The organism is Escherichia sp. E4385 (genome assembly GCF_963883145.1).
Taxonomy (GTDB): Bacteria; Pseudomonadota; Gammaproteobacteria; order Enterobacterales; family Enterobacteriaceae; genus Escherichia.
Window position 1 is genome coordinate 1 of the sequence record NZ_CAWOOJ010000010.1, and the last position, 55390, is coordinate 55390.

Sequence of the window (55390 nt, forward strand, 5' to 3'; positions counted from 1 at the left end):
GGGCAGACGGTTGAGGTCGGCACCAGAAAAGAAGGGGGCCACGACCAGAGTATCACGGTGGCGAACGACCGGAACATCACGGTACGTAATGACCAGACGCTGAAGGTGACGAACGACCGGACGGTGAGCGTGAATCACGATGACGGACTGTATGTCAGAAACGACCGTAAAGTGACAGTGGAAGGGAAGCAGGAGCATAAGACGACGGGGAACCATGTCAGCCTGGTGGAGGGAAAGCACAGCCTGGAGGTGAAGGGCGACCTGGCAAGGAAGATTACCGGTGCGCTGGGAATGAAGGTCCGGGATGAAATCGTACTGGAGAGTGGCGGTAAAATCACACTGAAGGTGGGTGGTTCGTTTGTGGTCATCCATTCAGGTGGAGTAGACATCGTCGGGCCGAAAATCAATCTCAATAGCGGCGGTAGTCCGGGAACGCCGGTGCCGACGCTACAACCGGTGGTTTTGAAAGCGCTGGCAGATGATAAAAGTTTAGCGGCTGAGCAAAGTGATAGTAATGCGTCGTCCGATCAGAATGATAACAACGATGAGGGTGAGGAAGCGCCAGAAAAATCGGTGTGTAAGGAGTGCCTGAAAAGGGCGCAGGAAGCCGCCGCCGCTTTTGCGCCTCGTGGATAAGGGAGAAAGACAATGATAACGGTATTGCCACACGCTACCGATCAAGACAAATATATTATCTGGCTGAAGCAGGCTGAATCATTCTGTTCTGCCGCTGGTTTGGATTACATAGATGTGCTTGTTGACCAGGCTGGAACCGACCAACCTTTACAAAATGAGATGCTTCATTTGTCGCCAGCCATTCACTGGTATGCCCTGTTTGAAGGAACGCCTGAAGCGGAGACGATGGAGTATTCCCCTGTAGTGTTACGCCTGTACTTTGCGCTCAGTAGTCATCGCAAATGTCTGGCACAACTGATGGCGTCATTTGCTGATACGCCTCGTCTTACTTTGTTGATATCCCCTCTTACATTCGACCAGCTGGGTCGGCATCTTCAGGTATTGTCACAGGTTCAGTGGGAAGAACAGACCGGATTGCTGCGTTACTATGATAATCGGGTGTTCCCTTTACTGTTCACACATGTTTTGACCAACGAGCAGCAGGCGACATTTACTGATATTGCATTGTTCTGGAGCTGGTTAGACCGTGATGGAGAGATTAAATGGAAATCAGGAAGTTTTTCACCAGAACGCAGGCTTGCTGACAACCCAGGGATGAATCGGGTGGATGATGTACAGGTGGGCTTGATGGGATGTATCTGCGACGCTGAAGCCCTGATGAAGGAGAAAGCAGCCATTGAAATCAGTCAGGAAAGCTATTTTTCGCACTGTCTTGATATTGCTATCAGGGCCAATGAGGCGGGATATTTCGGGGCTTTGCGGGACTTCGAGGGATAATATTATGGTGATGTACAGGGGTATACACAAAATCATTCAAGTTGCATCAAGGCGGCAAGCGAGCGAATCCCCAGGAGCGTACATAAGTACGTGACTGGGGTGAGTGAACGCAGCCAACGCAGAGGCAGTTTTAAGGATGATGTGTATATTTATCTTTTTAAAAGTCCGTAGCTGTTAATATCAAGAGATAATCGTGAAATAAACGGAAAATCAAGCCCGACATGTAATGGTAGTATCCACCATGTTGCATTTGTGTGCGGTCGTAATGTCAGTTTACTTGGCTGCAATATATTTTGCGTAATATCATCAATATTCTGTCGATTTCCCAATATGTGGCAATCGAAAGATATGCGTTTTATTTTCTTTTTTGTCAAAGTTTGGTTGTCGTAGAAGTAATGCCCATCAATCAAAATCCCGCAAAGTAAAGGAACCAGCAATATGCCCGGCGACATAAAGAAAAATATAACTATGAGAGCGATTTTAAAAAGTTATTCGTTAATGGTTTTATTTGCAGTATCAGGCTGTTCAATGGCGAGAAATAGCGGTGATTACACTGCTGGAGATATTAACGGGATAAACCATACGGATAAGGCTATAAATTATATACACATCAATGGTTACGGCGGGCCAAATATTGCTCCATTCGGGGACGGTGGAGGATATTGTTGCGTTATGCTGCCAGACAAGTGGCATTCTGGATTAAAAGCCCGGGTTGAGTGGGAGGTTGATCCAAATACAGCTCCTCTGCCTCCTGGTTATGTGGACAGGGAGAAATTTGAAGCATGGAAGAAAGTTGCGCTAAACAGTTTTAGAAAATATTCAACAATTGTTGATATCCCGGAATACGGTGCTGAACGTTGTGGCCTGACCGTACATTTTCTGCCATGCAATCAGATAAAAGTGACAACAGTCTGCCAAGGGTATGGTACACCGAATTATCCCATCAAAGAACCCCGCGAGATGAAGGAACCAGCAACATGTCCGGCGAAATAAGGAATAGTATTAGTATGAGAGCGATTTTCAAATGTTATTCTCTAATGATTTTATTTGCAGTGTCAGGCTGTTCAATGGCAAAAAATAGCGGTGATTACACTGCTGGAGATATTAAAGGTATGAACCATACCGATGTTGCCATTAATTATTTCAGTATCAATGGCTATGGTGGGCCGAATATAACCCCGTTCGGAGAACGGGGAGGATATTGTTGCATTATGTTGCCAGATAAATGGCGTGTGGGATTAAAGGCCCGGATTGAGTGGGAAATTACACCAAATACAGTCCCCCTGCCACCACTCTATAAGGATTGGGATAAATATCAGGCCTGGGAGAAAAAACTCAAAGAAAGTTACATTCAACATACCGCAATTGTTGATATCCCGGAATACGGCGATGAGCGTTGTGGTCTGACCGTTCATTTTCTGCCATGCGATCAGATAAAAGTGACAACCGTCTGCCAGGGTTATGGCACACCGAATTATCCCATCAAAGAACCTCGCGAGATGAAGGAACCAGCAACATGCCCGGTGAAATAAGGAGTAGTATTAGTATGAGAGCGATTTGCAAATGTTATTCTCTAATGGTTTTATTTGCGGTATCAGGCTGTTCAATTGCAAAAAATAGCGGTGATTACACTGCTGTGGATATTAATGGAATAAATCATACGGATAATAATATAAATTATATACACATCAATGGTTACGGCGGACCAAATATTGGTCCATTCGGGGACGGTGGAGGATATTGTTGCGTTATGCTGCCAGATAAGTGGCATTCTGGATTAAAAGCCCGAGTTGAGTGGGAGGTTGATCCAAATACAGCTCCTCTGCCTCCAGGCTATAAGGACAGGGAGAAATTTGAAGCATGGAAGAAAGTTGCGCTAAACAGTTTTAGAAAATATTCAACAATTGTTGATATCCCGGAATATGATGCTGAGCTTTGTGGACTGACCGTTCATTTTCTATCGTGCAATCAGATAAAAGTGACAACCGTCTGCCAGAAATATGGTACACCAAATTATCCTATCAAAGAACCCCGCGAGATGAAGGAACCAGCAACATGTCCAGCAAAATAAGAAATGGAATGAATATAACAAAAGTAGTTAAAGGCTGTCTGGTATTAATTTTGATGGTGATTTCGGGTTGCTCAGCAGCTAATTACGACGATTATACTGCAGGTGATCTCCGGGCAATAAATCATATTAAAGGTATCAGTATTAATTGGTTCACCGTAAATGGTTATCGGGTCCATGGTTTGGGCGGTGGATATTGCTGCATAATGTTACCAGAGAAGTGGCATTCTGGATTAAAAGTCCGGATCGAGTGGGAAGTAGACCCGAACCCCCTTGAACCTATTGCAATGAAAAAAGAAGGTTTTGGCTATGAAGAAGATGCTTATGCTAAACATGCTGCAAATTATCAAAAATATAAAGTAATTGTTGATATCCCGGAATACGGCGCTGAACGTTGTGGCCTGACCGTTCATTTTCTGCCGTGTAATCAGATTAAAGTGACAACCGTCTGCGAGGGCTATGGCACACCGAATTATCCTATCAAAGAACCCCGCGAGATGAAGGAACCAGCAACATGTCCAGCGAAATAAGTGGTCTGGCTTTTCCGTGTTTTGCTCCCCCAGCGTTTCCTGAAGGTGGGCGATTAATATTATCTGAAGCACAGGTAAACGCGAACTACCTAAAACAAATCAATAAAACAGAAGAGCACAAAACCAACTGTAGTAAACAGGCTGGATTTAGAATTGGCTTTACATGTAGTCAAAGTCTACATATTAGTCTGTTTTTTGATGGTACAAATAATAATGAATATAATGATACAAAAGCCTCTCACCCAACCAATATTGCAAAATTATTCCACACAAGTATTGAAGACCGTAATGCTGGGTATTTTTCCTATTACATGCCTGGAGTAGGCACGCCATTTCCCAAGATAGGGGAAATGGATTACAGCAACAGCGGACTGGAATTTGCCACCGGTGGTGAAGACCGAATTAATTGGGCATTATTACGCCTCGTGGATGCCCTGAGCTATGCCATTGACCCCGCCCACAATGGACTGAATGATACGGTGGCAAAAGGACATATTCCTCTTATGCGCGCTCCCTGGCCGATGACTGGTGAAGTGAATCGTCGCAATGTGATTAACCCCTATCTGGAAAAATTACAGGGGCAGTTAGAGCAAGCCAAGCCGCGCCTGCTAAACGTAAAGCTATTTATCTACGGATTTTCCCGTGGCGCAGCGGAAGCACGAACTTTTGTTAACTGGTTGACTCAGTTAGCTTGTCCGCAGGAGCAACAGGTGATGCTGGCCGGGTTAGCTGTCAGTATTGAGTTTTTGGGGCTGCTGGATACCGTAGCTTCTGTGGGGGCGGCGCATGTTTTACCGGGCGCTGCCGGTCATATGGGGTGGGCCGATAGTACTCAGCAACTCCCTGATGAGAGGCAGTTTCCCGGCCTGATTAAATGCTGCCGCCACTTCGTTGCCGCGCATGAGCAGCGGCTGTGCTTTCCGCTGGATTCAATCCGTCGTCCAGACGGAAATTATCCTTTAAATGCAGAGGAAGTTATCTATCCGGGGATGCACTCTGATGTCGGTGGTGGCTATCCCGTTCGCGATCAGGGGAAGTCCTGTGGTGGCTCAGGCGAAATTCTTTCTCAGATAGCCCTGCATGATATGTATCTTGCGGCGTTTGATGCAGGAGCGCCATTATCTGTTCAGTCAGACTATGTAACAGATTTAATTAAAGATAAAAAGCCATCAAGAGTAATGATCTCAAGTATTCAAGATGAATTTGATTTTAGTGATAAATTGCCAAAACGCTTCAACATCTGGCGACAAACCCTGCTGAATACCACCTTGCAGGGTACAGAAGAAATGATTGATACGAGGGAAGGTTATCACTCCTATCAACTTGCCCAGGTTCTTGAAAGCGCAATTAGCGATCAGATCGGCTGGATCACCGCCTGGCGTATCGGTCGCTATGCGAATAACAGCCTTCTTGTGCAACCTTTTTATATTAAGGCGCCACAGCTGGATAAAGATGGACTTGATAAAGAGGCTAAAGCGCGTAAAGAACAAATGGAAAATATTGAAAAAGAGCGGGCGAACAAGCAGAAAGGGAATGGCACACTTGATGAAAGTAATCAGGGCATTCCTATCCTTGACCCAACCAATGCTCAGTATCAGTTGCGAGAGGCAGCCCGAGAATTTCAGAGCGATTATAAAGGATGGACGCGCGATATTAACGGCAGCGTCATGGAGAAAGCCATTCAGATTCTTGTGGATGTCATTCCTAAATATCCGGTGTATCTGATTAATGGCGATGATGAAGCAAAAGAATATCAGCAAATTAAGGCTATGGGAGACGGACTCTATCCACAATTTTTTATTGATTCACTGGGAACGGGAACGCGTACTCAGCCATGCGCTGAATTACTGGCCCTCTATGATGACCAGGTTCACGACTCCCGCGCCTGGTTTATGCAAAGTTCGCTGGGTGGACGTGAACCCTGGGGCGGTTATTTTCGCTACCGCATGATTTACTTCGGTGATGAGGCTAATAAAGAGCTGAAGCTAATCTCTGCAGATGGCGAAGTTGTTGGCGATCAGCCCACATCCAACCGGGTCATTTATTGGATGGAATCGAAAACGGTGAGCCGAGGTTAAGTTCATAAGATTCAGGATCTGGAGACTGGGAAAATGCAGATATGTAACACCCACTCACAGCAACCTAAACTCATCCGCATCCCGCCATGCCGGAAACTTTTCTCTATATTCCCGTAATGCCACCATCGAGAGCTCCGCATCAATGCGCGTTGCCTGATGCGCGTCGGCAGTAGCGATAATCTCGCCCTGTGGATTAATCACCCGGCTGTCACCGCGATAATGGCAGCCGTTGCCATCGCTGCCGACGCGATTGCATCCCGCCACATACGCCTGATTCTCAATCGCGCGAGCCGTCAGTAATGCCTGCCAGTGCAGAGAGCGCGGAGCAGGCCAGTTGGCGACGTACAGGGCGAGGTCGTAATCGTTGAGATTGCGCGACCACACCGGAAAACGTAAGTCGTAGCACACCAGCGGCAAAATACGCCAGCCGCGCCATTCCACAATCACTCGCGCATTGCCCGCTTTATAATGCAGATGCTCATCTGCCATTCGGAACAGATGACGCTTGTCATAAAAATGCACCTTGCCGTCAGGCTCAACCAGCAAAAATCGATTAACCGAACCAGACTCCGTTTGTAATGCAACACTGCCTGCAATCAGCGCATTGCACTGCTGCGCTTTGGCTGTCATCCAGTTCACTACGTCATCTTGTGCTAGCGACGAAGCTGCCGCTTCCATGGCAAAGCCGCTGGTAAACATCTCCGGTAGAACGATCACATCGCGCCCGGTAATACCTTCCAGTTGACGATCAAAGTGGCGCAGGTTGGCAGGACCATCCATCCACACCAACGGTTGCTGCAAAAGCGTAATCTTCAAACCAGGCACGGTGTACAACTCCTTTATGCGAAGGGTTTTATAACTTTAACACCTTATCAGGCTATTACCTTACTGCGGAATAAATTGATAACAAATGCTGATATTGGAAATATCTGATTTGCAAATTATCGTGTTATCGCCAGGCTTTAGGAGGTTAATAACATGGGCAGGATAAGCTCAGGAGGAATGATGTTTAAGGCAATAACGACAGTCGCCGCTCTGGTCATCGCCACCAGTGCAATGGCGCAGGATGATTTAACTATTAGCAGCCTGGCAAAGGGCGAAACCACCAAAGCTGCGTTTAATCAGATGGTGCAAGGGCATAAGCTGCCTGCCTGGGTGGTGAAAGGCGGTACTTATACTCCCGCACAAACCGTGACATTGGGAGATGAGACGTATCAGGTGATGAGCGCGTGCAAACCGCATGACTGTGGCTCGCAACGTATCGCTGTGATGTGGTCCGAGAAATCTAATCAGATGACGGGGCTGTTCTCGACTATTGATGAGAAAACGTCGCAAGAGAAACTCACCTGGCTGAATGTGAACGATGCGCTTTCGATTGATGGTAAAACGGTGCTGTTCGCGGCGTTGACCGGCAGCCTGGAAAACCATCCGGATGGCTTTAATTTTAAATAATTAGCGGATAAAGAAACGGAGCCTTTCGGCTCCGTTATTCAATTACGCGGCTTCAACTTTCCGCACTTTCTCCGGCAACTTTACCGGCTTCGTCGCCAGCTCTTCCGGATCAAAGTCATCAACGTTAATACTACGCAGACGGCTTTCTTCCGCTTTCACCAGAATAGCGGCTTCATCTTTATCAATCAGCCCCTTCGCCAGCGCGTTGTGCGCCAGTTCATCCAGACGGGTAAATGGCAGGTTTTTACCCAGCTCTTTACAGATCCGCTGATGAATTGGGTCGGCGGCAATCACATCCACCAGCGCTTCTTCCAGCAAGCCAACCGGGTTATGCTCGCTCGGCGTCAGGTACTGACCGCGCCCAATGCGGGAACGGGTGGCGTTCGGCACTTGTAAAATCTTCGCCACCTTATGATCCAGCTTGTCAGAAGGTGCCAGATAATGACGTCCGGTCGGGAAGATCACCACATTCAGCAGCCCGGCAACCACGCGGTTCGGGAAGTTTTGCAGTAAATCATCCATCGCCTGTTCAGCCTGATACAGCGCATCCTGTACGCCCCAGTGCACCAGCGGCAGGTCGGCTTCATTACGGCCTTCGTCGTCATAACGCTTCAGAACGGCAGAGGCGAGGTAAAGCTGGCTTAAAATATCCCCCAGACGTGCCGAGATACGTTCACGACGTTTCAGGCTGCCGCCCAGCACCGCCATCGAGACATCAGAAAGCAGGGCGAGGTTGGCGCTCAGGCGGTTCAGGTGTTGATAGTAGCGTTTAGTGGCATCGCCGGTTGGCGTGCTGCTGGTTAAACCGCGCGTCAGGCCCAGCCAGAAGCTGCGAACTTTGTTGCTACCGACGTGACCGATATGTTTGAACAGCAGTTTATCGAACGCGTTAACGTCATTGTTCTTCGCTGCTTCCATCTCTTCCAGCACGTACGGATGGCAACGAATCGCCCCCTGGCCGAAGATCATCATGCTGCGGGTCAGAATGTTGGCCCCTTCAACGGTGATGGCAATCGGTGCACCCTGGTAAGCTCGCGCCAGGAAGTTGCTCTGCCCGAGCATAATGCCTTTACCGCCGGTAATATCCATCGCATCAATAATCGACTGCTGCCCGCGGTGGGTACAGTGATACTTGACGATAGCTGACAGCACGGCAGGTTTTTCACCGAGCATAATGCCGTAGGTAATCAGCGACGCCGCAGCATCCATTACATAAGCGTTCCCGGCAATACGCGCCAGCGGCTCTTCAATCCCTTCCATCTTACCAATAGAGATTTTGAACTGACGACGAATGTGCGCATACGCGCCCGTTGCCAGCGCTACTGATTTCACGCCGCCGGTTGAGTTGGAAGGCAGGGTGATGCCGCGGCCTACCGAGAGACACTCCACCAGCATCCGCCAGCCTTGCCCGGCCATTTTCGGCCCGCCGATGATGTAGTCGATCGGCACGAAGACATCTTTACCGCGCGTCGGTCCGTTCTGGAACGGTACGTTCAGCGGGAAGTGGCGACGACCAATTTCCACGCCCGGCGTGGTGGTCGGGATCAGCGCGCAGGTAATGCCTAAATCTTCTGCACCACCGAGCAATTTGTCCGGGTCGGAGAGTTTAAACGCCAGCCCAAGCACGGTCGCAATCGGTGCCAGCGTAATGTAGCGTTTGTTCCAGGTCAGACGCATCCCCAGCACCTGCTGGCCCTGCCACTCGCCCATGCAGACAATCCCGGTGTCCGGAATAGCACCTGCATCGGAACCCGCTTCCGGGCTGGTCAGTGCAAAGCAGGGGATCTCCTGACCACGCGCCAGACGCGGCAGATAGTGATCTTTCTGCTCATCAGTGCCGTAATGTTGCAGCAGCTCGCCCGGGCCTAATGAGTTCGGCACGCCGACGGTAATTGCCAGGATCCCGCTCACGCCAGAGAGTTTTTGCAGCACGCGAGACTGGGCATAAGCCGAGAACTCCAGCCCGCCGTACTCTTTTTTGATAATCATCGCGAAGAAACGATGCTCTTTAAGGTACGCCCACAACTCCGGCGGCAGATCCGCCAGCTCATGAGTAATCTGGAAATCATTCGCCATCCGGCAGGCTTCTTCTACCGGGCCGTCGAGAAACGCTTGCTCTTCAGCCGTCAGGCGCGGCTGCGGATAGTTATGCAGCTTTTTCCAGTCCGGCTTGCCCTGGAACAAGTCGCCCTCCCACCATGTGGTGCCCGCATCAATCGCTTCTTTCTCAGTGCGCGACATCGGCGGCATCACCTTACGGAAACCGCGAAATACCGGCGCGGAAATCATCGACTTACGCATAGGCGCAAAGTTAAATGGCACGAGGATAATGGCCAGAGGCACCAGTACCCACGCCGACCACAGACCAGCAACGCCGAGGGCGGCTGTCCAGGCGAGCAAAATCAGACTGCTGATAAATAAGCTCACGCGGTGATAGAACAACGCGCCGAGCAGGACAACCGTAGCGAGAATACTCAAAATCATCATAACGAAAAGCCCCTTACTTGTAGGAGGTCCGACCACTTGTGATGATATGGTTGTAGTAGATGTAAAATCATTTAGCAATGTGTTTACAATATAATTACAACGAAGCTCACATTGTTGCTGTTTTTATCCGCACTTCGGGTCAAAAAGTCCTGGTCATTCCACCGCGCTGGTCTTCTCGCTTTTGGTGGTATCCGGTACACTGCATTTTGTCTAATTCATTTATGCTGAAGGATATCCTCATGTACCAGGATCTTATTCGTAACGAACTGAACGAAGCGGCGGAAACGCTGGCTAACTTTTTAAAAGATGACGCCAATATTCACGCCATTCAGCGCGCGGCGGTCCTGTTAGCAGACAGCTTTAAAGCCGGTGGCAAGGTGCTTTCCTGTGGCAACGGCGGCTCCCATTGCGACGCCATGCACTTTGCAGAAGAACTGACCGGTCGTTACCGTGAAAACCGTCCGGGCTATCCGGCGATTGCCATTTCAGATGTCAGCCACATCACCTGTGTTGGCAACGATTTTGGTTTCAACGATATTTTCTCCCGCTACGTTGAAGCCGTAGGACGCGAAGGCGATGTGCTGCTGGGGATCTCCACCTCCGGTAACTCAGCAAACGTGATCAAAGCGATTGCGGCGGCGCGTGAGAAGGGGATGAAAGTGATCACCCTGACCGGTAAAGACGGCGGTAAAATGGCTGGCACGGCGGATATCGAAATTCGCGTTCCGCACTTTGGTTATGCCGACCGCATTCAGGAGATTCACATTAAAGTGATCCATATCCTGATCCAGTTGATTGAAAAAGAGATGGTTAAGTAAGTCTGGCGTAGGTCGGATAAGGCGTTTACGCCGCATCCGACCTGAAAATTCTTAAATCAATCTTCGCCGGGGGCCATGCGCTCCCGCTGTTGTGGAGGTTACCGATGTGCGAATTGCTCGGGATGAGCGCCAACGTCCCTACCGATATCTGCTTTAGTTTCACCGGGCTTGTGCAGCGTGGTGGTGGAACCGGGCCACATAAAGATGGCTGGGGCATCACCTTTTACGAAGGTAAAGGCTGTCGCACATTTAAAGATCCACAACCCAGCTTTAATTCCCCCATCGCCAAACTGGTCCAGGACTATCCGATAAAATCCTGTTCGGTTGTGGCTCATATTCGCCAGGCCAATCGGGGCGAGGTGGCACTGGAAAATACTCACCCGTTTACCCGCGAGTTATGGGGACGCAACTGGACTTATGCCCATAACGGGCAACTGACGGGCTACAAATCACTGGAAACTGGCAACTTCCGCCCAGTAGGTGAAACCGACAGCGAAAAAGCCTTCTGCTGGCTGCTGCATAAATTAACGCAGCGTTACCCGCGCACGCCGGGCAACATGGCAGCAGTGTTTAAATATATCGCCTCACTGGCGGACGAACTGCGGCAGAAGGGCGTTTTCAACATGCTGCTTTCGGATGGGCGCTATGTAATGGCGTATTGCTCGACTAATTTACACTGGATCACCCGCCGCGCGCCGTTTGGCGTGGCAACGTTGCTGGATCAGGATGTGGAAATCGACTTCAGCTCGCAGACCACACCGAATGATGTGGTCACGGTGATTGCGACACAGCCGCTGACGGGCAATGAAACCTGGCAAAAGATTATGCCAGGCGAATGGCGCTTATTTTGCCTCGGGGAGCGTGTAGTTTGATGCCAGCTGTGGTTGCACCACTTCGTGGCTCAACGGCTTGCTGACCACGTAACGACCATTGACCACAGAAACGGTCGGTGGCTTACGGGTCTGTTCAAAGTAGTCATAGCCTGGCTTCAGTTGCTCCCAGAAGTCCTTAAAGTTGGAATATTTATGGCGCTTCATATTAGCGTCGGTCATGCGGAACGGGTAAATACTCACCTGCACGCTCGGCTGACCAAATACCAGCGCGCCAGTAACGAACTGGAAGATCTCATCAATACCCTGATTGGTCATTGCGTAGCAGCCGATGGAAACACAATCGCCGTGGATCATCAGGTATTTCCCTTCATAACCATGCGCACGGTCATAGGCATTGGGGAAACCAATATTAATCGCTTTGTAGTAACGGCTGTCTGGTTTTAACTGATTACGCTGAACGCTATAAAACCCTTCCGGACTTTTAAAATCGCCCTGACGCTGTTTGGGTCCTAACCCGCCGGAATATTTACAGATTTTATAACTGTCGAGCAGCTGATATTGCTCGCCCATTTTGACGTAGAGATCGAGCGTACGTTCTTCCTTGAAGATCTGAATGTAGACAGGGGATCCCATCAACTGCTGCTTATACTCTTTGCTCACTGGCGTGGTAGAGCTACTGCTGCCCAGCAAACCGGCGAATGAAACGCACGGGATCAACAACATCGCAAGAATTAATGCGATTTTACGCATACTGCTTATTCCTTGATAAAACGGTTACACACGCCAGGACGGCAAAATAGATCCCAAATCGGAATAGTCTGGATTTGGAAGGCTCACATTATCACCAAAAGAGTTTTACGCAAGTCTGTCGGCGCTGGGTTTACAAATTTAGCATAAGTGGCGATTTTCAAAAGTCCGAAAAGCGCATGTAAAGCGGTTTATTTCTTATTTCCTAAGGTTATGAAACATCGATAGTAATATGCAAATAAGCAATTAATAATCCCGCCTCTCCTTCCTTTCCTCTAATATTCTCATCTTCATTCAGCCGGTTTATATCCTCCATGTATTTGTTCTCTCACGACAGATTGCTGCGCCTGGGCGTGTTTTCTTTGTCCCTTTTGCTTCCTTTACTTGCCAGCGCCACCACATCACATATCTCTTTCAGCTACGCCGCCCGCCTGCGGATGCAAAACCGTGCGCGGGTACTCAAACTGTACCAGGCACATCTGAAAAAACAGGCCAGCTACATTGTGGAAGGCAATGCCGAAAGCAGAAGGGCGCTACGCCAGCACAACCGGGAGCAGATAAAACAGCATCCAGAATGGTTTCCTGCGCCGCTCAAGGCGAGTGACAGACGCTGGCAGGCGCTGGCGGAAAACAACCACTTTTTAAGCAGCGATCACCTGCATAACATCACCGAAGTGGCGATTCACCGTCTGGAGCAGCAGCTTGGCAAGCCTTACGTCTGGGGCGGCACGCGGCCCGATCAAGGCTTCGACTGTAGCGGGTTGGTTTTTTATGCCTACAACAAGATCCTCGAGGCGAAGCTCCCGCGCACGGCTAATGAGATGTATCACTACCATCGGGCAACGATTGTGGCGAACAACGACCTGCGCCGGGGAGATTTGCTGTTTTTCCATATTCACAGCCGCGAGATTGCCGACCATATGGGCGTGTATCTGGGAGACGGGCAATTTATCGAGTCGCCACGCACGGGGGAAACCATACGAGTAAGCCGGTTAGCCGAACCTTTCTGGCAGAACCATTTTTTGGGCGCGCGGCGGATTTTGACGGAAGAGACGATTTTGTAAATGGAGAATACTGACGATCAGGCAAAAAATCGGATGCCATATGGCATCCGACCTGTTTACATCTGGGATGAAAACTCACGTTCTAATACATCAACAATAAGCTGATTTTTTGAAATGGAATGTTGTCTGGCGACAATGGTCAGCCGTGAATCGATGTGATGAGGAACACGAAGCGTCAGGCGTTTTTGCTCTTCTTCTTCACGAAAAGGGGCAATGCCGTCCTCTTCACAATCCGCCATCCACTCATCCAGCGCACTTTCACCTTCCCGGTACAATGCCTCAATGCTTGTCGCCACAAAGTCGCAATAACCATTTACATTGAGGAATTTGCCGCGAAATGCGTTGATATCAGCTTCAAATGTTACTGCAGCCGGTTGACCTTTAATGGTGATAATGTTTGATGCTTTATTCATAATCTACCCCTACACAGTTAACAAACCACTCCTTAAGACCTGTTACTGCGCCTTTATCCATCACATTCTTTGGATGTGGCTCATGAGTACTGAATTTGGTCGTACCAATCTGAAATTTCCTTCTGGAACCATTGTTATTTTTTATTGTTCTACCCACCGCTTTAATGAGTGCAACAACATCATCCCATTTAATTCCAGATTTTGGCGGCTCCGTCATTACATCGTCGAATGTTTTTCTATGACGAGAGCCTAGCGCGCTGACCTTAATCATACTATCAATCCATGACGTCATTGTATGGTGTCATCGTAGTCTGTTTGCAGTGTGACGTCAATCAATGGTGTCAGATGGTGCAAAGCATGGAAAAGAATCCCCAATCAACTCAACGCTCCCATAATCTTCAACTCCAGCTCATCCGGCACTTCGTTATACGACAGCACATGCAGCCCCGGCGCAAACAACCTTGCGTAGCGCGCCAGCAAAGGACGCAACTGCGGCGGCACCAACAGTACCGGGTCTTTCCCCGCCGCTTTCATCTGCTCTTTTACCTGCGGCATCGTGCTCTGGAACTGGTTGAGCATATTCGGATCGACCGGCACGCTGTCGAGCATCACTTTGCCGCCCTGTTGCGCCTGATTCACCACGTTGGTCAGCAGATTTTCCAGCTCATTATTCAGCGTATACACCGTCAGCTCCTGCTTGCGAACGAACGGATGGGTGATGCTGCGCCGCAGCGCCAGGCGCACATCAGCTGCCAGCAGAATGTGATCTTTGGTCACCGTGCTACTGGCGACCAGCACGGTGGCGATGGTGACGATATCGCGCAGGGAAACGCCTTCGGTCAGCAGCGCGCGATACACTTTTAGCAACTGGCTGTAATTGAGCGCCGCGCTCAAATCTTCCGCCAGACGCGGTGCCATCGACGACAAACGGTTATGCAGCTGCGTGATGTCGTCATAGTTAAATAAATCAGGAATATAGCTGCGCACAATCTTATTCACATGGGTAGCAATCACGCTGGCGCTGTCGATCACCTGATATCCCATATTCAGCGCCTTTGCTTTCTGCGCAGGCTGGATCCAGGTGACCGGCATCCCGTACGCCGGGTCGTTCCCCAGCACGCCGTCTATCTCGCCGTAGGTTTCGCTGGAGGGCAGGGCCATCAGTTTATCCGCCGGAATATCCGCTTCATCAGCCTTAATGCCGTTGATGAAAATAGCGTACTGGCTCGGCTTAAGGCGGAAGTTTTCCCGAATGCGGATCTCCGGCAGCAGCACGCCGTTGCCGTCGGAAATCACCTGCCGCACGCCGCGAATCCGCTGGGTGAGCGGGTTACCCTGCGCTTTATCCACCAGCGCCACCAGCTTGTAGCCGAGGCTTAAGCTGATGGGCTCGATCAGCGGAATGGTTTCCCAACTGACCTGTTGCTCGCTGGTTTCGGTGATGGTGCGGGTCAGCGTTTCGAGGCTTTTCTCTTCCGCCTCCGCCGCCTGCGGGCGTTTGCTCATTCGCCAGCCGGTAAAGCCCAGCAGAGCGCTGAACAGCAAAAACGGCAGGTGCGGCATTCCCGGCACCACCGCCAGCACGAACATAATTCCGGTAGCGGTGAAGAGCACAGACGGGCTTGCCAGCAGCTGGTGGCGCACGTCATGGGCAATATCGCCGTTGTCGCTGACGCGGGTGACGATTATCGCCGCCGCGGTGGAGAGCAGCAGGGAAGGGATCTGCGCCACCAGGCCGTCACCAATGGTCATCAACACATACTGCTGGAAGGCGGCATCGGCGCTCAGGTTGTATTTAAAGATCCCGATGCAGACACCGCCGATCAGGTTGATCGCCAGAATCATCATCCCGGCGATGGCGTCCCCGCGCACAAACTTCGATGCCCCGTCCATTGCGCCGTAGAAATCGGCCTCGCTGGCAACATCTTTACGCCGGGTTTGCGCCTGCGCCTGGTTGATCAACCCGGCGTTAAGATCGGCGTCAATCGCCATCTGTTTGCCGGGCATCGCGTCCAGGGTAAAGCGGGCAGAAACCTCGGAAATACGCTCGGCCCCTTTGGTGACGACGATAAAGTTGATGATCATCAGGATGATAAACACCACAAAGCCGACGACAAAGTTGCCGCCAATCACCACCTGACCAAACGACTCAATCACCTTACCCGCCGCACCCGCGCCGAGATGCCCATGCAGCAGCACCACGCGCGTAGAAGCAACGTTAAGCGTCAGGCGCATTAAGGTGGTGATCAGCAAAATGGTCGGGAACAGGCTGAATTCCAGCGGTCGTTTCGCTGACACCGCCACCAGCAGCACCATCACCGCCAGCACAATGTTGAAGGTGAACAGAATATCCAGCAGCGCAGGCGGCAGCGGCAGAATAACCATCGCCAGAATACACAGGATCACCAGCGGCACGCCGAGATTGCCGCCGCGCAGCAGCGCGAGGAACGATTTAGTTGTTTTCGCCATCCAGTTTAAGCACCTCTTTGGGAATGGAAATATGTCTGTTCAGGGCCGGACGCGGCTGTGCGCCCTCGCGCCAGTGTTTCATTTGCAGGACGTAGGTCAGAACGTGGGCGATGGCCCGGTAAAGCTGAAACGGAATTTGCTGGTTCACCTGGGTGGTGTAGTAAACCGAGCGCGCCAGTCGCGGGAACTCCACCACTTCCACCTGATTCTCCGTGGCGACCTGGCGAATATAGAGGGCGATTTCATCAGTGCCTTTCGCTACCACAAACGGCGCGGCGGCGCGCGACTGGTCATACTGCAACGCCACGGCGTAGTGGGTCGGGTTGGTGATTACCACGTTGGCTTTCGGCACTACTTTGCGAATTTGCCCCATCGCCAGTTGCCGTTGCAGCCGCCGTACACGCGCTTTCACTTCCGGCTTACCTTCCTGATTTTTGTACTCTTCTTTCAGCTCCTGCTTAGTCATCTTCAGCCCTTTGGTAAACAGGGCTTTCGCCAGCGGCACGTCGATTAACGCAAAGAAGATAAACAGGATGACAAAGTTGCGCATCACGCTGGCGTAGAGCGACAAACCCTCATTCATCGCCAGTTTGAACGGCAGCGCCTGCAGGCCGAGAAGGGCGGCAAAGTTATTGCGCAGGCTAATCCACAGCATCACCAGCACCACCACCGACTTCACCGTCATCTTCCCTGTTTCCGCCAGATGTTCACTGGAAAACAGCCGCCCAATGCCTTTTAACGGACTGATTTTGCTGAAATCCGGGAGGATTTTTTTCGGCAAGAACAGCCAGCCGCCAGGCACCAGCGAAGAGAGCAGCGCGGCGGCGGGCATCGGCAGCAACGTGAGGATAAACTTGCCGAGAATTAACAGGTGATGGCGCAGAAACTGGCCGATCACTTCCGGGTTATTAATCTCCTGCGCGTACTGATGCACGCTAATAAAACTCTCGCGCACAAAATCGGCATACCACGGGAAGCTACTGGAGATCACCACAAACGCCGCAAACAGGCTCGCCGCCAGCCCCATATCCTTCGAGCGCGGCAGTTGCCCCTCTTCACGCGCTTTACGCAGCTTTTGCGCCGAGGGTTTCTCTGTTTTTTCTTCGCTGCTGCTATCCGCCATAGTGACCTTTCAGCGCGTCGAGTTGTTGCAGGACAAAATTCGCCAGATGCAGATAGTGATCCGGCAGGTTGTAGAGCAGGGTGGCAAAGCAGACCAGGCCCGCCAGCATGTTGATGGGAAAGCCGAGTGAAAAAAGGTTCAGCGGCGGCGCAATGCGGTTAAGCAGGCCAAAGCAGCCCTGTACAATCAGCATGATAAAAGTGGTCGGCAGTGCCAGCAGCGATGCCGACGCCAGCACCCAGCTAAAGGCCAGCGCGATGGTGCGCAGGGTTTGCGGATGCAGCGCGTTGCCAATCGGCCAGTAAGTGAAGCCCTTGTACAGCACGCTTACCAGCAGCAGATGCCCGTCCATGGCAAAAAATAGCAGGATCGCATAGACGTTAATTAACTCCGCCAGCACGGTGGTTGATGCGCCGCTGCTTGGGTCGTTCATCACCGCCATGCTCATCCCCATATTGAACGAGAGAATTTGTCCGGCCAGCTGCAGCGCCAGAAAAAGAAACTGAAACATCAGCCCGAACAACATGCCCCATAAAATTTGCTCCACCGTCAGGATCAGGCTGTTGAGCGAAAGCAGGTCGTGGGGAATGGGATGGGGGATCAACGGCGTGATGATGATTGCCAGCGCCAGCGACAAAATAATCCGCACGCGCACGGTCAGGGCGCTGTTATCGAGCACCGGCACATAGCGCAGAAACGCCATAATGCGCACGAAGGGAAACCACAGCCCCAGCGCCAGATCCATCAGTTGCGTAACGTCGCTTGTGCGCATCTCAATGCACCAGCAACGCGGCCTGGGTAAACAGGTGAATGCACAGATCATGCAACTGGATAATCATCCATTTGCCGCACACCCCCAGCACCACCAGCGTGACAATCAGCCTCGGCAAAAAGCTCAGGGTCTGTTCGTTAATCTGCGTCACCGCCTGGAACACGCTCACCAGCAGGCCGACCAGCAGGCTTGGCACCACCAGTACCGAAACCAGTAAAATCACCACTTTTATGCCGCTGGCGACAATGTCGGCGGCTACGTCTACGGTCAACATAATCAGCCCAGCCCCAGCCCGCGAATGCTGGTGGTAAGCGTGCCTATGGTCAGCGACCAGCCGTCGATCAGCACAAACAGCATCAGCTTAAAGGGCAGCGAAACAATCAACGGCGACAACATCATCATCCCCATCGCCATCAATACGCTGGCGACAATCAGGTCGATAACCAGAAACGGGATGTAAATCATAAAGCCAATCTGGAAAGCGGTTTTCAGCTCGCTCAACACATAGGCAGGCACCACAATCGAGAGATCCTGGTCGGCGGCATTGCCCTTCGCGCCGCCGATGGTCATGATTTGCGCCATCGCTTTTTTGTCGGTCTGCGCCAGCATAAAGCGTTTCAGCGGCGTCGCGGCGGTGTTTAACGCATCGGTTAGGGTAATCTGATCGTTTTCAAACGGCACCACCGCGTGGTCGTAAATATTGAGCCAAATAGGGCGCATCACCAGCATGGTGAGGGAGAGCGCAATGCCAATCAGGATGCGGTTCGGCGGCGTTTGTTGCAGCCCCAGCGCCTGGCGCAGCAGCGACAGCACGATAATAAAGCGTGTGAAACAGGTCATCATCAGCACCATCGTCGGCAGCAAACCGACGAGGGTCATCAGAATCAGTACCTGGATTTTGACGCTGTACTCCTGAGTGTTGCCGTGGGTCACCACGTTAAGCAGCGCAATATCGCCGCCCTGGGCGATTGCCAGCGGCGCAAGCGCCAGCAGCGCCAGGCCCAGCGTCAGTTGAGTGCGGCGTTTCATGGCGCCAGTTCGTTGATGTCGCGGGTGTTAAATTCCAGCACGCGCAGGCCGTATTTCTCGTTGACCACCACCACTTCCGCTTTGCCCAGCAGGATATTGTTCACTTTAATATCCAGCGGCTCCCCGGCGAGTTTATCCAGCTCAATCACCGTGTCGTCGTCGATATTAAGGAGGTCGGCTAACATGATCTCTACTGATGACACCTCCAGCGTTAAGGTCACCGGAATGCGTTTCAGCAGCGTCATCGAGTCGGAAAAGCGGTCTTCCAGGCGGGTGACCAGCGTTGCGGCATCGGCGGATTTCGCGACAGGCGCAACGTCATCGGTCAGGCCAAAATCCTCAGCTAAAATATCTTCTTGCTTACTCATGGTTATTCTCATTTTTGCCCGCCAGCTCCGACAAAAACAGTTTGTCTTTGTCTTCCACAATCAGGGCGCTAAATAATTCAGATTGCCCAATCGCCACCGGGAACGTTTCTCCCAGTGATATGGGTAAAATATCCCCGGCTTTTATCTGCGCCAGATCCGCGACATTCATCGATAGCTCGGCGATTTTGACGTTCAGGGTCAGCGGCAGGGAGCGGATGATCTCTTTAATCAGGGCCGGTTTATTAACGGATTTCGCCACCTGCTGCGGTTTACTGTGCTCGCTGTGGCGGATCAGATTCAAAATAAAATCGGTATGGGCGTCGTCGAGCAAAATACGAAAACTGCTCTCTTCATCGCCCGCGAGGGTAAAGGTTAATTGATACGCCCAGTGGGTCATCACCGTGCTGCTGTCCAGCTTTAATTTCAGCGCAATACCGGAGGTTTGCAGATTAAAAATCAGCGTGCAGATATCCAGCGCCAGACGATTCTTTAATCGCGTTTCGGTTTTGGTCGGCAGTCCATTATGTGCTTTCGCTTCTTCCAGAGATGATTCCAGACCATAAAAATTGCCCAGCAGCATTAACAATAAGGAGCGATCAATATCAAACGCCAGATGCCCGACCTGGGAAACCATCAGTTCGGCGTTTTTATTGATAATATCCATTTCGCAGCCAATCTTTTTTAAGGTGATATTGCTGCGATGCTTTTTGAGAAAGTAACTGCCAAGATGCGAATCAATCACGTCAAAATTCCCCGTAAATAGGGTCGGCAGGCGATGGTAGGGGCGTCCGAGCCGATTACCTTCTAATTTAAAGATGCCTGGCGTTTTACTGTACTTCAGCATGGCTTACTTTCTCTGCTGTAATGGTATGGGCGTTTTTGTGCACGCAATTCCGGCAGTGACACAAGGTGAGGTATTAAATAGAGGGGGAGTGAAAGGGGCAAATTATTAATAGGGTGAAATAATAATTAAATTATTAAAGGGCGAGATATCGGGCATCGTCGTAAAACATTGCACAAACTGTAGGCCTGATAAGACGCGCAGCGTCGCATCAGGCATTGGCGCACAATTGCCGGATGCGGCGTAAACACCTTATCCGGCCTGCGGCTCTAACTCATTGTTCTTCAACAAATAATATTTTTATTATCGTTTAATTCGAACTTGTTAATCCCGCCGGTGATACGCTTCAGAACATCCTGATTATTGTCGCTACTTATATCGTTCACCCTATGTCTGAACTTATTGCAACTGCCGCTTCCAGCATTAACGCTTTTACTCTGGCAAAGCGTGTCGCCGCCTTTAACGTGCCAGTGCTGATTCAGGGCGAAACCGGCGCGGGCAAAGAGTGCGTGGCAAAATATATTCACACTGTCGCCTTTGGTGAAAATGAAAACGCGCCCTATATCGGCGTGAACTGCGCGGCGATCCCGGAAAATATGCTGGAAGCGACCTTATTTGGCTACGACAAAGGCGCATTTACCGGCGCAATTGCCAGCGTACCTGGAAAAATGGAACTGGCGAATAACGGCACCTTATTACTCGATGAAATTGGCGATATGCCGCTGGCGTTACAGGCCAAAATATTACGCGTATTGCAGGAACAACTGGTTGAGCGATTAGGCAGCAACCGACAAATTAAACTCAATTTTCGCCTGATTGCCTGCACCAATAAAAACCTTGAGCAGGAGGTCGCCGAAGGGCGTTTTCGCGAAGATCTCTATTATCGACTGGCGGTGATTCCTATTACCATGCCGCCGCTGCGTGAACGTCTGAACGATATTATTCCGCTGGCCGAGTCATTTATTAAAAAATACTCCACGGTGCTGGTGAAAAATATCACCCTTTCCGAATCTACCCGCCGGGCGCTGCTCAATTACCGCTGGCCCGGTAACGTGCGCCAGCTGGAGAACGCCATTCAGCGGGGAATGATCTTAAATCGCGACGGCGTGATTTACCCGGATGCCTTAGGCTTGCCGGAAACTGACATTGCCGACCACAGTGAACTGCAATGGCCTGTTCAGCCCGCCGTTCACATTGCCGACACCGGGGATTTAGGCCAGCACGGACGAAGCGCGCAGTATCAATATATCGCTGACCTGATGCGTAAATATCAGGGCAACCGCAGCAAAATCGCCGACCTGTTAGGCATTACCCCGCGCGCACTGCGCTATCGACTCGCCTCCATGCGCAAGCAAGGTATCGAAGTTTTCTCCTGACCCGGAAGTTAAAAATGAGCATTACCACAATCAACAGCACCATGCAGGCGCAAATTATGCATGACGTGCAGCGGATGCAGGCCAACGCCCAGGCGCCGGTGCTGCCCGCTATGACCTTCAGTTCCACCGACCCGGACGTTTCATTTAACCGCATTATGTACGGCGCGCTTGGTCACGTTGATCAGTTCCAGCAGGTGGCGGAGCAGCAGCAAACGGCTGTCGACACGGGCAAAAGTGATGATTTGGCAGGTGCGATGATTGCCAGCCAGCAGGCGTCGCTCTCTTTTTCCGCGCTGGTGCAGGTGCGCAACAAAATCGCCACCGGATTTAACGATCTGATGAGTATGTCGATCTAACACTATGAATGAACTGATCAAAAAGTTGACCCAGGCGTTTCCGGCGTTTCGACTGCGTCTCGCAGATAACAAACGCTGGGCGCTGATGGCGGGTGTGGGGCTTGCCGTTGCGGCGACGGCGATTATCGTCAGCGTGCTGTGGACCGGTAATCGCGGCTATGTCTCGCTCTACGGACGCCAGGAAAATCTGCCCGTGTCGCAGATTGTCACCGTGCTGGACGGCGAAAAGCTCACCTATCGCATCGACCCGCAAAGCGGGCAGATTCTGGTGCCGGAAGATGAACTGTCGAAAACGCGCATGACCCTTGCCGCGAAAGGCGTGCAGGCGATATTGCCCAGCGGCTACGAGCTGATGGACAAAGACGAAGTGCTCGGCAGTAGCCAGTTCGTGCAGAACGTGCGCTATAAACGCAGCCTCGAAGGGGAGCTGGCGCAGAGCATTATGTCGCTGGACGCGGTGGAGAGTGCGCGGGTACATCTGGCGCTCAACGAGGAAAGTTCGTTTGTGGTCAGCGATGAGCCGCAAAACAGCGCCTCGGTGGTGGTGCGTCTGCACTACGGCGCGAAGCTGAATATGGACCAGGTGAACGCCATCGTGCATCTGGTTTCCGGCAGTATTCCGGGGCTGCACGCCAGTAAAGTTAGCGTCGTCGATCAGGCGGGAAATCTGCTGACCGACGGCATCGGCGCAGGCGAGGCGGTTTCTGCCGCTACCCGTAAACGCGATCAGATCCTCAAAGATATCCAGGACAAAACCCGCGCCAGCGTGGCGAACGTGCTGGATTCGCTGGTCGGTACGGGGAATTACCGCGTCAGCGTGATGCCGGATCTCGACCTCAGTACCATCGACGAAACCCAGGAACACTACGGCGACGCGCCGAAAATCAACCGCGAAGAGAGCGTGCTGGACAGCGACACCAATCAGGTGGCGATGGGCGTGCCCGGTTCGCTCAGCAATCGTCCGCCGGTTGCGGCGAATCAAATGACCAACGGCACGGAAGAAAACCGCTCGCCGGAAGCGCTTTCGAAGCACAGCGAAAGCAAGCGCGATTACTCTTACGACCGCAGCGTCCAGCATATTCAGCATCCCGGCTTTGCGGTGAAACGCCTCAACGTGGCGGTGGTGCTCAATCAAAACGCCCCGGCGCTGAAAAACTGGAAGCCGGAGCAGACCACGCAACTGACCGCGTTGCTGAACAATGCCGCCGGTATCGACGCCCAGCGCGGCGACAATCTCACCTTATCGTTACTCAACTTTGTGCCGCAGGTGGCTCCGGTCGAACCGGTGATCCCGCTGTGGAAAGATGACAGCGTGCTGGCCTGGGTGCGGCTGATTGGCTGCGGCCTGCTGGCGCTGTTGTTGCTGTTCTTCGTGGTGCGCCCGGTAATGAAACGCCTGACGGCGGTACGTGCGCCAGTTATCACACCAGAACCGGAAGCCGTCAGCGAACCGTGGATCGCCATGCCGGAAGAGGAGCGCAAAAACGTCGATCTGCCGTCGCTGCCCGGCGATGACAGCCTGCCTTCGCAGAGTTCCGGCCTCGAAGTAAAACTCGAGTTCCTGCAAAAACTGGCCATGAGCGACACCGATCGCGTAGCCGAAGTTCTCAGACAATGGATTACCAGCAATGAGCGAATTGACAATAAATAAGAGCAACAGCTACCTGGAACAGGCGGCGATCCTGCTGCTGTGTCTGGGCGAAGAGGCAGCGGCGACGGTGATGCAAAAACTCAGCCGCGAAGAAGTGGTGCGCCTGAGCGAAAACATGGCGCGGCTTTCCGGCGTCAAAACCAGCATGGCGCGCAAAGTGATCAATAACTTCTTTGATGAGTTCCGCGAACAGAGCGGGATCAACGGCGCATCGCGATCCATGTTGCAGGGTATTCTCAACAAAGCGCTGGGCACCGAGATCGCCAGCAGCGTGATCAACGGCATCTACGGCGATGAGATCCGCTCGCGGATGGCGCGCCTGCAATGGGTGGAACCACGCCAGTTGGCGATGCTGATCTCCGAAGAACATCTGCAATTGCAGGCGGTATTCCTCGCGTTTCTGACGCCGGAAATCTCGGCGGCGGTGCTCTCGTATCTCAACGAATCGGTGCAAAACGAAATTCTCTATCGGGTGGCGAAACTCAACGACGTTAACCGCGACGTGGTGGATGAGCTGGATCGTCTGATCGAACGCGGCCTGTCGGTGCTGTCTGAACATGGCTCAAAGGTGAAAGGCATCAAACAGGCGGCGGATATCGTCAACCGTTTCCAGGGTAACCAGCAGGTGATCCTCGACCAGATGCGCGAGCGCGACGAAAACGTGCTGGAGCAGCTCCAGGATGAGATGTACGATTTCTTTATCCTCAGCCGCCAGAACGAAGAGGTGCGCCGACGCCTGCTCGACGAAGTGCCGATGGAAGACTGGGCGGTGGCGCTGAAAGGTACCGAAGCCCTGCTGCGCCGCTCGATTTACGCGGTAATGCCAAAACGTCAGGCGCAGCAACTGGAAGCGATCACCGCGCGCCTGGGGCCGGTGCCGGTCAGCCGTATCGAACAGATCCGCCGCGAAATCATGGGTATCGCCCGTGAACTGGAAGAGGCTGGAGAGTTTCAGCTACAGCTCTTTGCGGAACAGACGGCGGAGTAACCATGACCATTGAAACACTGCGCGGGCGCTATCGCCTGCACCGTTTCCCGCCGCGCCAGCGAGCGGTGAGCGGAGAACCGCTCACCGCCAGTATCAGCGCCGCCGATTACCAGCGCCAGTTGATGGACGGTTTTCAGGAAGGGCTGCAAAAAGGGTTTGCGCAGGGAATGACTGAAGGCCAGGAGCAGGGCTTTAGCGAAGGTCATCAACAAGGCTTTGCCGAGGGGCGGCGTCAAGGCTACACCGAAGGCAGCCTCGCCGGGCAGCAGGAAGGGCGCAAACAGTTTGTTGAGGCGGCGCAGCCGCTGGAAGCCATTACCGGGAAAGTGAATGACTTCCTCGCCCATATCGAACGTAAACAGCGGGAAGATTTGCTGCAACTGGTGGAAAAAGTCACCCGCCAGGTGATCCGCTGCGAACTGGCGCTGCAACCGACGCAGTTGCTGGCGCTGGTGGAAGAGGCGCTGGCGGCCTTCCCGGCAATGCCGGAAACATTACAGGTGATGCTGAGCACGGAAGAGTTTAACCGCCTGCGCGACGCGGTGCCGGAAAAGGTCAGCGAATGGGGGCTGACGCCTTCGCCGGATTTGCCGCCGGGGGAATGCCGGGTGATTACCGATAAATCAGAACTGGATATCGGCTGCGAGCACCGCCTTGAACAGTGCATGACTGCGCTGAAAGAGACGCTAACGCCGGAGTCGCAGGGTGAGTGATTTTTCTGCTTTCGATAACGCCCTGCGCTCGCTGGAGTCGATCCCATTAGCCCGTGTCGCCGGACGTCTGGTGCGCCTTAACGGCATCCTGCTGGAGAGCGTCGGCTGCCCGCTAATGACCGGACAACTGTGCCGCATTGAAAGCGCCAATCACACGCTGATTGACGCGCAGGCCGTGGGCTTTAATCGCGACATCACCTACCTAATGCCGTTTAAACAGCCGGTCGGCCTGATGGCGGGGGCGCGTGTCTTCCCGGAAGAAAAAGCCCACGACATCCTGATTGGCGAAAGCTGGTTAGGCCGCGTGGTGAATGGCCTCGGCGAACCGCTGGATGGTAAAGGCCGCCTGAACGGCAACGACCTTCTGCCGCCGCTGCCGCCCTCGGTCAATCCCTTAACCCGCCGTTCGGTGGATGAACCGTTAGACGTGGGGGTGAAAGCGATCAACGGCCTGCTGACCATCGGCAAAGGCCAGCGCGTCGGGCTGATGGCGGGCAGCGGCGTCGGGAAAAGTGTGCTGCTGGGGATGATCACTTGCCAGACCAAAGCCGACATCGTGGTGGTCGGGCTGATTGGCGAACGCGGGCGCGAAGTGAAAGAGTTTATCGACCACTCGCTGGGCGAGGACGGGCTGGCAAAGTCTATCGTTGTTGTCGCACCCGCCGATGAATCGCCGCTGATGCGCCTGAAAGCCACCGAACTGTGCCACTCCATCGCCGCCTGGTTTCGCGACCGCGGGCATCACGTTTTACTGCTGGTGGATTCCCTGACCCGCTACGCGATGGCGCAGCGAGAAATCGCCCTCTCACTTGGCGAACCACCTGCAACCAAAGGTTATCCGCCATCGGCATTCGGCATGATCCCCAAACTGGTAGAAAGCGCAGGCAACAGCGAAAGCGCAGGATCGATGACCGCCATCTACACCGTGCTGGCGGAAGGCGACGACCAGCAAGATCCGATTGTCGACTGCGCCCGCGCGGTGCTGGACGGGCATATCGTATTAACCCGCAAACTGGCGGAAGCGGGGCACTATCCGGCCATTGATATCGGTCAGTCGATCAGCCGCTGCATGAATCAGGTCACCAGCCTGGAACATCAGCAATCCGCCCGCGCGTTAAAGCAAAACTACGCCGCCTATATGGAGATCAAACCGCTGATCCCACTCGGTGGCTACGTGGCAGGCGCGGATGCCAGCGTCGACAAAGCGGTAAAAATGTTCCCGGCAATCGAGCGATTTTTGCGCCAGGAGATGCGCGAACCCGCCTCCCTCGAACTGGTGCAAAGCCGCCTGCAAATTCTCTTTCCTGGTGTCAAAAAGGCAGAATAGTAACTATGCGACAAATCATCGACACCCTGGCGCAGTTGCAGCGCCTGCGGGATAAATCGGTCAAAGACAAAACCGTCGAACTGGCAAAGCAAAAACAGATTTGCGCGGGCTATGACAACAATATCAAGGCGTTAGGCTACCTGGTGGAGAAAACGGCTGCGGGCGCGGCGGCGTCGGTGGAATCGTTGAAAAACGTCAGCGGCTACAAAGGCACTTTGCGCAGGGTAATCGCCTGGCAGGAGCAGGAAAAAACGCTGGCTAACATCAAAGCCACGCGAATGCAGAAAAACCTGACGGCGGCGGCGTGCGAAGAGAAAGTGGTGGCCCTGACGCTGGACGACAAACGCCGCGAGCAACTAGAAAGCGCCGCCGCGAAAGCGCAAAAAGCGGTGGACGATATCGCCGTTCAGTGCTGGCTGCGGCATAAATTAGCGGAGTAGCCATGAAAACGGTCATCACCTTCGGCACCTTCGATGTGTTTCATGTCGGTCATCTGCGCCTTTTACAACGCGCCCGCTCGCTGGGCGAAAGGCTGCTGGTCGGCGTATCGTCCGACGCCTTAAATATCGCCAAAAAGGGCAGGGCGCCGGTTTACCATCAGGATGACCGCATGGCGATTATCGCCGGGCTGGCGTGCGTGGATGGCGTATTTCTGGAGGAGTCGCTGGAACTGAAAGCGGAATATCTGCGGGGGTACGGTGCGGATATTTTAGTGATGGGCGATGACTGGGCAGGAAAGTTTGATAGCTTTGCGTATATTTGTGAGGTGGTCTATTTCCCCCGCACGCCGTCGGTGTCGACGACGGGGATTATTGAGGTGATTAGGGGTAAATCAGCCACCTACTAATTTAATTCCCGCAGTGAGAGAAGATGATGCCGTCTGCCGTTTGGCTATGTTAAATATGTTTAAAAAATCGCGTTTTTTCGACATATCGCCAAAACATGTCGATGGCATAAACGTATTCCAACGACATGTTTAAAAAATCGAATTTTATCGACATATTCCTGACGGTTCCTTGCCCGCCAGCGCCTCCATAATCACCATCGCCGCCCGTTCTCCCGCCTTGCCATCCATAAACGCATCGCAATAATGATGACGAATCTCCGCCAGCTTCGCCTGCACCGTGCCCCATTCAAACGCCTCTGACAACAAGTAACGCAGCTCTGCCATGTCATGAGCCACCGGCAATATTTCGCGGATTCGCTGGTCGGCGCTCTCCGGTGTGGAGTAGCTTTTCTCGCCGTCGAGCAATTCACTCATGCCCGGAAAGTCGAGCAGGATCACCCGCTTATTAACGTGGATAGCATCGAAAATAAAACCGCTGTTATCGGTGAGCACGTAATCGGCCTTTGCCAGTAGCGCCAGCGTGTAGCGGGCGGAGTCGGTGCGCTGTTTTAAATGCCTGCGCGCCAGGGCCAGCGATGCGGCTTCTTCCGGGCGCGAGCAGGTGCCGTGGTGCAGTTTGCACATCAGGTTCACATCACCGCTTAAGCGGCCCAATTTTTCTGCCCAGTGGGGCAGGGAGCTTAATGCGCCAAACGTGGGGGCGTAGAGCACCGTAGGTTTATGGGAATCGGGTTGGATATTTTCCGGCAACGCACGGTCGAACGTGCCGTTATGCCAGGCGTCGAAGCGCGGGTTGCCGACCACTTTCGCACTGCCGAAATGTTCCAGCGCCTGCTGGCTGTAGTGGCTGTAACACAAAATGCGTTGATAAAAACGGTTCCAGTCTGCATGGTTCCACGTTTCTTTGGCTAAGCCGTACATAGAGCGGACGTTCACCGCCGCCAGGCCATTGAGCGCGGGCGTGTGGTAGGGGCTGACCAGGCATTTTACCCGCTGACCATATGCCTGCATTTCAGATAAGCGCATTCCTTTGAGCTGCGGATCGTCGATGTTTTTTAGCGTCGCCAGCATTTCATCAAGAAACGGTTTAAACACGCGGTCGTTGATCACCAGCGTGCAGTTTTGACCCTGCGCCTGTAGGGCGGTGATGATTGGGCGGTAGAGCGCGTAGTGGAATGAGGTTTCCATAAAAAAGCCGATGGTGTCAGCGATGGGTAACGCGGATGGCTTGGTGGATACGGGTAACTTATTGAAATAGTGACTAATATTGTCGGTCACTTTTTTCTCGATATCACTAAAGCCCGGTCGCTGATAACTAAGGCTCGGGTAACAGGCCAGCCATTTGTCGGTGCGCAGCAGCGGCTGCCAGCACTCTTCCAGCGAGAGGTTATCGTTGCTCATCTGCTGCGCCAGTTGCGGGTAGTAGCGGCTGTTCACCAGATAAGCGCACACTTTGCGGCAGTCCCGCGCGTGTACTAGTCCCGGCAAACTTTTTAGCATCGTTCCCTGCGAAATTTCCCCACCGAGGATCATCACCTGCCAGGGAATTTTCGCCAGGCTCGCGAGCAGCCTGTTCAGTACCTGAATATGTTTCTCCTGCTTGAGAATAACCGCGTCATCTTCCAGCAGCAGATAGTTTTGCCAGCCGTGCTGTTGCGCCAGGCGCAGTGCCTGCAAGTGTGACTGGCGGCGACCCCGTTGACCGTTTTCATCTTCACTGGCGGCAAGGCGGGTGATCTTCTCAGGTGGAATATGCAGCAATGCCAGTTCTTCACGGATCTGTTGTAAGCGATCCGGGCGTTTATCCAGATTAAGCAGAACGATCTGATCGACAGCCTGATGATTGATCGCCTGGTGATGAGTGGTGTTATGCAGACTCAGATAAGCATTGCGCAGCAGCGGATCGCGGACGATATCTGCAAGCGCCGCGTTTACTGGCGTGCTGGCCCCGAGAATAAAGTCTTTATCAAAGGTGTTGTGGCTGTGCGAGATACACAGAATTGTGCGCTCGCCGGGCAGTTGCAGCGGGTTTACACTGAAATTGTCGGTGAAACTTTTCTCTTCGCCTAAAGTGCAATCATCGTCGTAACGATGCTTTTTCAGGTAGTTACGGTGATAGCAAAAGGTGCCGTTGAGGATGTTATGCGGGCCAAAGCTGCGGCTTTGAAAGATGCGGTTGATATGGCTGTACCAGATGGGGATCTGGTCGGAGCCGGAGATGAGCGCCCGGTGTTTTTGCATCATGGTGATAGTCCAGGAGATTTTATCTGCCGGGTAGTAGTCGTCGTCATCCATGCAGAGGATGTATTCGCCGCACGCCAGTTCGTTGAGCATGTTACGTTTTTTGCCCAGCGGCAGTTTTTCCGGGTGATGGATGTAGCGGATGTTAAAGGCTTCTGGTGTGCCATCGGTCAAACGGTCGATGATGTGCTGGTGGCTTTGCGGGGAGTCATCGAGGATGACCAGTTCGCGGCGGTCTGCCGGGTAATCCTGATAGCGGTACATGTAAAGCAAGTACGGCAGAAATGCGCCGCGATTCCAGGTTGGTGTAACGACGCTGACAAACGGTTTTTCGCGGTGAGTGGCGAGCGTTTTGATGATGGTTTGCATGATATGTTTATGAAGTAGATAAGGCCGGGAAAAACCGACCTGAAAGCGTTAGCAAGGTAGCAGCGAAAACGCATAAAGCAGCGGCTCTGCACAACATTCAGCCTGAATTTGTTGGCGAATCAGCAGCGCATTTTCACTCTCTCGCCAGCGTTCAAACACTGCGAAGAGGGCGAAAATATCCTCCTGTCGTAGCGGTGAATCATCCAGCGTCCACAAACTGATTAACGTGCGGATGAGATAAAAATCGCACACCAGCAGGAAAAAATCCGCCCCGTCAGCCAGGCCAATCACATCGTGGTAAACCCGGTAAATCAGCCAGTTGCGCATCATCCACGGTGCGGCGGCAAAATGCTGTTGCCAGGTGGTTTGCCACTGCGCCTGAAGCTGCTGTTGCAACAGGGCTTCGCTATTGGCGTCATGCAGCGTCAGCAAAGTCACCTGCAACGGCAGCGAGGCTTTGCGTGGGCTTTCCGGCAGAATCGACCAGTCAAATGCAAAACTCCCGAGCAGCGTCACCAGCTGCCGTGCCAGCTGTGGTACGGGCGGCAGCTGGGCGAACTGTGCCTGCAGCGTGCCTTTTTTCGCATGATTGCCCAGCGCCTGTGGCAGCGTCGTCAAACGGGCCAGAGTGTCGCCATCCCTGCCTGGCATTTTACTGGCGCGGGAGAGCAGGATACCGACGGCATACAATGACATTTCTGGTGTTAAATCGGGGAGCGTAAGGGTGCTCAAAATTATCTGGTTTACTATCGCATCGCGCGCGGATAGCGCTGCGGCATTTTCTTCCACAGGGCGATAGGTAAGCTGTAAATCAAAGGCTCTGGCATCGTTGAGCACCGCTTCGCAGCTTTCTGGCTCTGTCAGCATCAGGCTCTGACGAATCTCATTCTTCCAGACCTTACGGACGTATAAAGGCGAACCGGGGTGCTGCGCCAAAAAATTGCGTACAAATTCCGGCTCGTAACATTCAATAAAACTCATAGGTGGCTTCCAGTCTTTATTACTTCGCAGAATGTGCAATAAGCGTGCCGGGAATTTTTGTAATCAAAAACAAAGGATTGAGAATCAGGCGGAAAATCCGTTTCCGCGATGGGGGAAGGAATTGTCGTTATTCCTGGTAGAGAAAATCTGCTTCGCTGCCTAAAAACGACTGAATAAATTCATACTGGCGAATCAACAGCTCGCCGTTTTTATCGTTGTAGGCTTTGCATCGTTCCGCCTTTTGCTCAAGGCGTTGCCACAACTGTTGTGCTGCCGCTTTTTGGACTGCCGGAAGCCAGGCAAAAACCTGCGCCAGACCCTCACGATTTACTCTAACACCCAGCCCTTGCAGCAGGCTGTGCCGTTGATGGCTATGTCTATGCAACAGCTCATAGTGATGCGTTATCTCCTCGTTTACTGCCAGCAGCTCCTCGCTGGCGCGGCTAATCATGCAGATCCGCTGGCGCTGGAGACGTTCGCGCAGGGAATCATACAGCGTGTCATCGTCACGAATTCCCTGCAGCAGCGCCTTCACCTGTTGTAACCGGATACTCACTTCATCGGCCTCTTAGTTCTGGAAAAAGCTCAGCATGTCGCTGGCTAACTGTTCGGTGTCCACTTGCAGGTTGCCGGAGGCCAGCATCGCCTGCATTTTCGCCACGTTGTCGCTGTTGATATCGCTCTCTTGCTGGTCGTTCAGCGTTTGCTGGGCGGACTGTAATCCCGCCTGAGTAATGTCGTCGGCGCTCAGCGTCGTGGTGGTGGCCGCCGTGCTTTTACGCGGCTGGCTGGAGCCTGCCGTTGTGGCTGTCGGGCGATTGCCTGGCATAGTCGGGGTGATTTTCATCGCAACCTCGTCTCGGTATTTGGGTGGGTTACTCTGGTAAAGCGGTTAACAGGCGGAAAAACTTTAATCGCCAGCGCAAATTACTCCGCGCTTACCGTCGTCACCACGCCGCTTTCTGCCACCATTGCGCTGATGACCCGCTGGCTACTGGCATTGCGCACTTTCACCATCTCGCCTTTGCGGCCATTTTTCAGCGCCACGCCGGGCATCGAGGCGGTGATCCCCGCGTTCTGGTAAACAATCATCACCGGCTGATCGCGTTCGACCAGCACAGGCGAAACCAGCTCTTCTTTGGTGAGCGGCCTGCCCGGTTGCAGCGCGTGCTTACTGCTTAAACCAATCGCATCATCGAGATCCATCAACACATCGCGGCGCTGGGCGCTAACGTTGTAAGGCTTCAGTTCCACATCATTCGCCGTGAGCGGCGTATCGCGGGCAATCATTGACTTTGTCATCACCACCGGCACCCGCACATCCGGGCGCACCGCCACGTTCATCTGCCAGCTTTGCGGGCAACTGACGGTGAAGCTCATGCGGTTGAGGGCGATGTCCTCAGGCGAAGTCAGCGTGACGGCGGGTGCTGTAGCACAGGGCGCGGCGGTCGCAATCTGCGAGGGAATGTAGACGTTAAAAGTGTAGCGATAGTCATGCCAATGCCGCTGCTGCACCAGCGATTCAATCTGCTGGCTGGCGGCATTCAGCACCTGGGCATTGACTTGTTCCCGCGCGCTGTGTTGCACGGGATGGACGGCGGCGTAGCCCGGTAAGGCCAGCGCCAGGAGGAAGAACATCTTCCGCCCGCAAAATTGAAAACTCATAAACCCTTTCTCTTCAGTCACTTAAAAAATGGCACGGCGATTGCTTAGCGTATGCGGATTGAAGCAGGAGTGACGCAAGAAATGGGGATCAGTTTTCAACAGGCATTGGGAGTGCATCCGCAGGCAGTGAAGTTACGTCTTGAGAGGACCGAGCTACTGACTGCGAATTTGGCGAATGTCGATACGCCAAATTTCAAGGCTAAAGATATTGATTTTGCCAGGGAGATGCAACGGGCAAATAACGCGGCGGTGGATGTCCAGTACCGCGTGCCGATGCAGCCGTCGGAAGATGGCAACACCGTGGAACTGAACAGCGAACAGGCGCGGTTTTCACAAAATAGTATGGATTATCAAAGCAGTCTGACCTTTCTGAATCTGCAAATCAGCGGCATCAGAGAGGCCATTGAAGGGAAATAAGCATGTCATTTACTGATATCTATCAGATTTCCGGCTCGGCGATGACGGCGCAAACGCTACGTCTGAATACCGTTGCCAGTAACCTGGCGAATGCCAATGCACCCGCCAGCAGCGAGGCGCAGGCGTATAAAGCGCGCAGCCCGGTGTTTGCCGCGGTGTATCACCACAGTTTGCTGGCGGGTACACATCGTCATGCCATTGACGGCGCCAGCGTGCAGGTGCAGGACGTGCTGCAAACCGGCGGGGCGGTGAAACGCTATGAACCGCATTCTCCGCTGGCGGATGCCAACGGTGATGTCTGGTATCCCGACGTCAACGTGGTGGAACAGATGGCGGACATGATGTCGGCCTCGCGCGATTTCGAAACCAACGTCGATGTGCTTAACAACGTGAAAAGTATGCAGCAAAGCCTGCTGAAACTGGGAGAAGCCTGATGAATACCCTGGCGCTGAATGCGCAATCGCCGCAGCCGACCGCCACGGCGGAAAGCAATAACGTGGCGGCCAGCGACACGACAAGCAGCAGCGATAGCTCGCCCGTCGATACTTTCCTGACGCTGTTTGTCGCCGAGATCCAAAACCAGGACCCGACCGACCCGACCGACGCCACCGAATATATCGACCAGCTTTCGTCGATGGCGCAGGTGGCGATGATGGAAGAGATGAGCGTGCAGGCCAACACCAACGCGGTGCTGATGAGCAACATTCAGGTGATGGCGCTCGGCAACCTGGTGGGCGACGACATTATGGTGCAGACCACCGCCTTGCAGGTGAGCGACCAGACCATTAACGGTCGCGCCACGCTTGACGACGCCTGTACCACCGCCGATCTCCACTTTACCGATGCCGCAGGCGATGACTACACGGTATCGCTGATCCCGGAGGGTAGTTCTTCCGTCGGGCCAGGTCAGGTTGATTTCTCGGTGGATCCCGCCGATTACGGCATCCCGCCCGGCGATTACGACGTTTCGGTGGTGACCAACACCGGGGAAGAAGAGGTGCCGATTGAAGTCTCCGGCGAAGTGGAAGATGTGCGCATCCCGCTCGACGGCAGCTCTCCGGTGCTCAACGTTGCAGGCGTGGGCGAAGTACCGTTCACCATGATTAGCCAGTTTGGCGTACCCGATGCCGACAGTGATGTGGCGTGATGTCCGGTGCCAAATTGCCTGATGCGCTTCGCTTATCAGGCCTACATGAAACAGCAATGTATTGAATCTGCATGGTTTTGTAGGCCGGATAAGGCGTTCACGCCGCATCCGGCAAAACAACGGGCACGCTGTCAAAAATCTGAATTAACAGGAAGAAACAATGAGTTATGAAATTGCCGCAACGGGGCTGAATGCCGTTAACGAACAGCTGGACGGGATCAGTAACAACATCGCCAACGCCGGAACGGTGGGCTATAAGTCGATGACCACCCAGTTTTCCGCCATGTATGCCGGAAGTCAGGCGATGGGCGTCAGCGTGGCGGGTACCGCGCAAAGTATCTCTCGCGGCGGTTCTCTGGTATCGACCGGCAACGCGCTGGATCTGGCGATTAACGACGACGGCTTTTTTGTTACCTGCGACAGCGCGGGCAACATTTCTTATACCCGCGCCGGATCGTTTGAAACCGACAAAAACGGCTATATCGTTAACGCCTCAGGCGCTTATTTGCAGGGCTATCCGGTCGATGACAGCGGCACCCTGCAAACCGGCACGGTGACGGATATCCAGATCAAAACCGGCAATATCCCGGCGCAGGCCAGCAGCAGCCTGACCTTTACCGCCAACTTCAACGCCAGCGATGCGGCTATCGACCGTACAACCGTACCGTTCGACGCGACCAACAGCAGCTCCTATACCGACAGTTACACCACCACGGTATATGACTCATTAGGCAACGAACACTCGGTATGCCAGTACTTCACCAAAACCAGCGATAACACCTGGGAAGTGCAGTACACCTTCGACGGTCAGCAGCAGACTGGTGTTCCGGCGACGACGTTAACCTTCGACCCGAACACCGGGAAGCTGACTTCGCCAACCACGCCGCAGACCATTGAGTTTCAGACCGACGCCGCCGCGCCCATCGACTTAACCGTTGATTACTCCACCTGTACGCAATACGGCTCTGAATTTTCTGTCACCACCAACGCCGCCAACGGCTACGCCTCCGCGACTCAGAACGGTGTGCAGGTTGATGACGATGGCAAAGTTTACGCCACCTACAGCAACGGCGAACGCATGTTGCAGGGCCAGGTGGTGCTGGCGACGTTCCCCAACGATGACGGCCTGCAAGCGGTGAGCGGCACCGCGTGGGTACAAACCGGGGAATCTGGTACGCCGCTGATTGGCGTTCCCGGCTCCGGCACTTGCGGCACGCTCACGTCAGGTGCGCTTGAAAGCTCCAACGTCGATATCACCAGCGAACTGGTCAACCTGATGACCGCCCAGCGTAACTATCAGGCCAACACCAAAGTTATCGCCACCAGCACGCAGCTCGATGACGCGCTGTTCCAGGCAATGTAATGGATCGCTTGATTTATACCGCCCTGAGCGGTGCTTCTCAGACTCTGTACGAGCAGCAGATTAGCGCCAACAACCTGGCGAACGTCAACACCAACGGTTTTCGCGCCGACATGGCGATGGCGACCAACGACAAGGTGAAAGGCGGCGGCTTCGACACGCGCTATATGGCGCAGGAAGGGGCCAGCGGCGTGAACGATAGCACGGGCGTGGCGGAGAAAACTGAACGCCCGCTGGACGTGGCGATTCAGGGCGCGGGTTACATTGCGGTGCAGGATAAAAACGGCAACGAAGTCTATACCCGCAACGGCAACATTCAGCAGGACGACCAGGGGCAGCTGACCATCGACGGCAATCGGGTACTGGGGGATAACGGGCCGATCATTCTGCCGCCGAACGCCATCGCCTCGTTTGGCAGCGACGGCACGCTCTCGGTGACGCCCGATGACGGCGACGTGACCGCGACGATGGATATCGATCGCCTGAAGCTGGTGGATATTCCGGTTGCTGACCTGGCGAAAAACGGCGAAGGGATGCTGATAACGGCAGACGGCGTTCCGGCCCAGCGCGATGAAAATATCAAGGTCAGCGGCGGCTTTCTGGAGGGCAGCAACGTCTCGGCGGTGAGCGAAATGATGTCGTCCATCGCCATGAACCGCCAGTTTGAAGCGCAGATCAAAATGATGAAAACCGCCGAAGATATCAGCGACGCGGGCAACCGCTTATTGCGCGGCTCGTAACCGCACATCGTAGGCCGGATAAGGCGTTTACGCCGCATCCGGCAGTTATGCGGCGGTGCCTGATGCGACGCTTTGCGTCTTATCAGGCCTACAAGCCTGTGCCCAAACCGTAGGCCGGATAAGGCGTTTACGCCGCATCCGGCAACCGCGGCCCAAAAATAACACGGAATTTACCACCATGAACGCAGCATTATGGATCAGCAAAACCGGCCTCTCGGCGCAGGATGCTGAAATGAGCGCGATTGCCAACAACATCGCCAACGTTAACACCACCGGCTTCAAGCGCGACCGGGTGATGTTTCAGGATCTGTTCTACCAGACCCAGGAAGCGCCGGGCGCGATGCTCGACCAGAACAACATCATGCCGACCGGGCTGCAATTCGGTAGCGGCGTGCGCATTGTCGGCACTCAAAAAACCTTCACCGAAGGCAACGTTGAAACCACCGACAACGCGATGAATGTCGCCATTATGGGGCAGGGTTTTTTGCAGGTGCAAAAGGCCAACGGCGATATCGCCTATACCCGCGATGGAAATTTGCAGGTGAACGCCGACGGCGTGCTAACCAACTCGCAGGGCTTGCCGTTGCAGCCGGAGATCGACGTACCGGCGGGGGCGACCAACGTTGCGTTTGGTGAGGATGGCACGGTGACGGCGATCTTACCCGGCGACAGCGATGCGACCGAGTTAGGGCAACTGACACTGGTGAACTTCGCTAACCCGGCGGGGCTTTCCGCCGAGGGCGACAACCTCTATCTGGAAACTGCTGCCAGCGGTCAGCCGACCGAAGGTGTACCGGGCGAAGATGGGCTTGGCACCTTGCAGGACAACGCGCTGGAAGGCTCGAACGTGGACATCGTCAACGAAATGGTGGCGATGATTACGGTGCAACGCGCGTACGAGATGAACGCCAAAATGGTGTCGGCAGCAGACGATATGTTGCAGTACATCAGTCAGACGCTGTAAGGCGAAATGTCGGATGCGACGCTGACGCGTCTTATCCGACCTACAAAAGTGCATTACTCACTGTATTTAAAACAGGCAGAACGTGAAAAATTATCTCTGGCTGGTGGCGCTGCTTCCCCTCCTTAGCGGGTGTGAATCGCAGGCCATTCTGGTCAAAAAAGACGACGCATACTTTGCGCCACCGAAAACCGAAGCGCCACCTCCGGCAGACGGGCGTGCTGGTGGTGTGTTTGAAACCGGCTACAACTGGTCGCTAACCGCCGATCGGCGGGCTTACCGCGTGGGCGATATCCTGACGGTGATCCTTGAAGAATCCACCCAGTCGAGCAAACAGGCGAAAACCAACTTCGGCAAAAGCAACACCGTCGATATTGGCGCGCCGACCATTTTTGGACACACCAAAGATAAGCTTTCCGGCTCTATCGACGCCAACCGCGACTTTGACGGCAGCGCCACTTCCCAGCAGCAGAACAGCTTGCGCGGGGAGATCACTGTTTCTGTACATGGTGTGCAGCCCAACGGCATCCTGGAAATTCGTGGCGAGAAATGGCTGACCCTCAACCAGGGCGATGAGTACATCCGCTTAAGTGGCCTGGTGCGCGCTGACGACATCCAGAACGATAACTCGGTTTCTTCCCAGCGGATCGCCGATGCCCGCATCTCCTATGCCGGACGCGGCGCGTTAAGCGACGCCAACGCCGCAGGCTGGCTGACGCGGCTGTTTAACCATCCTCTGTTCCCGATTTAATGCCGGAGAGTGCAATGCAAAACTGGATAAAAACGGTGGTCGTAGCCGTAAGCCTGACGCTGCCCGGCGTGGCGTTGGCGCAATCGCTGGAGTCGCTAGTCAACGTACAGGGCGTGCGCGAAAACCAACTGGTGGGCTACAGCCTGGTGGTCGGCCTCGATGGTACTGGCGATAAAAACCAGGTCAAATTCACCAACCAGACCATCACCAATATGCTGCGCCAGTTCGGCGTGCAATTGCCGAATAAAATCGACCCGAAGGTGAAAAACGTCGCCGCAGTGGCGGTGAGCGCCACGTTGCCGCCGATGTACTCGCGCGGGCAGACCATTGATGTCACCGTCTCGTCGATTGGCGATGCCAAAAGTATTCGTGGCGGCACCTTGCTGTTGACCCAGTTGCACGGCGCGGATGGCGAAGTGTATGCCCTGGCACAAGGCAGTGTGGTAGTCGGCGGGATGAATGCCACCGGGGCCAGCGGTTCGAGCGTAACGGTTAATACACCAACCGCCGGGTTAATTCCTAACGGCGCGACGGTGGAGCGCGAGATCCCCAGCGATTTTCAGATGGGCGACACCATCACCCTCAACCTGAAACGTCCGTCGTTTAAAGACGCTAACAACATTGCGGCGGCGATTAACGCCTCGTTTGGCGGCATTGCCACCGCGCAGAGTTCCACCAACGTTACCGTGCGTGCGCCTACCAGTCCCGGCGCGCGGGTGGCGTTTATGTCGCAACTGGATGATGTGCAGGTGCAGGCGGAGAAAATCCGCGCCCGCGTGGTGTTTAACTCGCGTACCGGCACGGTGGTAATGGGCGATGGCGTTGCGCTGCACGCGGCGGCGGTATCGCACGGCAGCCTGACTGTCTCGATTAACGAAACCAGCAACGTCAGCCAGCCGAATGCCTTTGCGGGCGGGCGCACGGCGGTAACGCCGCAGAGCAATATCGCGGTGAATCATGCGCGCCCTGGCGTGGTGAGTTTGCCGGAGTCGAGTAGCCTGAAAACGCTGGTTAATGCGTTGAACAGTTTAGGCGCGACGCCGGATGACATTATGTCGATTTTGCAGGCGCTGCATGAAGCGGGCGCGCTGGATGCCGACCTGGAGGTGATCTGATGAAAGTGAACGCCAGCGGTGGGATTGACGGCAGCGATGCGTTAATGGGGCCGAAGGTTCAGGCCAATGATATCAAGCAGGCCGCGGAGCAGTTTGAGGCGATTTTTTTACGCAACATGCTCAAAGAGATGCGTAAAACCAACGAGTTGTTTGATTCGAAAGATAACCCGTTTAACAGCGATTCGGTGCGCATGATGCAGGGGTTTTATGACGATGAGTTGTGTAACACCCTGGCGCAGCAGCATGGGATTGGCATTGCGGCGATGATTGTGAAGCAGCTGTCGCCGAAGCATAAATGAGGCTCCGGCGTTCGGTGCCTGATGCGACGCTGTCGCGTCTTATCAGGCCTACGAGTCCGCGCATATTTTTATGTTTGCGCCCGTATGTACGCCGCATCCGGCATTTGGCACCCGGTTTACGGAACTTAAGAATCCCCATCTTCACGCCGCTTTTAACCGGCACGATTTACCGGTAAGGATCCAACATGGACATGATTAACATCGGCTACAGCGGCGCATCAACCGCGCAGGTGGAGCTGAACGTCACGGCGCAAAACACCGCCAACGCCATGACCACGGGCTACACCCGTCAGGTGGCGGAGATCAGCACCATCGGTGCCAGCGGCGGTTCGCCAAACAGCGCTGGTAACGGCGTGCAGGTCGACAGCATTCGCCGCGTCTCTAACCAGTATCAGGTGAATCAGGTGTGGTATGCCGCCAGCGATTACGGCTATTACAGCACCCAGCAGGGGTATCTCAGCCAGCTGGAAGCCGTATTGAGCGACGATAACAGCAGCCTGAGCGGCGGGTTCGATAACTTTTTCGCCGCCCTTAACGAAGCGACCACCAGTCCTGATGACTCGGCCCTGCGCGAGCAGGTGATCAGCGAAGCCGGGGCGCTGTCGTTGCGTATTGATAACACGCTCGATTACGTCGACTCGCAAAGTACGGAAATCATCAGCCAGCAGCAGGCGATGGTGTCGCAAATCAACACGCTCACCAGCGGCATCGCCAGCTATAACCAGCAAATCGCCCAGGCCGAAGCCAACGGTGATAACGCCTCCGCGCTTTACGACGCTCGCGATCAGATGGTGGAAGAACTCAGCGGGATGATGGATGTGCAGGTCAATATCGACGACCAGGGCAACTACAACGTTACCCTGCAAAACGGTCAGCCGTTGGTGAGCGGGCAGCAAAGCTCAACTATCGCGCTGGAAACCAACGCTGATGGCACGCCAACCATGTCGCTGACCTTCGCCGGAACCACCTCGACGATGACCACCGACACTGGCGGTTCATTAGGCGCACTGTTTGATTATCAAAACGATGTGCTGACGCCGCTGACTGACACCATCAACAGCATGGCGTCGCAGTTCGCCGATGCGGTCAACAACCAGCTGGCGCAGGGCTACGATCTCAACGGTAATCCCGGCGAGCCGCTGTTTATTTACGACGCCAGTAATGCCGATGGCCCGCTGACCGTTAACCCGGATATCACCGCCGATGAGCTGGCGTTCTCCAGTTCGCCGGACGAAAGCGGGAACAGCGACAACCTGCAGGCGCTGATCAATATCTCCACCGAACCGCTGGAAATCGACAATCTTGGCAGCGTGACGGTCGGGCAGGCGTGCTCGTCAATCATCAGCAATATCGGCATTTACAGTCAGCAAAATCAGACGGAAGTCGATGCCGCGTCCAATGTCTATTCCGCAGCGCAAAACCAGCAGAGCAGCGTCAGCGGCGTCAGCATGGACGAAGAAGCGGTGAACCTGATCACCTATCAACAAATTTATGAAGCCAATCTGAAAGTCATTTCCGCCGGGGCCGAGATTTTCGATTCGGTGCTGGAAATGTGCAGCTAAGCGGGAGCGCGAAAATGCGAGTAACCACCCAACAAACCTACGTCTCGATGACGCAAAGTTTTAATAATCTCTCCAGCGATCTGGCGCATGTGGTCGAGCAGATGGCAACCGGCAAGCAGATTTTGCAGCCGTCGGATGACCCAATCGCCGCTACGCGCATCACTCAGTTAAACCGCCAGCAGTCAGCGATTGAGCAGTATCAGAGCAATATCGACTCCGCATCGGCGGGCTTAAGCCAGCAGGAATCAATCCTTGATGGCGTCAACAACAGCCTGCTGGCGGTGCGCGACGACCTGCTGGAAGCGGCGAATGGCACCAATACCGCCGATTCGCTCGCAAGTCTCGGGCAGGATATTGAGTCGCTCACCGAATCAATGGTCGCGGCGCTGAACTATCAGGACGAAGACGGGCACTACGTGTTTGGCGGTACCATCAACGATCAGCCGCCGATTGTGGCGGTGGACGATGACGGCGATGGCGTGACCGACAGCTATAGCTACCAGGGCAACAGCGACCACCGCCAGACCACCGTATCGAACGGCGTGGAAGTGGATACCAACGTGGCGGCGAGCGATTTCTTCGGTAGTAATTTAGATGTGCTCAACACGCTCAATTCGCTCTCTCAGGAGTTGCAAGACCCCAACGTTGACCCGGCCGATCCGCAGGTGCAGAGCGATATTCAGAACGCCGTTGATGTGGTGGACACCGCCTCGGATGACCTCAACGCCTCGATTGCGTCGCTCGGCGAGACGCAAAACACCATGTCGATGTTGAGCGATGCGCAGACCGATATCTCTACCTCTAATGATGAGTTGATTGGTTCATTGCAGGATCTCGATTACGGCCCGGCGTCGATCACCTTTACCGGACTGGAAGTGGCAATGGAAGCTACCCTCAAGACTTACTCGAAAGTGAGTGAGTTGAATTTATTCAGCGTTCTCTAACTCTTTCAGGAACAGTATGCAGGTCGGACTTACATCTTCATCACTCGCCACCGGCGGCGCGCATAGCGCTGCGGTATCGTCGTCAACCGTTGCGCCCACTCCGGCGGTGCGGCAAAAGCTCCCGGCGACGGCGAGTGAATATCCGGCCTCGCCGCTGATTACCACTCGCCCGCAGCGTTACAGCGTGCAGCTTAACGACCAGCTCACCACGCTGCAGCAGGCGGATCACTATCTCGGGCAACTGGAGCAGCAGTTGCTCGATTATCGTCATAGCCAGCGTAAGGGCGGGCAGGCGCAGAGTTCAGCGCTGATGCAGATGCTGGACAAACGCACCGCGCTTTCCGGCGGTGCGGTGGACCGCCAGTTGCAGCCGGTGTTGCAGGGCGAAGCGCGGGTGACCTTTCACTCGCCGGAGTTGGTGAATCTGGTGCACAATCCCACGCCGGGAACGCGTATGTTCAGCGTCTCTGACGGGCGGCAGACCCAGCTTTCAGCGGTGATGCTGTCTGAGGATGACAGCGCCGCGCAGTATCAGACGCGGCTGACCAACGCCCTGCGCCGCGTGGGTGTGCAACTGCATCAGCAAGCGGACGGCATCAGCTTCTCCACCACTGAAAAACAGTGGCCCCATATCGAGCGCACCTTAAGCGTGCGCAGCGATGGTGATAAGTCGGCGTTTATGCCGCTGAAAACTTTTGCCGAGCCGTCTGAGGCAGACCGTTTAGCTCAAAGCCTGCAACAGGGCGGTGCGGGGATCTCTCAGACGTTAGAAAGCATTAATCAGCAGCGTGCGCAGATGGCGGTGCAGCAGGAAAAGGCGCGGCAGCTGATCGACGGTATGTCCCGCTTCCCGCAAACGGAAAACGCCGTGCAGGCATCGGAAAACCTCGGCGGTGTGCTGGACAGCGCCAATCATAACTATCAGGTGTTATTGCAGGCGGTGAACGGTCAGGCGCGAATTTCCAGCCAGACGGTGAGGAATTTATTGGGGTAGGGTTATTGAAAATCAATCAAATGAGGCTGTCGTAAAAAATCATTTCAGTGCAGAATATGCTATAACTCTGCGGGTTAAAAAAGGAATGAAATGGCCACTCTCAAGCAACTGATGGATAAGCAAAGCCCTGAAAGTCGTAGACGAATAATAAAAAAAGCGGAACGAATCCGGCAAACTGTCATTAATAAAAAGCAAGAGTTACCAATAACTAAAACTATCAGCAATTCCGATTGATTTCATTCGGGGGGGCGTAGGCCGGATAAGACGCCTTTAGCGTCGCATCCGGCATATATTGGCACTCGTCAGCATTTCTGCACAGTATTTAACAACTTCTCCAAATTCTGATACATCGCGCTATTAATATCGCTATTCTGCCAACTATCCACATTAAAGGTTAATTGCCAGCTACCGTTGCACTGGTTGCGCAGAACAATATCACTCTCCAGTCGATTACGAACATATTTATAATAGGTTGTCATTGTCATATTATGCGCTGACAATAAATTATCGAGTTTGTCTTTCCCTGGTGCGAGGGTTTGTGACAGTAACGGTACGGAATTATTTTCTTTTCCAGAACTAAGATGAAATATTTTTATTCTTGGACTGTTAATTGACTCTTTTACCAGTTGCGGGGCGTCAGGTGTATTTTTTAAGTGTGAATACCCCACGGTCGAGCCAATAAATATAACAGCCGCGGTTAACGCTAACCCCATCAGTCCTTTATGTTTTTTTCTAACAGGCACAGGTGGTGTTGTCGAAGATATCTCTTCTGGCACTGTTTCCTGTATCTGGTCGGTAATAATCAGCGCTTCCGCAGGCGATGACTCCGGCAAAGACACATACTCTCTATTGCATAAGTAACCTTTCTTCGGAATGGTTTTAATAATGTTTTGTTGTTTGCCATCATCGTCGATAGCAACGCGCAGCGCATGGATCGCCGTCGGCAGACTGTTGCCGCCGACAATGCGGTTTTTCCACACTTCGGCACATAAATAAGATCGCGATAAAACCGTCTCGGCATTTTTTGCTAATGTTTCCAGCAAAATAAAATGGTATTCGCCGAGACGACGTGTTTCACCCGTTTCGCAATGTATTAAGGCATTAAGCGACGAGTCCATTCGCCAGTTGTTGATAATAATACTCATGGTTGAGTTTACCTTAGCAAGGGATAAATGCTTCCTGATAGCACACTGCATAGAACAGTGTTTTATGCGTCCCTGAGAAGATGATTTGTTCACGTGATAATTAATATTTTATGGTAATAGGATTATTCCTAATCACTATGTGGTGGAATGTAACGAAATGACGGGTCCGTCACAATAGTAAAATGTGTACTATTTGCAACGCAATGTAAATTTTGGCATCAGTACATTGAGAATAAAACGATTTTACTGAAAGTAATCTTAATCATATCAAGCAATTGATAACGACATATTTTGACACCTGGCCATGTGGCAGATATTGCTAATAATCTTTTTATCTGAATTTAACTTCTGCTTTTTTTAGCTAAAAGTGGCATCGGATAATACGTGGCGAAAAAATTTTAACGGCGATTTTAAGTTTGCTCCTTAGGTGTCGTTTTTACAGGGTATCGAAATGAAAACGATTAATCCCAAGGAGCAGTATCATGTTATCTATTAACACCAATAACGCCTCAATGGCCGCCGTTAATGCCATCAGCAAAAGCAGCTCTTCTCTGTCTACATCTATGGAACGCCTGGCGACAGGTAACCGGATTAACTCTTCTGCCGATGACGCAGCGGGCAAACAAATTGCTAACCGTCTGACTGCACAGTCCAGCGGTATGGGTGTGGCGCTGAGCAACATCAATGATGCCACCGCGATGCTGCAAACCGCTGACAGCATGTTCGATGAAATGTCTGATGTGCTGGGCCGTATGAAAGACCTGTCAACTCAGGCAGCGAACGGCACCTACAGCGACGACGACCTGCAGGCGATGCAGGACGAATACGACGAACTGGGCCAGCAGATGTCTGACATGCTGCAAAACACCACTTACGGCGGCACCAACCTGTTTGGTGTTTCCGGCACCAGTAACACCGGTACTGACGGTCTGTTCCAGAGCGCGGTAACTTTCCAGGTGGGCGCGGAATCTTCTGACACCATGACCGTGAACATTTCAAGCCAACTGAACACGCTGGTGACTGACCTTTCTGCTATCAGCAACTCCTTTAGTGCGGATCAGGCAGACACCACCGGCACCGCAGGCGTGTCTGGCGGTACTGAGCTTACCGCGTCTGGTTCGGCTAACCAGATGATCACCAGCATTTCTACCGCGATGGATGATGTTTCGCAGATCCAGTCCAAGCTGGGTGCCTCTATCAACCGTCTGAACGACACTGCCAACAACCTGACCAGTATGCAGGACAACACTGAAGTGGCTATCGGTAACATCATGGATACCGACTACGCGACGGAAGCGTCCAATATGACCAAACAGCAAGTGCTGATGCAGACTGGCATCACCATGCTGAAACAGTCCAACAGCATGTCCAGCATGGTTTCCAGCCTGCTGCAGTAAGTTCGGGCCTACAAACGGGTACAAGAATAAAAATATGTGCGGACTCGTAGGCCTGATAAGACGCGCTAGCGTCGCATCAGGCATTGTGCACCGATTGCCGGATGCGGCGTGAACGCCTTATCCGGCCTACGAACGGGCACAAGCATAAAAATATGTGCGGACTCGTAGGCCTGATAAGACGCGTCAGCGTCGCATCAGGCATCGTGCACCGATTGCCGGATGCGGCGTGAACGCCTTATCCGGCCTACGAACGGGTACAAGCATAAAAATATGTGCGGACTCGTAAACCTGATAAGACGCGTCAGCGTCGCATCAGGCGTTGTGCACCGATTGCCGGATGCGGCGTAAACGCCTTGTCCGGCCACGAACAACACCGCCTGCGGGCGGTGTTGTGCTTTCTGCGGCAGACACTCTTCCGCCAGACCGGAAACGCCATTTCCGCCTATTTTTCAATCCATTGATTATTCACATAAAAAATATTGGCACGCCTTTTGCCAATAACCAGACATCGTTATCCGGAGTCATCAATGATTAACCCAAGAACCATTGCGCAAGAAATCGCTTATGCAGATGTCGCCACTCAGGCTGCAAACTTGCAGGAGAAGCAAACGGAGCTGGATGCCGAAAGCAGCGGCCTGGACTCGCTCAGCTCGGCGTTGAGCGATTTCCAGAGCGCCGTCGATGCGCTGAACAGCGATACCGACGGCCCGGTGACTTTCGCCGCCACCAGCAATAATGACTCGGCGACCGTTTCCGCCAATTCCCAGGCACAGGCGGGAAGCTACTCGTTTTTCGTTGAGCAACTGGCGCAGGGGCAGCAAACCACGTTCAGTATGGGCGACGACGCCTTTTCCGCCACTGGCACCTTCGAACTGACGATGGGCGACAGCACCATGGATATTGACCTGGCGGCGGCGGATCAGAACGGTGACGGCGACGGTTTTATCGACGCCAGCGAACTGGTGAATGCGATTAACGACTCCGATGACAATCCGGGCGTGTCGGCGGCACTGGTAAAAACCGACGGCACCACCACGATTATGCTGACCTCAGACAGCACCGGGGCGCAGAGCGCGTTTTCGGTGAGCGTAACGGGGCATGACGCCAGCAACGATAGCGCCAGCGCGCCCGTTGCCACGGATGTTTCCTCCGCTCAGGACGCGATTATTCATCTCGGTAGCGCCACAGGGCCAGAGATCACCAACAGCAGCAATACGTTTGATGATGTGATCCCCGGCGTCACCATGACTTTCACCGAAGTCAGCGATTCTGACAGCGATCTCACCACCTTTAACATCAGCGAAGATTCCAGCGCCAGCCAGGAGAAAGTACAGACCTTTGTCGATGCCTATAACACCTTGATTGATACGGTTGATTCACTGACTACTCACGGTGATGACAGTACCAGCGCCGGGGTATTTGCGGGCGACGCCGGACTCAGTTCACTGGCGAACCAGCTCGATGACATCGCCCATGCCAGCTACAACGGCGTGTCGATTGTTGATTACGGCATCACGCTCGATTCCAACGGCCATTTGCAGATTGACTCTGACCAGTTCAGCGACGCGATGAAAAGCGACCCCGATGGCCTGACGTCTATTTTCGTTGGTGATAACAGCATGGTGGCGCAGATGGACGACCTGATTAACACCTACACGGACTCCAGCAACGGCATCATCACCCTGCGCCAGCAGAACATTGACGATCAGATGAGCAAAATTCAGGACGAAGGCGACCAGCTTACCGATACCTATAACGCCAACTACGACCGTTATCTCGAGGAGTACACCAACACGTTGGTCGAGGTATACACCATGAAAGCCAGCATGGCGGCATTCGCGTAACTCAGAAGGAATATCCCTAAAGATGTACCAAGTACAGGACGGCTATTCGCAATACAAAGAGATCGATCTCGCGGCGCGTACAGCGGCGGCATCGCCTCTGGAACTGGTGCTGGTGCTGTTTTCTGGCCTGATGGACGAGCTGGAACGCGCCAAAAGCCATATTGAAGGGCGGCGTTTCGAGAAGAAAGCCCAGAGCATCAATAAATGCATCGACATTCTCAATGCGCTCACCAGTTCGCTTGAGTTTGAAACTGGCGGCGAGCTGGTGGTCAACCTTTCGCGCCTCTATGACCACTGTGTGTATCGCTTGTATGAAGCCAGCGGCGAACTGTCGGCAGAGAAAATCGATGAAGTGATGCTGATTTTAAGCAACCTGCGCGAAGGCTGGGAAGGGCTTTCGGGCAAGCTGGGTTAAGACGATGGAAAAACAACGCAGGCAACTTTTCGCGCTGGTTGAGGCGATGAATGAAGCCCTCGACAAGCAACGCTGGCGACGCCTTCCGGCACTGCATCAGCAGTTGATGCGCCAGTTTCACGATTACGCGGCGGTGGAAACCGACGCGGCGCAGTTATGTGTGGTGAAGGCGCAACTGTACGGCGCGTTTAATGCCCTGATTAAACGGCGCGAGCAGCGCGCAGAAGTGTTGAAGGCGCGTATGGAACAGCATCAGCGGCATCAGGAAGGCGTACTGGCCTACTCAATTGTTAATTTACTTTCGGAGAAGTCATGAATCCGGCATTGCTTGCCACGCTCGGAACGCTTGCGGAAACGGCGTCGCTGAAAGCGGATATTTTACCGCCGGTGAGCGGTGAAAACGCGCCCGCGTTTACCCTGCCGAAAATGGCGGTCGCGGCGGTGGCGGAGCGCGTTCATAGCGCTAAAACCAGTCAGCAACAGGCGACGCGCCCGCAGGAGAACGATCCGGTGGCGATGCAGGCGCTAATGGCGCTGTTACTTCCGCAACCTGCCGCGCCGCATCAGGACACGCCGCAGCCGCGAAACGTCGCAACATCGCCGGTTATCCAGCAATTGACGAAAGCGGTGGTGCAAAACGCGCCGCAACGCCCGACGCAACGGCAGGAACTCACGCCGTTGCCGCCGCAGTTGCAGGAGCTCATCAGTCAGTTGCCGCAGGCGAAACCCGAACAGCAGGCCAGACTGGCGACTTACGCCAGTGAAGATTTACATGCCATTGCGCCGACGCAGCCGCGCGTCTCAACACAGCCAGCTCGCCCGAAACCTGAACTAACCCGTGTGACCGCGCGCCCGCAGGTCGAGCGTAAAACGGAAAAAGTGCCGGACAGCGAACCGGTTATTGCGCGTGCGGTGTTGCAGGTTAAGACGCCGGAGCTGGTCAGCGATCATCTGGAGATTGTCGCCAAACCAGCCACGCTTTCGATGGACGAACTGGGCGAAAAACTGACGACGCTTTTGAAAGATCAGATCCACTTTCAGCTCAACAAACAACAGCAGATCTCCACCATCCGTCTCGATCCACCGTCGCTTGGCAAGCTCGAGATCGCCGTACAACTCGACAACGGCAAACTGATGGTGCACATCGGCGCGAACCAAAGTGAAGTTTGCCGCGCGTTACAGCAGTTTAGCGACGATCTCCGCCAGCATCTGACGGCGCAAAATTTTATGGAGGTGAACGTACAGGTTTCCTCCGAAGGGCAGTCGCAGCAACAACAACAGTCGGGCCATCAGCAGGAAGAGGTGAGTGCCGCCTTACAGCTTGATGATGCGCCTCAATTTCAACAGAACGAATCCGTTTTGATCAAAGTGTAAAGGCAATATGAAGAAAATCGTGGTGGCGGGCGTGGTCAGCGCCGTTCTGGCGTTGGTGGTGGGGGCCGGAGCTGGATGGGGTGTCTGGCATCATTATGCCGGAAAAGGAAAACCGACGGCCGTTGCGCGGACGGAAACGGTGGAAACCCTGGATGAAAGCAAAAGCGTGTTTGTGACGTTGCCGGAAACCATTGTCACGCTGCATGACAACAACGGCGCGGACCATTATTTGTCGGCGGAATTAGTGATGGTGGTCGCCAGTGATAAAGAAGCGGAAAAAATAAAACATCAGGAGCCGCTGTATCAAAGTATTGCGGTTGAATGCCTGACGGAAATGAAATTTGAAGATTTGCGCGGCATGAAAATATCTGCCATCCGCAAACTGATTTCTGACGCGTTAAAGAAAGATCTTCAGCGTCGCAAAATGAGCGCACCGTATAAGGATTTGCTGGTGAAAAAAGTGGTCTTCCAATAATCACCAGGCGGATATAAACATGCTACAGGACGTATTCGAGTCAGAAGAATTTGCTGCTGCGCCGGTATTAACCCCGCAGCAGGAGAGCCACTATTTACAGGCTTATTTACCGCTGGTGCGTAAAGTGGTGCGGCACCTTGCGCCGCAGTGTAATTGCATTATTGACCGTCAGGATATGGAACAGACGGCGTTAATAGGGCTGCTTAACGCCATTCGCCGCTACGGGCTGCCGGACGAAGGTTTTGCGGGCTATGCCGTGCACCGTATTCGCGGCGCGATCCTTGATGAGCTGCGCGCTCTCGACTGGCGACCACGCCAGCTGCGACAGAAATATCATCAGATGAAAGACCTGATTCGCGAAACGCGTAAAAAACTGGGACACGAGCCGGAGTGGTCAGAACTGGCCGTGGAAGGGATCTCGCATGGAGATTACCTCGAATATCAGCAACTGGAAGGGGCGGAAACGCTCGCCAGTCTCGACGAATTACTGAACGGTGAAGGGCCTGGCATTCCGCTTGCTGGCAGGGAGCTGGAAGATCAGTTTGTCACCCAGCAAATGTTGCAACAGGCGCTTTCACAATTAAGCGAAAAAGAGCAACTGATCCTCTCTATGTATTACCAGCATGAGATGAATCTCAAAGAGATTGCGCTGGTATTAGGGCTAACCGAGGCCCGAATTTGTCAATTGAATAAACAGATCGCGCAGAAAATTCGTGATTTTGTCTATCCGAATTAAAGTGAAAAAATCATGCAAAAAATATTAGGTTTACTGGTGGTGCTCGGCTGTGTATTCGGCGGGTATTTTGAAGCGGGCGGCCAATTAATTGCTATCTGGCAGCCTGCAGAGATAGTTATTATTTTAGGTGCTGGTTTCGGGGCGATGATTATTGGGAACCCGAAACATGTGCTGAAAGAGATTGCCCATCAAATTAAAGGCGTGATCAGTAAAAAACAGCTCGGGCCGGAATTTCAGCGCCAGCTATTAATGTGCCTGTATGAGTTGCTTGAAATGGTACAAAACGGCGGCCTGCGCATGCTGGATCAGCATATTGAGCAGCCGGAAGAGAGCACCGTTTTCCAGAAATACCCGCTGGTGTTAACCCAGAAGCGGCTGGTGACCTTTATTGCCGATAACTTTCGCCTGATGGCGATGGGTAAAATCGACGCCCATGAACTGGAAGGCATTCTCGATCAGGAACTGGACACCGCGGAAGAGTCGCTGCTAACGCCGTCGCGCTCGCTGCAACGTACCGCCGAAGCGATGCCGGGGTTTGGCATTTGTGCGGCGGTGTTGGGCATCATCATCACCATGCAGTCGATTGACGGCTCTATCGCCCTGATTGGCCTGAAAGTGGCGGCAGCGCTGGTGGGGACGTTTTTAGGCGTCTTTATCTGCTACTGCCTGATGGACCCGCTCGCCAACGCCATGGAACAACAGGCGCGGGCAGAACATTCTTTGCTGGAATGCGTGCGTACCGTGCTGGTGGCGCAGGCAGGCGGCAAACCGACGCTGCTGGCGGTGGATGCCGGGCGTAAGCTGCTGCATCTGGCATCTAAACCGACCTTCGCCAACCTCGACGCGTGGGTGAATGCGATGCTGGAGCAAGAATAAGCATGAGAAAGACGGGCAACCGCCGCGATCGTGGGGCAAAAACCACCATCGTCCGGCGGCAGATCAAAAAGAATCATGCCGGGCACCACGGCGGGGCGTGGAAGGTGGCGTTCGCCGACTTTACTTTGGCAATGATGGCGCTATTTATGACGCTGTGGATTGTCAACAGCGTCAGTAAATCCGAGCGTGAAAGCATTATCGCCGCGCTGCACGGGCAGTCGATTTTCAATGGCGGTGGGCTGTCGCCGTTAAATAAAATTAACCCGTCTCATCCGCCAAAACCTGCCACCGTGGCGGTGCCGGAAGAGACGGAGAAAAAAGTGCGCGACGTTAACGAGAAAACGGCGCTGCTGAAGAAGAAATCCGCCACTGAGCTTGGCGAGCTGGCAACCAGTATCAACACCATTGCCCGTGATGCGCATATGGAAGCGAATCTGGAGATGGAGATTGTTCCCCAGGGATTACGCGTGCTGATTAAAGACGACCAGAACCGCAATATGTTTGAACGTGGCAGCGCGAAGATTATGCCGTTCTTTAAAACGCTGCTGGTGGAACTCGCGCCAGTTTTCGACTCGCTCGATAACAAAATTATTATTACCGGGCATACCGATGCGATGGCCTACAAAAACAATATCTACAACAACTGGAACCTTTCGGGCGATCGCGCGCTTTCGGCTCGTCGGGTGCTGGAAGAGGCCGGAATGCCGGAAGATAAAGTGATGCAGGTGAGCGCAATGGCGGACCAGATGCTGCTGGACGCCAAAAATCCGCAAAGTGCGGGTAATCGGCGCATCGAGATTATGGTGCTGACCAAAAGTGCGTCCGATACGCTGTATCAATACTTTGGTCAGCATGGGGATAAAGTGGTGCAGCCGCTGGTACAAAAGCTGGATAAGCAGCAGGTGCTTTCGCAGCGAACGCGTTAAATGCTGAATCTTTACGCATTTCTCAAACCCTGAAATCACTGTATACTTTACCAGTGTTGAGAGGTGAGCAATGCGTAAAATCATTCATGTGGATATGGACTGCTTTTTCGCAGCGGTGGAGATGCGCGACAATCCCGCCCTGCGCGATATCCCTATTGCTATTGGCGGCAGCCGCGAACGTCGGGGGGTGATCAGCACCGCCAATTATCCCGCGCGTAAATTTGGCGTACGTAGCGCTATGCCGACAGGGATGGCGCTCAAATTATGCCCACATCTCACCTTGCTTCCGGGGCGCTTTGACGCCTACAAAGAAGCCTCAAATCATATCCGTGAAATCTTCTCGCGCTACACCTCGCGCATTGAACCACTGTCGCTGGATGAAGCCTATCTCGACGTCACCGATAGTGTCCATTGCCACGGTTCTGCGACCCTCATCGCCCAGGAAATCCGCCAGACGATTTTCAACGAGCTGCACCTGACGGCGTCTGCGGGCGTTGCGCCAGTTAAGTTTCTCGCCAAAATCGCCTCCGACATGAATAAACCCAACGGCCAGTTTGTGATTACTCCGGCAGAAGTTTCGGCATTTTTACAAACCTTACCGTTGGCAAAAATTCCCGGTGTTGGCAAAGTCTCGGCAGCAAAGCTGGAAGCGATGGGGCTACGAACCTGCGGTGATGTGCAAAAGTGTGATTTGGTGATACTGCTTAAACGCTTTGGCAAATTTGGCCGCATTTTGTGGGAGCGTAGTCAGGGGATTGACGAGCGCGACGTTAACAGCGAACGGTTGCGAAAATCCGTCGGCGTGGAACGCACGATGGCGGAAGATATTCATCACTGGTCTGAATGTGAAGCAATTATCGAGCGGTTGTATCCGGAACTTGAACGCCGTCTGGCAAAGGTAAAACCTGATTTACTGATTGCTCGCCAGGGGGTGAAATTAAAGTTCGACGATTTTCAGCAAACCACTCAGGAACACGTCTGGCCGCGGCTGAATAAAGCTGACTTAATCGCCACCGCGCGTAAAACCTGGGATGAACGCCGCGGCGGGCGCGGTGTGCGGCTGGTGGGGCTGCATGTGACGTTGCTTGACCCGCAAATGGAAAGACAACTGGTGTTGGGATTATAATGTATACTATTATGTATATTCTAGTGTGCACTATTATGAGGGGAACACTGTATGCATCGAATTCTCGCTGAAAAATCGGTCAATATCACTGAGTTACGTAAAAATCCAGCAAAATACTTTATTGATCAACCGGTTGCGGTTCTTTCTAATAATCGCCCCGCAGGATATCTCTTAAGTGCCAGCGCATTTGAAGCATTAATGGACATGCTTGCTGAACAAGAGGAGAAAAAGCCCATAAAGGCGCACTTTCGTCCGAGTGCTGCAAGATTAGAGGAAATTACACGCCGCGCTGAACAATATCTTAATGATATGACGGATGATGATTTAAATGACTTTAAGGAATAAGGATGCGGGTATTCAAAACAAAACTTACATTATGAATAACATACAAATAAGAAACTATCAGCCTGGCGATTTTCAGCAACTATGCGCTATTTTCCTTAGAGCGGTTACGATGACCGCCAGTCAGCATTATTCACCACAACAAATTGCCGCTTGGGCGCAGATTGACGAATCTCACTGGAAAGAGAAACTCGCACAATCACAAGTGCGGGTTGCAGTCATTAATGCACAACCGGTTGGTTTTATTTCCCGCATTGAACATTATATCGATATGTTATTTGTTGACCCTGAATACACCCGCCGTGGAGTTGCCAGCGCTTTGTTAAAACCTTTGATTAAGTCTGAATCTGAACTTACGGTGGACGCCAGCATAACCGCAAAACCCTTTTTTGAACGTTATGGTTTTCAGACAGTTAAGCAGCAGCGCGTTGAATGCCGGGGAGCGTGGTTTACTAATTTTTATATGCGATATAAACCGCAACATTAAATCCAGCTTGCAATGAAAATAACGCCCGCCATTCAGTGGATTTGCCCGAGTCCGTATCGGCCTCATCATGGGCGCAAAAACTGGTTTCTGGGCATTGGGCGTTTTACCGCTAATGAGCAGGAACAATCGGATGCAATCCGTTATGAGACGCTGCGTTCGTCGGGGCCGGGCGGTCAACATGTCAATAAAACCGACTCGGCGGTGCGCGCCACGCATCTGGCATCCGGTATTAGCGTGAAGGTTCAGTCAGAGCGCAGCCAGCATGCGAACAAACGGCTGGCGCGATTGCTGATTGCCTGGAAGCTGGAACAACAGCAACAGGAAAATAGTGCGGCGCTGAAATCGCAGCGGCGAATGTTCCATCACCAGATTGAACGTGGCAACCCGCGACGAACGTTTACAGGGATGGCTTTTATCGCTGTGTAATTGAGGAATGTCTCCCGCCGTTTTCTACATGAAAGCGGCGGGCAAAACGAAAGGAATAGTCATGTTTATCGGTCATCTTCCGGCTGGTTATATAATAACTTGTACTTTAATGAAACGCCTACCGCTGATTGTTCGTCATGCGTGCAGGGCGATGGTTATTGGCTTAGTTGGGGTCGTTGCGCCCGATTTTGATCTTTTCTGGTGCTATCTGGTTGATAACGGGCAACGACATCATCATCTTTACCCTACACATTGGCCATTATTATGGTTTGCTCTGCTGGCGGCGACATTGGTATGGGCAGGTATCGCGAAGAATAAAAAATTCTTCTGACTTCAGGCGGCGTAACATGTTTCCTGGGGAAATTCTCCCGTGGTTAAATATGTTCTTCTGACTTTTCCCCAGGCTCTGAACATATAAAAATTCTGTTTTTCACCCTTAAGTTCTTTCACGGATTCCAGCGCGAGATTTTCTTTGGTGATTAGAAATTTCCCCCAAGAAATATGGTCGCAGC

The 55390-nt window shown here is 53.2% G+C and carries 63 protein-coding genes and 1 pseudogene (1 of these 64 cut by a window edge); 45 read left to right on the forward strand and 19 right to left on the reverse strand.

Annotated features, from left to right (window positions below; all coding sequences use genetic code 11):
- The 7 genes from AACS80_RS09165 to AACS80_RS09195 form a co-directional block, all read left to right on the forward strand.
- Positions 1-636 (forward strand): bacteriophage T4 gp5 trimerisation domain-containing protein (locus AACS80_RS09165; RefSeq protein WP_240730950.1); only part of this gene is annotated, 636 nt, incomplete at its 5' end.
- A gap of 12 nt (positions 637-648) precedes the next feature.
- Positions 649-1413 (forward strand): DUF4123 domain-containing protein, encoded by a 765-nt coding sequence (locus tag AACS80_RS09170; RefSeq protein WP_135410653.1) that lies wholly within the window; start codon positions 649-651, stop codon positions 1411-1413.
- 468 nt (positions 1414-1881) lie between these two features.
- Positions 1882-2406 carry a DUF3304 domain-containing protein gene (locus tag AACS80_RS09175; protein ID WP_138183773.1) on the forward strand — a complete coding sequence of 175 codons (525 nt, stop codon included), beginning with the start codon at positions 1882-1884 and terminating at the stop codon, positions 2404-2406.
- 14 nt (positions 2407-2420) lie between these two features.
- Complete coding sequence (locus tag AACS80_RS09180) at positions 2421-2945, forward strand: DUF3304 domain-containing protein (RefSeq protein WP_138183771.1); 525 nt, start codon at positions 2421-2423, stop codon at positions 2943-2945.
- A gap of 14 nt (positions 2946-2959) precedes the next feature.
- On the forward strand, positions 2960-3484 hold the full coding sequence (locus tag AACS80_RS09185; RefSeq protein ID WP_135410649.1) for a DUF3304 domain-containing protein: 525 nt from the start codon (positions 2960-2962) through the stop codon (positions 3482-3484).
- Complete coding sequence (locus AACS80_RS09190; RefSeq protein ID WP_135410648.1) at positions 3469-4011, forward strand: DUF3304 domain-containing protein; 543 nt, start codon at positions 3469-3471, stop codon at positions 4009-4011. The genes AACS80_RS09185 and AACS80_RS09190 overlap by 16 nt, the downstream gene beginning before the upstream one ends.
- A complete protein-coding gene (locus tag AACS80_RS09195; RefSeq protein ID WP_138183759.1) occupies positions 3996-6089 on the forward strand; it encodes a T6SS phospholipase effector Tle1-like catalytic domain-containing protein in 2094 nt (697 codons plus the stop codon). The genes AACS80_RS09190 and AACS80_RS09195 overlap by 16 nt, the downstream gene beginning before the upstream one ends.
- A 54-nt stretch (positions 6090-6143) precedes the next feature.
- Here AACS80_RS09195 and yafV read toward each other — a convergent pair whose 3' ends face one another.
- The gene (gene yafV, locus AACS80_RS09200; RefSeq protein ID WP_130209701.1) at positions 6144-6914 is read right to left on the reverse strand and encodes a 2-oxoglutaramate amidase; all 771 of its coding nucleotides are present in this window, start codon (positions 6912-6914) and stop codon (positions 6144-6146) included.
- A 180-nt stretch (positions 6915-7094) separates the two neighbouring features.
- Here yafV and ivy point away from each other — a divergent pair, with 180 nt between their 5' ends.
- The gene (gene ivy / locus AACS80_RS09205; RefSeq protein ID WP_205712940.1) at positions 7095-7541 is read left to right on the forward strand and encodes an Ivy family C-type lysozyme inhibitor; all 447 of its coding nucleotides are present in this window, start codon (positions 7095-7097) and stop codon (positions 7539-7541) included.
- A gap of 42 nt (positions 7542-7583) precedes the next feature.
- Here ivy and fadE read toward each other — a convergent pair whose 3' ends face one another.
- Positions 7584-10028 carry an acyl-CoA dehydrogenase FadE gene (gene fadE, locus AACS80_RS09210; protein ID WP_135410647.1) on the reverse strand — a complete coding sequence of 815 codons (2445 nt, stop codon included), beginning with the start codon at positions 10026-10028 and terminating at the stop codon, positions 7584-7586.
- A 239-nt stretch (positions 10029-10267) separates the two neighbouring features.
- On the opposite strand from fadE, the gene lpcA reads away from it, so the two are divergent.
- On the forward strand, positions 10268-10846 hold the full coding sequence (lpcA, locus tag AACS80_RS09215) for a D-sedoheptulose 7-phosphate isomerase (RefSeq protein ID WP_016159301.1): 579 nt from the start codon (positions 10268-10270) through the stop codon (positions 10844-10846).
- Positions 10847-10950: 104 nt separating this feature from the next.
- A complete protein-coding gene (locus AACS80_RS09220) occupies positions 10951-11718 on the forward strand; it encodes a class II glutamine amidotransferase (protein ID WP_000333380.1) in 768 nt (255 codons plus the stop codon).
- Here AACS80_RS09220 and dpaA read toward each other — a convergent pair.
- Positions 11689-12429 carry a peptidoglycan meso-diaminopimelic acid protein amidase gene (gene dpaA, locus AACS80_RS09225; RefSeq protein WP_001225679.1) on the reverse strand — a complete coding sequence of 247 codons (741 nt, stop codon included), beginning with the start codon at positions 12427-12429 and terminating at the stop codon, positions 11689-11691. The two genes, AACS80_RS09220 and dpaA, sit on opposite strands and share 30 nt — an antisense overlap.
- Positions 12430-12740: 311 nt before the next feature.
- On the opposite strand from dpaA, the gene AACS80_RS09230 reads away from it, so the two are divergent.
- Entirely contained in the window at positions 12741-13490 is a 750-nt protein-coding gene (locus tag AACS80_RS09230; protein WP_135410646.1) for a C40 family peptidase, read from the forward strand.
- A 56-nt stretch (positions 13491-13546) separates the two neighbouring features.
- On the opposite strand, the gene AACS80_RS09235 is transcribed toward AACS80_RS09230, so the two are convergent.
- From AACS80_RS09235 to AACS80_RS09275, 9 genes are all read right to left on the reverse strand, one after another.
- Entirely contained in the window at positions 13547-13903 is a 357-nt protein-coding gene (locus AACS80_RS09235; RefSeq protein WP_130209693.1) for a type II toxin-antitoxin system HicB family antitoxin, read from the reverse strand.
- Positions 13896-14174 (reverse strand): type II toxin-antitoxin system HicA family toxin, encoded by a 279-nt coding sequence (locus AACS80_RS09240; protein ID WP_135410645.1) that lies wholly within the window; start codon positions 14172-14174, stop codon positions 13896-13898. Before AACS80_RS09240 ends, AACS80_RS09235 begins: the two co-directional genes overlap by 8 nt.
- A gap of 104 nt (positions 14175-14278) precedes the next feature.
- Positions 14279-16372: a flagellar biosynthesis protein FlhA gene (gene flhA, locus AACS80_RS09245; protein WP_135410644.1), complete on the reverse strand. Its 2094-nt coding sequence runs from the start codon at positions 16370-16372 to the stop codon at positions 14279-14281.
- On the reverse strand, positions 16356-17495 hold the full coding sequence (gene flhB, locus AACS80_RS09250) for a flagellar type III secretion system protein FlhB (RefSeq protein ID WP_135410643.1): 1140 nt from the start codon (positions 17493-17495) through the stop codon (positions 16356-16358). Before flhB ends, flhA begins: the two co-directional genes overlap by 17 nt.
- A complete protein-coding gene (fliR, locus tag AACS80_RS09255; RefSeq protein WP_001260503.1) occupies positions 17485-18267 on the reverse strand; it encodes a flagellar biosynthetic protein FliR in 783 nt (260 codons plus the stop codon). Before fliR ends, flhB begins: the two co-directional genes overlap by 11 nt.
- A gap of 1 nt (position 18268) precedes the next feature.
- Complete coding sequence (locus AACS80_RS09260; protein ID WP_000958542.1) at positions 18269-18541, reverse strand: flagellar biosynthetic protein FliQ; 273 nt, start codon at positions 18539-18541, stop codon at positions 18269-18271.
- Positions 18542-18543: 2 nt separating this feature from the next.
- Positions 18544-19296, reverse strand: coding sequence for a flagellar type III secretion system pore protein FliP (gene fliP, locus AACS80_RS09265; protein ID WP_135410642.1), 753 nt, complete (start codon positions 19294-19296; stop codon positions 18544-18546).
- Complete coding sequence (locus AACS80_RS09270; RefSeq protein ID WP_135410641.1) at positions 19293-19664, reverse strand: FliM/FliN family flagellar motor switch protein; 372 nt, start codon at positions 19662-19664, stop codon at positions 19293-19295. Before AACS80_RS09270 ends, fliP begins: the two co-directional genes overlap by 4 nt.
- Positions 19657-20508 carry a FliM/FliN family flagellar motor switch protein gene (locus tag AACS80_RS09275; RefSeq protein ID WP_138183760.1) on the reverse strand — a complete coding sequence of 284 codons (852 nt, stop codon included), beginning with the start codon at positions 20506-20508 and terminating at the stop codon, positions 19657-19659. The genes AACS80_RS09270 and AACS80_RS09275 overlap by 8 nt, the downstream gene beginning before the upstream one ends.
- Positions 20509-20894: 386 nt before the next feature.
- Between AACS80_RS09275 and AACS80_RS09280 the strand changes: the two genes are divergently transcribed.
- The 8 genes from AACS80_RS09280 to AACS80_RS09315 are packed head-to-tail and all read left to right on the forward strand — an operon-like array spanning position 20895 to position 27763.
- Complete coding sequence (locus AACS80_RS09280; RefSeq protein WP_135410640.1) at positions 20895-21881, forward strand: sigma-54 interaction domain-containing protein; 987 nt, start codon at positions 20895-20897, stop codon at positions 21879-21881.
- A 14-nt stretch (positions 21882-21895) separates the two neighbouring features.
- On the forward strand, positions 21896-22237 hold the full coding sequence (locus tag AACS80_RS09285; protein WP_135410639.1) for a flagellar hook-basal body complex protein FliE: 342 nt from the start codon (positions 21896-21898) through the stop codon (positions 22235-22237).
- A 4-nt stretch (positions 22238-22241) separates the two neighbouring features.
- Positions 22242-23888: a flagellar basal-body MS-ring/collar protein FliF gene (gene fliF, locus AACS80_RS09290; protein ID WP_135410638.1), complete on the forward strand. Its 1647-nt coding sequence runs from the start codon at positions 22242-22244 to the stop codon at positions 23886-23888.
- On the forward strand, positions 23866-24876 hold the full coding sequence (locus tag AACS80_RS09295) for a flagellar motor switch protein FliG (RefSeq protein ID WP_135410637.1): 1011 nt from the start codon (positions 23866-23868) through the stop codon (positions 24874-24876). Before fliF ends, AACS80_RS09295 begins: the two co-directional genes overlap by 23 nt.
- A 2-nt stretch (positions 24877-24878) precedes the next feature.
- Positions 24879-25589: a flagellar assembly protein FliH gene (gene fliH / locus AACS80_RS09300; protein ID WP_135410636.1), complete on the forward strand. Its 711-nt coding sequence runs from the start codon at positions 24879-24881 to the stop codon at positions 25587-25589.
- On the forward strand, positions 25582-26916 hold the full coding sequence (gene fliI, locus AACS80_RS09305; protein ID WP_135410635.1) for a flagellar protein export ATPase FliI: 1335 nt from the start codon (positions 25582-25584) through the stop codon (positions 26914-26916). The genes fliH and fliI overlap by 8 nt, the downstream gene beginning before the upstream one ends.
- Before the next feature lie 5 nt (positions 26917-26921).
- On the forward strand, positions 26922-27356 hold the full coding sequence (gene fliJ, locus AACS80_RS09310; protein WP_135410634.1) for a flagellar export protein FliJ: 435 nt from the start codon (positions 26922-26924) through the stop codon (positions 27354-27356).
- Positions 27357-27358: 2 nt separating this feature from the next.
- Positions 27359-27763, forward strand: a complete 405-nt coding sequence (locus tag AACS80_RS09315; protein WP_135410633.1) for an adenylyltransferase/cytidyltransferase family protein — start codon at positions 27359-27361, stop codon at positions 27761-27763.
- Positions 27764-27907: 144 nt separating this feature from the next.
- Here the strand turns inward: AACS80_RS09315 and AACS80_RS09320 are convergent, their stop codons facing one another.
- The 5 genes from AACS80_RS09320 to flgA form a co-directional block, all read right to left on the reverse strand.
- Complete coding sequence (locus AACS80_RS09320; protein WP_138183761.1) at positions 27908-30373, reverse strand: glycosyltransferase; 2466 nt, start codon at positions 30371-30373, stop codon at positions 27908-27910.
- A 48-nt stretch (positions 30374-30421) separates the two neighbouring features.
- A complete protein-coding gene (locus AACS80_RS09325; RefSeq protein WP_135410632.1) occupies positions 30422-31354 on the reverse strand; it encodes a lysine-N-methylase in 933 nt (310 codons plus the stop codon).
- Between the two features lie 127 nt (positions 31355-31481).
- Entirely contained in the window at positions 31482-31910 is a 429-nt protein-coding gene (gene flgN, locus AACS80_RS09330; protein ID WP_135410631.1) for a flagellar protein FlgN, read from the reverse strand.
- Between the two features lie 12 nt (positions 31911-31922).
- Entirely contained in the window at positions 31923-32201 is a 279-nt protein-coding gene (flgM, locus tag AACS80_RS09335; RefSeq protein ID WP_135410630.1) for a flagellar biosynthesis anti-sigma factor FlgM, read from the reverse strand.
- Between the two features lie 80 nt (positions 32202-32281).
- Positions 32282-33019: a flagellar basal body P-ring formation chaperone FlgA gene (gene flgA, locus AACS80_RS09340; protein WP_135410629.1), complete on the reverse strand. Its 738-nt coding sequence runs from the start codon at positions 33017-33019 to the stop codon at positions 32282-32284.
- A gap of 81 nt (positions 33020-33100) precedes the next feature.
- On the opposite strand from flgA, the gene AACS80_RS09345 reads away from it, so the two are divergent.
- The 12 genes from AACS80_RS09345 to AACS80_RS09400 all read left to right on the forward strand — a co-directional run bounded on the left by AACS80_RS09345 (position 33101) and on the right by AACS80_RS09400 (position 43309).
- A complete protein-coding gene (locus AACS80_RS09345) occupies positions 33101-33436 on the forward strand; it encodes a flagellar basal body protein (protein WP_000512950.1) in 336 nt (111 codons plus the stop codon).
- A gap of 2 nt (positions 33437-33438) precedes the next feature.
- Entirely contained in the window at positions 33439-33870 is a 432-nt protein-coding gene (flgC, locus tag AACS80_RS09350) for a flagellar basal body rod protein FlgC (protein ID WP_000010949.1), read from the forward strand.
- Positions 33870-34583, forward strand: a complete 714-nt coding sequence (locus AACS80_RS09355; RefSeq protein WP_059258857.1) for a flagellar hook capping FlgD N-terminal domain-containing protein — start codon at positions 33870-33872, stop codon at positions 34581-34583. The genes flgC and AACS80_RS09355 overlap by 1 nt, the downstream gene beginning before the upstream one ends.
- Before the next feature lie 160 nt (positions 34584-34743).
- Complete coding sequence (gene flgE, locus AACS80_RS09360; protein ID WP_135410628.1) at positions 34744-35946, forward strand: flagellar hook protein FlgE; 1203 nt, start codon at positions 34744-34746, stop codon at positions 35944-35946.
- Positions 35946-36683: a flagellar basal body rod protein FlgF gene (locus AACS80_RS09365; protein WP_135410627.1), complete on the forward strand. Its 738-nt coding sequence runs from the start codon at positions 35946-35948 to the stop codon at positions 36681-36683. Before flgE ends, AACS80_RS09365 begins: the two co-directional genes overlap by 1 nt.
- A 178-nt stretch (positions 36684-36861) precedes the next feature.
- The gene (gene flgG, locus AACS80_RS09370; RefSeq protein ID WP_000990538.1) at positions 36862-37647 is read left to right on the forward strand and encodes a flagellar basal-body rod protein FlgG; all 786 of its coding nucleotides are present in this window, start codon (positions 36862-36864) and stop codon (positions 37645-37647) included.
- Between the two features lie 82 nt (positions 37648-37729).
- The gene (flgH, locus tag AACS80_RS09375) at positions 37730-38395 is read left to right on the forward strand and encodes a flagellar basal body L-ring protein FlgH (RefSeq protein WP_135494384.1); all 666 of its coding nucleotides are present in this window, start codon (positions 37730-37732) and stop codon (positions 38393-38395) included.
- Positions 38396-38409: 14 nt separating this feature from the next.
- Positions 38410-39510 carry a flagellar basal body P-ring protein FlgI gene (locus AACS80_RS09380; protein ID WP_135409515.1) on the forward strand — a complete coding sequence of 367 codons (1101 nt, stop codon included), beginning with the start codon at positions 38410-38412 and terminating at the stop codon, positions 39508-39510.
- The gene (locus tag AACS80_RS09385; RefSeq protein WP_000867179.1) at positions 39510-39809 is read left to right on the forward strand and encodes a rod-binding protein; all 300 of its coding nucleotides are present in this window, start codon (positions 39510-39512) and stop codon (positions 39807-39809) included. Before AACS80_RS09380 ends, AACS80_RS09385 begins: the two co-directional genes overlap by 1 nt.
- Before the next feature lie 185 nt (positions 39810-39994).
- On the forward strand, positions 39995-41371 hold the full coding sequence (flgK, locus tag AACS80_RS09390) for a flagellar hook-associated protein FlgK (RefSeq protein WP_135409514.1): 1377 nt from the start codon (positions 39995-39997) through the stop codon (positions 41369-41371).
- Between the two features lie 14 nt (positions 41372-41385).
- Complete coding sequence (flgL, locus tag AACS80_RS09395; protein ID WP_135409513.1) at positions 41386-42315, forward strand: flagellar hook-associated protein FlgL; 930 nt, start codon at positions 41386-41388, stop codon at positions 42313-42315.
- 16 nt (positions 42316-42331) lie between these two features.
- Positions 42332-43309, forward strand: coding sequence for a flagellar hook-associated protein (locus AACS80_RS09400; protein WP_135409512.1), 978 nt, complete (start codon positions 42332-42334; stop codon positions 43307-43309).
- Between the two features lie 302 nt (positions 43310-43611).
- On the opposite strand, the gene AACS80_RS09405 is transcribed toward AACS80_RS09400, so the two are convergent.
- Positions 43612-44454 (reverse strand): transcriptional regulator, encoded by an 843-nt coding sequence (locus AACS80_RS09405; RefSeq protein ID WP_135409511.1) that lies wholly within the window; start codon positions 44452-44454, stop codon positions 43612-43614.
- Positions 44455-44936: 482 nt separating this feature from the next.
- On the opposite strand from AACS80_RS09405, the gene lafA reads away from it, so the two are divergent.
- The 14 genes and pseudogenes from lafA to AACS80_RS09475 all read left to right on the forward strand — a co-directional run.
- Positions 44937-45851 (forward strand): lateral flagellin LafA, encoded by a 915-nt coding sequence (gene lafA, locus AACS80_RS09410; protein WP_000949083.1) that lies wholly within the window; start codon positions 44937-44939, stop codon positions 45849-45851.
- 527 nt (positions 45852-46378) lie between these two features.
- The gene (fliD, locus tag AACS80_RS09415; RefSeq protein WP_135409517.1) at positions 46379-47695 is read left to right on the forward strand and encodes a flagellar filament capping protein FliD; all 1317 of its coding nucleotides are present in this window, start codon (positions 46379-46381) and stop codon (positions 47693-47695) included.
- 22 nt (positions 47696-47717) lie between these two features.
- Positions 47718-48110, forward strand: a complete 393-nt coding sequence (gene fliS / locus AACS80_RS09420) for a flagellar export chaperone FliS (RefSeq protein ID WP_000285319.1) — start codon at positions 47718-47720, stop codon at positions 48108-48110.
- A 4-nt stretch (positions 48111-48114) separates the two neighbouring features.
- Positions 48115-48426, forward strand: coding sequence for a flagellar protein FliT (locus AACS80_RS09425; RefSeq protein ID WP_135409518.1), 312 nt, complete (start codon positions 48115-48117; stop codon positions 48424-48426).
- Positions 48423-49484 (forward strand): flagellar hook-length control protein FliK, encoded by a 1062-nt coding sequence (locus tag AACS80_RS09430; protein WP_135409519.1) that lies wholly within the window; start codon positions 48423-48425, stop codon positions 49482-49484. The genes AACS80_RS09425 and AACS80_RS09430 overlap by 4 nt, the downstream gene beginning before the upstream one ends.
- A gap of 7 nt (positions 49485-49491) precedes the next feature.
- Entirely contained in the window at positions 49492-49959 is a 468-nt protein-coding gene (locus tag AACS80_RS09435) for a flagellar basal body-associated FliL family protein (protein WP_135409520.1), read from the forward strand.
- A gap of 19 nt (positions 49960-49978) precedes the next feature.
- Positions 49979-50695: a FliA/WhiG family RNA polymerase sigma factor gene (locus AACS80_RS09440; RefSeq protein ID WP_130218408.1), complete on the forward strand. Its 717-nt coding sequence runs from the start codon at positions 49979-49981 to the stop codon at positions 50693-50695.
- A 12-nt stretch (positions 50696-50707) separates the two neighbouring features.
- A complete protein-coding gene (gene motA, locus AACS80_RS09445; protein WP_064530473.1) occupies positions 50708-51571 on the forward strand; it encodes a flagellar motor stator protein MotA in 864 nt (287 codons plus the stop codon).
- A gap of 2 nt (positions 51572-51573) precedes the next feature.
- Positions 51574-52497 (forward strand): putative lateral flagellar export/assembly protein LafU, encoded by a 924-nt coding sequence (lafU, locus tag AACS80_RS09450; protein ID WP_135409521.1) that lies wholly within the window; start codon positions 51574-51576, stop codon positions 52495-52497.
- Between the two features lie 70 nt (positions 52498-52567).
- Positions 52568-53623, forward strand: coding sequence for a DNA polymerase IV (dinB, locus tag AACS80_RS09455; RefSeq protein ID WP_138183762.1), 1056 nt, complete (start codon positions 52568-52570; stop codon positions 53621-53623).
- A gap of 51 nt (positions 53624-53674) precedes the next feature.
- Positions 53675-53968, forward strand: a complete 294-nt coding sequence (gene yafN / locus AACS80_RS09460) for a type I toxin-antitoxin system antitoxin YafN (protein WP_135409522.1) — start codon at positions 53675-53677, stop codon at positions 53966-53968.
- A gap of 31 nt (positions 53969-53999) precedes the next feature.
- On the forward strand, positions 54000-54452 hold the full coding sequence (locus tag AACS80_RS09465; RefSeq protein WP_135409587.1) for a GNAT family N-acetyltransferase: 453 nt from the start codon (positions 54000-54002) through the stop codon (positions 54450-54452).
- A 12-nt stretch (positions 54453-54464) separates the two neighbouring features.
- Positions 54465-54878 (forward strand): peptide chain release factor H, encoded by a 414-nt coding sequence (gene prfH / locus AACS80_RS09470; protein ID WP_276606690.1) that lies wholly within the window; start codon positions 54465-54467, stop codon positions 54876-54878.
- Between the two features lie 61 nt (positions 54879-54939).
- Positions 54940-55197, forward strand: a pseudogene (locus tag AACS80_RS09475) (metal-dependent hydrolase); the annotation flags it as partial.
- Positions 55198-55211: 14 nt separating this feature from the next.
- On the opposite strand, the gene AACS80_RS09480 reads toward AACS80_RS09475, so the two are convergent.
- Positions 55212-55390: the 3' portion of a hypothetical protein gene (locus tag AACS80_RS09480; RefSeq protein WP_135406108.1), read on the reverse strand. It continues 64 nt past the right edge of the window; only the last 179 of its 243 coding nucleotides appear in the window; its start codon lies beyond the right edge, outside the window; its stop codon occupies positions 55212-55214.

What these genes read in the sequence shown, in the direction of transcription:
- flgK (WP_135409514.1), top strand. Translation starts at nt 39,995, where the DNA reads ATGGACATGATTAACATCGGCTACAGCGGCGCATCAACCGCGCAGGTG.
- ivy (WP_205712940.1), top strand. Translation starts at nt 7,095, where the DNA reads ATGTTTAAGGCAATAACGACAGTCGCCGCTCTGGTCATCGCCACCAGT.
- flgM (WP_135410630.1), bottom strand. Translation starts at nt 32,201, where the DNA reads ATGAAAATCACCCCGACTATGCCAGGCAATCGCCCGACAGCCACAACG.
- AACS80_RS09235 (WP_130209693.1), bottom strand. Translation starts at nt 13,903, where the DNA reads ATGAATAAAGCATCAAACATTATCACCATTAAAGGTCAACCGGCTGCA.
- AACS80_RS09365 (WP_135410627.1), top strand. Translation starts at nt 35,946, where the DNA reads ATGGATCGCTTGATTTATACCGCCCTGAGCGGTGCTTCTCAGACTCTG.
- AACS80_RS09435 (WP_135409520.1), top strand. Translation starts at nt 49,492, where the DNA reads ATGAAGAAAATCGTGGTGGCGGGCGTGGTCAGCGCCGTTCTGGCGTTG.
- AACS80_RS09385 (WP_000867179.1), top strand. Translation starts at nt 39,510, where the DNA reads ATGAAAGTGAACGCCAGCGGTGGGATTGACGGCAGCGATGCGTTAATG.
- fliD (WP_135409517.1), top strand. Translation starts at nt 46,379, where the DNA reads ATGATTAACCCAAGAACCATTGCGCAAGAAATCGCTTATGCAGATGTC.
- dinB (WP_138183762.1), top strand. Translation starts at nt 52,568, where the DNA reads ATGCGTAAAATCATTCATGTGGATATGGACTGCTTTTTCGCAGCGGTG.
- flgC (WP_000010949.1), top strand. Translation starts at nt 33,439, where the DNA reads ATGTCATTTACTGATATCTATCAGATTTCCGGCTCGGCGATGACGGCG.
- fliS (WP_000285319.1), top strand. Translation starts at nt 47,718, where the DNA reads ATGTACCAAGTACAGGACGGCTATTCGCAATACAAAGAGATCGATCTC.
- AACS80_RS09355 (WP_059258857.1), top strand. Translation starts at nt 33,870, where the DNA reads ATGAATACCCTGGCGCTGAATGCGCAATCGCCGCAGCCGACCGCCACG.
- AACS80_RS09240 (WP_135410645.1), bottom strand. Translation starts at nt 14,174, where the DNA reads ATGATTAAGGTCAGCGCGCTAGGCTCTCGTCATAGAAAAACATTCGAC.
- yafN (WP_135409522.1), top strand. Translation starts at nt 53,675, where the DNA reads ATGCATCGAATTCTCGCTGAAAAATCGGTCAATATCACTGAGTTACGT.
- fliJ (WP_135410634.1), top strand. Translation starts at nt 26,922, where the DNA reads ATGCGACAAATCATCGACACCCTGGCGCAGTTGCAGCGCCTGCGGGAT.
- dpaA (WP_001225679.1), bottom strand. Translation starts at nt 12,429, where the DNA reads ATGCGTAAAATCGCATTAATTCTTGCGATGTTGTTGATCCCGTGCGTT.
- prfH (WP_276606690.1), top strand. Translation starts at nt 54,465, where the DNA reads ATGAAAATAACGCCCGCCATTCAGTGGATTTGCCCGAGTCCGTATCGG.
- AACS80_RS09270 (WP_135410641.1), bottom strand. Translation starts at nt 19,664, where the DNA reads ATGAGTAAGCAAGAAGATATTTTAGCTGAGGATTTTGGCCTGACCGAT.
- AACS80_RS09285 (WP_135410639.1), top strand. Translation starts at nt 21,896, where the DNA reads ATGAGCATTACCACAATCAACAGCACCATGCAGGCGCAAATTATGCAT.
- lafU (WP_135409521.1), top strand. Translation starts at nt 51,574, where the DNA reads ATGAGAAAGACGGGCAACCGCCGCGATCGTGGGGCAAAAACCACCATC.
- AACS80_RS09180 (WP_138183771.1), top strand. Translation starts at nt 2,421, where the DNA reads ATGAGAGCGATTTTCAAATGTTATTCTCTAATGATTTTATTTGCAGTG.
- motA (WP_064530473.1), top strand. Translation starts at nt 50,708, where the DNA reads ATGCAAAAAATATTAGGTTTACTGGTGGTGCTCGGCTGTGTATTCGGC.
- AACS80_RS09220 (WP_000333380.1), top strand. Translation starts at nt 10,951, where the DNA reads ATGTGCGAATTGCTCGGGATGAGCGCCAACGTCCCTACCGATATCTGC.
- flgG (WP_000990538.1), top strand. Translation starts at nt 36,862, where the DNA reads ATGAACGCAGCATTATGGATCAGCAAAACCGGCCTCTCGGCGCAGGAT.
- AACS80_RS09190 (WP_135410648.1), top strand. Translation starts at nt 3,469, where the DNA reads ATGTCCAGCAAAATAAGAAATGGAATGAATATAACAAAAGTAGTTAAA.
- flgL (WP_135409513.1), top strand. Translation starts at nt 41,386, where the DNA reads ATGCGAGTAACCACCCAACAAACCTACGTCTCGATGACGCAAAGTTTT.
- AACS80_RS09315 (WP_135410633.1), top strand. Translation starts at nt 27,359, where the DNA reads ATGAAAACGGTCATCACCTTCGGCACCTTCGATGTGTTTCATGTCGGT.
- lafA (WP_000949083.1), top strand. Translation starts at nt 44,937, where the DNA reads ATGTTATCTATTAACACCAATAACGCCTCAATGGCCGCCGTTAATGCC.
- AACS80_RS09440 (WP_130218408.1), top strand. Translation starts at nt 49,979, where the DNA reads ATGCTACAGGACGTATTCGAGTCAGAAGAATTTGCTGCTGCGCCGGTA.
- AACS80_RS09175 (WP_138183773.1), top strand. Translation starts at nt 1,882, where the DNA reads ATGAGAGCGATTTTAAAAAGTTATTCGTTAATGGTTTTATTTGCAGTA.
- AACS80_RS09230 (WP_135410646.1), top strand. Translation starts at nt 12,741, where the DNA reads ATGTATTTGTTCTCTCACGACAGATTGCTGCGCCTGGGCGTGTTTTCT.
- AACS80_RS09275 (WP_138183760.1), bottom strand. Translation starts at nt 20,508, where the DNA reads ATGCTGAAGTACAGTAAAACGCCAGGCATCTTTAAATTAGAAGGTAAT.
- AACS80_RS09170 (WP_135410653.1), top strand. Translation starts at nt 649, where the DNA reads ATGATAACGGTATTGCCACACGCTACCGATCAAGACAAATATATTATC.
- fliF (WP_135410638.1), top strand. Translation starts at nt 22,242, where the DNA reads ATGAATGAACTGATCAAAAAGTTGACCCAGGCGTTTCCGGCGTTTCGA.
- flhA (WP_135410644.1), bottom strand. Translation starts at nt 16,372, where the DNA reads ATGGCGAAAACAACTAAATCGTTCCTCGCGCTGCTGCGCGGCGGCAAT.
- flhB (WP_135410643.1), bottom strand. Translation starts at nt 17,495, where the DNA reads ATGGCGGATAGCAGCAGCGAAGAAAAAACAGAGAAACCCTCGGCGCAA.
- AACS80_RS09465 (WP_135409587.1), top strand. Translation starts at nt 54,000, where the DNA reads ATGAATAACATACAAATAAGAAACTATCAGCCTGGCGATTTTCAGCAA.
- AACS80_RS09325 (WP_135410632.1), bottom strand. Translation starts at nt 31,354, where the DNA reads ATGAGTTTTATTGAATGTTACGAGCCGGAATTTGTACGCAATTTTTTG.
- AACS80_RS09430 (WP_135409519.1), top strand. Translation starts at nt 48,423, where the DNA reads ATGAATCCGGCATTGCTTGCCACGCTCGGAACGCTTGCGGAAACGGCG.
- AACS80_RS09345 (WP_000512950.1), top strand. Translation starts at nt 33,101, where the DNA reads ATGGGGATCAGTTTTCAACAGGCATTGGGAGTGCATCCGCAGGCAGTG.
- AACS80_RS09320 (WP_138183761.1), bottom strand. Translation starts at nt 30,373, where the DNA reads ATGCAAACCATCATCAAAACGCTCGCCACTCACCGCGAAAAACCGTTT.
- AACS80_RS09380 (WP_135409515.1), top strand. Translation starts at nt 38,410, where the DNA reads ATGCAAAACTGGATAAAAACGGTGGTCGTAGCCGTAAGCCTGACGCTG.
- AACS80_RS09425 (WP_135409518.1), top strand. Translation starts at nt 48,115, where the DNA reads ATGGAAAAACAACGCAGGCAACTTTTCGCGCTGGTTGAGGCGATGAAT.
- AACS80_RS09280 (WP_135410640.1), top strand. Translation starts at nt 20,895, where the DNA reads ATGTCTGAACTTATTGCAACTGCCGCTTCCAGCATTAACGCTTTTACT.
- fliP (WP_135410642.1), bottom strand. Translation starts at nt 19,296, where the DNA reads ATGAAACGCCGCACTCAACTGACGCTGGGCCTGGCGCTGCTGGCGCTT.
- AACS80_RS09260 (WP_000958542.1), bottom strand. Translation starts at nt 18,541, where the DNA reads ATGTTGACCGTAGACGTAGCCGCCGACATTGTCGCCAGCGGCATAAAA.
- AACS80_RS09400 (WP_135409512.1), top strand. Translation starts at nt 42,332, where the DNA reads ATGCAGGTCGGACTTACATCTTCATCACTCGCCACCGGCGGCGCGCAT.
- AACS80_RS09185 (WP_135410649.1), top strand. Translation starts at nt 2,960, where the DNA reads ATGAGAGCGATTTGCAAATGTTATTCTCTAATGGTTTTATTTGCGGTA.
- fadE (WP_135410647.1), bottom strand. Translation starts at nt 10,028, where the DNA reads ATGATGATTTTGAGTATTCTCGCTACGGTTGTCCTGCTCGGCGCGTTG.
- AACS80_RS09295 (WP_135410637.1), top strand. Translation starts at nt 23,866, where the DNA reads ATGAGCGAATTGACAATAAATAAGAGCAACAGCTACCTGGAACAGGCG.
- lpcA (WP_016159301.1), top strand. Translation starts at nt 10,268, where the DNA reads ATGTACCAGGATCTTATTCGTAACGAACTGAACGAAGCGGCGGAAACG.
- fliR (WP_001260503.1), bottom strand. Translation starts at nt 18,267, where the DNA reads ATGCGCACAAGCGACGTTACGCAACTGATGGATCTGGCGCTGGGGCTG.
- AACS80_RS09195 (WP_138183759.1), top strand. Translation starts at nt 3,996, where the DNA reads ATGTCCAGCGAAATAAGTGGTCTGGCTTTTCCGTGTTTTGCTCCCCCA.
- fliH (WP_135410636.1), top strand. Translation starts at nt 24,879, where the DNA reads ATGACCATTGAAACACTGCGCGGGCGCTATCGCCTGCACCGTTTCCCG.
- flgE (WP_135410628.1), top strand. Translation starts at nt 34,744, where the DNA reads ATGAGTTATGAAATTGCCGCAACGGGGCTGAATGCCGTTAACGAACAG.
- flgA (WP_135410629.1), bottom strand. Translation starts at nt 33,019, where the DNA reads ATGAGTTTTCAATTTTGCGGGCGGAAGATGTTCTTCCTCCTGGCGCTG.
- AACS80_RS09405 (WP_135409511.1), bottom strand. Translation starts at nt 44,454, where the DNA reads ATGAGTATTATTATCAACAACTGGCGAATGGACTCGTCGCTTAATGCC.